Below are 51,201 nucleotides of genomic sequence, written 5' to 3'. Positions count from 1 at the left end.
GTTTTTCGATGTTTCTCTTGAACCAGTTTTTCTTTTTCTGATTCTCGGGCTGTACCAGCGTTCCGCGGACCGCCTTAACACTTGTTAAGTAGATGCCGCTGACGGTTGCCTTGACTTCTTTTTTCACAGGAACCAGGTCGAAAATCTTCTGGTCGCAGACTAAGGTAACGATCTGCGGACCGACTTTTGCCTTGACAATCGGAAGCTTGGAACGGCGCATCATCTTCGGCGTATTGTCGATGACTGACTGCGGAAGTCCGGCTTCTTTGAGCTTCATGATTTTCTTGTCAATTACAAGCATGGTCACATTCTGCTTATAGGCTTCAATCTGCTGCTGCTGTTCTTCCTGTTTTTTCTGCATCTTTCTTCCAAGAAAATAAAGAACAACGACTGCGACGATCAGAATGGCAAGGATGACCAGCAATACCACTGCCCAGGTTTTCATAGTGGTGAATCCTCCTCTTTCTTTGTACTGCACAGCGGCGCTGTCTGTACGGTGTGTCCGCTTAGCATTCTTATAGAACATTCTAGCAGAATTTACGGTATTGTACAAGGAGTTTTGTTGAAGTTAATAGCCACCTGGGGTATAATGTATCCAGCACGAAAGAAAAACAAGCGACGCCGAAGGCGGCATTTATTTTTCTCGTGCGGATAGCGAGCGGACGGCCTGCGAAGCAGGCAAGGAAGCGCGGAGCGCGAGTCCGCGAGCGAGATAAAGAAAGAAAAACAAGCGACGCCGAAGGCGCGATTCATGACAATAGAATGTCCGCGGAGCGTACATTCTATTGTATTGCGAATGGCGCGGGTGAACAGTAACGTTTTTCTCGTGCGGATAGCGAGCGGACGGCCTGCGAAGCAGGCAAAGAAGCGCGGGGCGCGAGTCCGCGAGCGTTGGTGAATGAGGACAGCGCCGCCTTCGGCGCTGCTGACAGGAAGGAACAGGCAGTAATGACGACGTGGGTGCAGTTTTGGCAAACATTTCAGGAAGTATTCCGCTACACATGGGCACATATGGTATGGATCAATCTGGTTCTTGCGATTATTATTATTTTCTTCCAGAGAAAGGAAGCAAAGTCAGCGTGGGCGTGGCTGCTGGCGTTGAATGTGCTGCCGGGTCTGGGATTTTTAATGTATCTTCTCGCCGGGACGGACATGCACAAGCGGAAGATGTTCAAGATCAAAGGAATCGAGGAGCAGATAAACGATGCGGTGCGCCGCCAGGAATACAGCGTCAAAAGCCGCGAGCTGGAGCAGGAAAACCCGGATTTAAAGGATTTTTCGGATCTGGTCTTTTTTAACCTGGAAAGTGCCGGATGCATGATTTCCGGAGACAATGCGGTAGAGATTTTCACTGATGGCAACGACAAATTCGATGCTCTGATCGAGGATATTAAAAATGCGGAATCATATATTTTTTTACAATATTACATCATAAAAGATGACGTGCTCTTCCAGAGAATTCGGGAGGCACTGCTGGAAAAAGCGGCACAGGGTGTAGAAATTCGGATCTTGTATGATGCGATGGGTTGTCGGAGCGTTGGAAAGCACTTTTGGAAAGAAATGGAAAAGCAGGGCATCCATGTTGCGGTCTTTTTCCCGGCTCTGTTTGGCAGACTGCATCTGCGTGTAAACTACAGAAATCACAGAAAAATTGCAGTTATCGACGGAAAAGTGGCTTATGTCGGCGGCTTTAATATTGGCAAAGAGTATATCGGACTGGATCCGAAGTTCGGGCACTGGCGGGATACCCATCTGAGAATCTGCGGCAGCGCAGTCGGTGGACTTTTGCTGCGCTATATTCAGGACTGGGACTATGCAGCGAGGGAGAATCTGTTTGAAAATCCGAAGTATTTCATCCTGCCGGAAGAAAAAGCCGGCAATGTCAAAATGCAAATCATTTCCAGCGGACCGGACTCCGAACTCCAGAGTATCCGGGACAATTACCTGCGGCTGATCCACAAGGCAAAAAAGAGCATTTACATCCAGACGCCATATTTTATACCGGATGAATCGATCCAGACGGCACTTCTGATGGCAACGATGTCCGGCGTGGAGGTCAATCTGATGTTCCCGTGCAAGCCGGACCATCCATTTGTGTATTGGGCGACACTTTCCTATGTCGGCGAGCTGATCATGGCAGGGGCAAACTGCTACACCTATGATAATGGATTTTTACATGCAAAAGGATTGTCTATTGACGGAAAGGCGTGCTGCTACGGAACAGCGAACATGGACATCCGGAGCTTCGAACTCAACTTTGAGGTCAATGCCATGATTTTTGACCAGAATATCGCAGGGGAAATGGAACGGATTTTCCGGGAAGACTTAAAGTGCTGTACGCGGATCACAAAGGAAATGTACAAGAGCAGATCTGTCTGGATCCGGTTTAAGGAGCAAATCAGCAGACTACTGTCTCCGGTCTTGTAACAGCCCGCCAAGTGTGATAATATATAGGATATTGCAATTCTATTTACTATGGATTTTATGTCCGTAAGATGATGAGGAGATCAATTTATGAAAAAATTTATGACAGCCGTTACAGCAGTGTCTCTGTCTGCCATGATGCTGGCAGGCTGCGGCAAGGCAGATGTGCAGGAGAGTACTGTGCAGGAAAGCACTGCAGCTGAGACAGAAGCAGCAACAGAAACCGAAAGTGAAACCAAGGTATACCCGGATGAAGCATATCTGGATGGTATCAACCTTGGCGACTTTGTAGAACTGGGTGATTACAAGGGCGTCGATGTTACGGTTACCAAGGCAGAAGTAACTGACGAGATGGTGGATCAGTACATTCAGAGTGTTTTGGACAGCAACAAAAATAAAGAAGAAGTAGACCGTGCTGTAAAGGATGGCGATGTTGTTGATATCAAATATGTCGGCAAAAAGGACGGTGTAGAGTTTGACGGCGGCTCTTCCGACAGCTACGAGCTGACCATCGGCTCCAATACCTTTATCGACGGCTTTGAAGACGGCGTGATCGGCATGAAGAAGGATGAGACAAAGGAGTTAAACCTTACCTTCCCGGAGGATTACAGCAATACAGACCTTGCCGGTGCAGACGTTGTATTCACGGTAACGGTAAATCATGTTTATGAAGAAACTGACGCGGTTCTGGACGATGCTTTCGTAGCAGCCCGTAATATTGACGGCGTAAGCACAGTAGCAGAATATCGTCAGTACGTTTATGATAACCTGATGAGCTCTGCCAAGAGCCAGCAGGAAACAGAGCTGGAAAGAAATGTTCTGGAGGCGGTAACGGCAAATGCAACCTTCAAGGAAACTCCCGAAGAGATGGTAAGCCGCTATTATGACCGTCTGGTTAAGAACCTGACCGCTACTGCAAGCATGTATGGAATCGATCTGGAGACCTTTATGTCATACAGCTACGGTCTGGCTGCGGATGAATATGAAGACGAGCTTCAGAAATCTGCACAAAGCGCAGCAGAGCAGATTATGGTTATGCAGGCGATCGCAGAAAAAGAAGGTCTGACCTTAACCGATGAAGAGCTGCAGGCAGATCTGGAAAGCAGCGCATCCGAATATGGTTATGATTCCGTAGACGCTTATCAGGAAGCGATTGGCGACCTGCGCGGCTACAAAGAATATCTGATGTCTGAAAAGGTAACCAAGTATCTGATTGAGAATGCGAACGTAACCGAAACAGAGGCGTCCACAGAGGAAGCGACCGAAGAGACAACAGAAACTGAAACCGAGACAACAACAGAGACAGCGACCGAAGCAGAATAAGCCAGGGCACAGCTGACGCACGAGGCGAGTGAGGAGAGAGAGCATGGAACTGACAAGTGTAAGACAGTTATTCAGAGAAAAAGAACAGTTTGCCGGCCAGAAGGTGACAGTAGGCGGCTGGGTAAGAAGCAACCGGGATTCTAAAAATTTTGGATTCCTGGTTGTAAATGACGGTACCTTTTTTGAACCGCTGCAGGTTGTATACGCAGCAGACAAGCTGGATAATTATGCCGATATTGCCAAAATCGGCGTCGGAGCAGCTGTCATTGTAACAGGTACGATTTTAGAGACGCCCGGTGCAAAACAGCCCTTTGAGATGCAGGCAGACGAGGTTGTAGTGGAAGGTGCATGCGGACCGGATTACCCGCTGCAGAAGAAGCGTCACAGCTTTGAATATCTGCGTACCATTGCACATCTGCGTCCCAGAACCAATACGTTCCAGGCAGTGTTCAGAGTTCGTTCCCTGATCGCTTATGCGATTCATCAGTTCTTCCAGGAGAGAGATTTCGTCTATGTGCACACTCCTCTGATTACCGGAAGCGACTGCGAGGGCGCAGGCGAAATGTTCCAGGTTACAACCCTGGATTTGAACAACGTTCCGAAAAACGAAGACGGTACTGTGGATTATTCCCAGGACTTCTTCTGCAAACCTACCAACCTGACCGTAAGCGGACAGTTAAACGGCGAAACCTATGCGATGGCGTTTAAGAACATTTATACGTTCGGACCGACCTTCCGCGCAGAAAACTCCAATACCACCCGCCATGCGGCTGAGTTCTGGATGATCGAGCCGGAAATCGCATTTGCGGACTTAAAGGACGACATGGTACTGGCAGAATCCATGCTCAAATACATTATCCGTTATGTGCTGGAGCATGCTCCGGAAGAGATGAATTTCTTCAACAGCTTTGTGGATAAGGGACTTCTGGAAAGACTGAACCATGTATTGAACTCCGATTTCGGACATGTGACCTATACCGAGGCGATCAAGATTTTGGAAGAGCACAATGACGAATTCGATTATAAAGTATACTGGGGCTGCGACCTGCAGACCGAACACGAGCGTTATCTGACGGAGAAGGTGTTCAAGCGTCCGGTATTTGTAACAGACTACCCGAAGGAAATCAAGGCATTCTATATGAAGTTAAATGAGGATGGCAAGACCGTTGCCGCTATGGACTGTCTGGTTCCAGGCATCGGCGAGATCATCGGCGGCAGCCAGAGAGAGGATAGCCTCGAGCTTCTGGAACAGCGCATGGACGAGCTTGGACTGAACAAAGAGGATTACGGCTTCTATCTGGATCTGAGAAAATACGGCTCCGCAAGCCATGCGGGCTTTGGTCTTGGATTTGAGCGCTGTGTTATGTATCTGACCGGTATGGGCAACATTCGCGACGTCATTCCTTTCCCGAGAACGGTAAAGAACTGCGAATTATAATTCCAGTGAACTGGAATAAAATGTTACAGTTCACCCGCGCCATTCGCAAAAGCGCATCTTCGATGCTTTCCGCTGCTTCGCAGCTTATTTTTGCTTATAAAATGGCGCTCTCTTCGTGGTTTCTTGTACACAGATTCTCATGCGAGCATGGAATCTGCCTACAAGAAACCACAAGTGAACTGGAATAAAAATATTGTCGAGCGGGATGAACTTTTGGGTTTATCCTGCTCTTTTTTTGTTGTATACTGTATAAAGTGAAAACTAGTACATCGTTTTCGAAATACCTATACCACTCACTTGCCTGTGAATCCGATTGCACAGGTATAAAAGCCTCAGCGTAGCCCGCTACGCCTGCGTTTTTATACCTGCACACTCGAATCCACATCCTACGCGATTGGTATAGTTATTTACGAAACGCTGTACCAGAATACAGAAAAAGGAAGATACGGATGGGAAATCATCACTGGAAAAAAATAGCAGCAGTTATGCTTGCGGCAGCGATCGGAATACAGCCTGTCTATGTGCAGGCAAAGACACGGGAAGAAATTCAGCAGGAACGAGAACAGAAAAAGAGCGAGCAGCAGGGCACGCAGAGTCAGTATAAGCAGAGCCAGAGCAAGGTCAGCAGTCTGGAAGGGCAGCAGGACGCTTTGGAGGAAGAAATACAGGAGCTGGATTCCCAGCTGGTAGAGGTCATCGCCAGCGTAAGTCTGATGCAGGATCAGATCAGCGATACCGAAAAGCAGATCGTAAAGGCGCAGGAGGACTATGATGCGGCGAAGGCGCAGGAGGATGCACAGTATCTTGCAATGAAGAAGCGTCTCCGTTACCTGTATGAAAAGGGCGATACCAGCTATATCGAGATCCTGAGCAACGCCTCCAACTGGAGCGGCATGCTTAATCAGGCGAATTATGTGGAGAAGCTGTATGAGTACGATAAACAGATGCTCAACCGCTACATCCTGATTAAAGAAGAGGTTGCGCAGAAAAAGAACGATTTGGAAGATAAAAAGAGCGACCTGGAAACGCAGAAATATGAGCTGGAAGAGGAACAGGCTTCCATGCAGCAGATGATCGATGAGAAAAAGTCCCAGTCGAACGATTTCGACGCGCAGATTGCGAAAGCGAAGCAGGAAGCTGCGACATATAAAGCGTTAATCAAACAGCAGAATTCCGAGTTGGCAAGGCTGGATGAGGAAGAAAACGCAATCATCAAGGCCGAGGAAGAGCGCCGGAAAGCCGAGGAGGCTGCGAAAAAAGCGGCGGAAGAAAAAGCAAAGGCGGAAGCCGAGGCGAAAGAAAAAGCTGCAAAGAGCAGCGATTCCGGCGCTTCTGACAGTAGCTCCAATCGCTCAAGCAGCTCCGACAGCTCCTCTTCCTCAGGCAGCAGCTCCGGCAGTTCTTCGGGCGGCTTAAAGACCGTTCCTCCTGCGAGCGGATCGAGTGGAAGCGACATTGCGGCGTATGCCTGCCAGTTCGTCGGAAACCCGTATGTAGCGGGCGGAACGAGCCTGACAAACGGTGCGGACTGCTCCGGATTTATCTGGGCAGTGTACAGGCAATACGGATACGGCCTGCCGAGAAACTCTGCTGCTATGAGAAGTGCAGGACGCGAGGTTTCCTATGAAGCTGCTCAGGCAGGCGACATCGTCTGCTATGCAGGCCATGTGGCGCTGTATCTGGGCGGCGGACGAATCGTGCATGCCAGCACAGCGAGAACAGGAATTAAGTATGGATATGCGAATTATAAGCCGATTCTGACAATTCGGAGAATTGTGGGATAAAAGAAAAAATGTTACAGTTCACTCGCACCATTCGCAAAAACCACGAGTGAACTGTAACTTTTATTCATGACAATAGAATGCTCGCAGAGCGTGCATTCTATTGTTGCTTTAAAGACTCTTTTTCAGAAACTTGATCGTTTCGTCGATCAGCTGGGATACGGACAGATCGGCGGTTCCGATGATGTGGTTGTTGCAGCGGTTGACCGGAAGCAAAAGCTTCTGGGCATGGCTCTGTCCGACGGCGACTGCCATGGCGGGCGTCACTTCCCCAAGCAGGGAGTCTGCGGACAAAATGCCGAGGGGACCGATGATAAAATCCGCATCCCGGCAGGCAACAAGCACGGGATTTTCTCCGGTTGCGCCGAAGTCAGCCCCGGCTTTGAGCATGGCAGCGGTTGCGGTTGCGTTGGTGCCAATGGCATACAGTTCACAGTTGGGCAGTTGCTCTTTACAGAGGCGGGCAGTCACAAGACTGCCGATTCTGCCGCCCTGGCCGTCAATTACTACGATTTTCATAAATCCTCCATTTAGAGACATTTTGCACAGAAAAAATAGGAGCTGAACAATATTGTTCAGCTCAATTTTTTATCTGACTCAGTCGTCGTTATCTAAAGCCAGTCCTTTTTTATACTTTGCGACAGCAGCCTGGATCTTATCGTTGGGATCGAGCAGATCGCTGATGGAAGTATCATGGTTCAAGGTATCGATCAGATAAGCAACGTATTTGCTCATATCACAGTTGACGTACCACTCCCGCTTTAACAGCTCTTCAGGCTGATAAATCAGGTTGGTGGTCAGGACACGGTTGATATTGCCGCATGCATAAGCCTTGTCGAATTTCTCCATACCGCTTGTGAACAGACCGAAGGTGGTGCAGATGAAGATCTTACGGGCACCGCGCTGCTTTAATGCGGATGCAACTTCGAGTACACTTTCGCCGGAGGAAATCATGTCATCGATGATGATCATGTCCTTGCCTTCTACGCTGGTACCCAGGAATTCGTGAGCAACAATCGGATTTCGCCCGTTAACAACTCTGGTGTAGTCTCTTCTCTTATAGAACATACCCATATCCAGACCGAGTACGTTTGCAATGTAAATTGCACGTCCCATACCGCCTTCATCCGGGCTGATAACCATCATGTGGTTGGAATCGATCTGCAGGTCGGGCTCGGTGCGCAGCAGGTTTTTGATGAACTGATAAGAAGCCTGAACGGTTTCGAAGCCGTTTAACGGGATGGAGTTCTGGACTCTCGGGTCATGGGCATCAAAGGTGATGATGTTGTCGACGCCCATCTTTACCAGCTCCTGCAGAGCGAGTGCGCAGTCCAAGGATTCCCGTGCGGTGCGCTTGTGCTGGCGGCTTTCATAAAGGAAAGGCATGATAACGGTAATTCTTCTTGCTTTACCGCCGACAGCAGCGATGATACGCTTCAGATCCTGATAATGATCGTCAGGAGACATATGGTTTTCATGACCGCAGAGGGAATAGGTCTGGCTGTAGTTGGTTACGTCAACCAGCAGATACAGATCCGTACCGCGGACAGATTCCAGAATAACGCCCTTGGCTTCGCCGGAACCAAAACGCGGCACCTTGCTTTTTAAAATGTAGGAGTCACGCTGGTAGCCTGCAAAGGCAAGGCTGTCTTTGTGCTCGCTCTCGCGCTGGGTGCGCCATCTTACAAGATACTGGTCAACTCTCTGTGCAAGGGATTCGCAACCCCTTAACGGGATAATCCCCAGGGAGCCAACCGGAATGGTTTCGAGATTTCTGGTTTCTTCACGTTCCATCATGGAAGTTCCTCACTTTCTGAAGGTAAAAGTTAATATTTTGGATATCTGTGTCAGCGGACCGGACCCGAGACAGCGGATACCTTTTTACACATACGAATATCAGGGCCGGTGAGTTTACAGAATTCAAAATTGCTGGCAATTCTGGAAAAAATTCGGTCCTGATAACGGTTTCTGCAATCTTCCAGAGAAAGATTGGTAGAAATGATAACGGATTTCTGCCGGAGCAGACGTTCGTTCAAACAGGTAAAGAAATGGGAGAGCGTCACTGCCGTGGCAGTTTCGGTGCCGAGATCGTCGATAACGAGCAGATCGCAGCTGTAGAGATCCGCACAGAGTGCGGAAAGCTCTTCCCGTGCCCTATAGTCAAACGTGTTCCTGGCGAGTAAGTCGAAAAGGGATGCTGCGCTGAAATAAAGCACAGAACAGCCCTGCTCGATACATTCCTTTGCAATGCAATTGGTCAGGAATGTCTTGCCCGTACCTACTGTACCATAAAAGAAAAGGTTTTGGTAGGACGTTTTAAAATTTGTGCAAAAATTTTTACATTTTTCGACAGCCTGGCGATAGGAAGTCAGTTCGTCTCCCTGAAAAAAGGAATAGGAGAGCGTGCCGAAGTTTTCTTTTTCGAGCATTCGTTTCAGGTTGGACTGTTCGTAAAGAAGCGCGATCTCTGCCTGACGGAAGCAGTGGCATTTCTGACCGTTCACATAGCCGGTGTCCTGACAGTCAGGACAGTCGTAGATCGGATCGAGAAAATCTGTCGGGTAGCCGTTTTCCAGCAAAAGAGAGGCACGTTTCTGTGCAAGGTCTTTGAGCTGGTCTTTGAGCTGTGCAAGCGCATTTGTATCCCCTGCGAGCATCCTTTTGCCCTGTGCGACAGAGGTGGATGCAACGGCTTCGTCGAGGGCCTGATAGCCGGGGACTGTCTCATAAATGTGATGCAGCCGTTGATCGTGCAGATGGCGGTTGCGGGTCTGATGTTCTTCGTATTGCCGCAGGATGGAATTGTATTGGGAAACAGTCAGTGCCACATCAAACCTCCTTACTGTTTCAAAAGCGCCTCTTCAAGCGCGTCGAAATCATAGCTGGAATGCATGAAACTGTTATATTCTGCTGTGGAGCCGCTGCGCGCCGGGCGAGATGCACGCTCTTTCTGATAGGAGCTGTCGAGTCTGGCGATGTCCGCGACATGGTGGACGCCTGCCTTGTACCAGGCAGCGAGGATGCTGTCTGCATAGGCGAAGCGGTGTCTGTCGGTAGCCAGGACGGTGCGTCCGCAGGCTTCTAAAATAACGTCGAGCTCAAAGCAAAATTCCTCTGTCCAGCGGCGGATATAGGCGAGCTCATTGCGTGCGGGGGTATTGGTCTTGCCGAGTGCGTTCATAATGGAATAGACGTTCTTGTCGTAACGGGAAACATGACCTTCTGCCTGGGCAGGTGTCGTGATCCCGGCTTCCGCCCAGGCGATCGCGACCTTTTCAATGTAGCGGAAATCCTTTTTGCCGCGCTCGACGCAGTATTGCAGCAGATAGTCGATCAGGTCATCGGAGAAATGGAGCTTATCCGTGAAAAAGAGGATCGACTTCATATCGGCGGGGCTTAACGTGCGTCCGAGATACTGCTCTGCGATGAAAATCAGCTGCGCAGTATTCTCCTGCTGTTGGAACGATTTGAGCTCGTCCAGACTGTAAGCTGGTTTGGCATAGGGATCGGCAGGTTCAAGGGACTGGTGGGAAAGCATCGTAACGCTGCGGATCTGCGGTGCGGCCGTGCGTCCGGAGGGAGCAGCCGCAGTGTTGGACGTATCGCGCGCGGCTGCTCCGGGCAGGGTCGCGTCAGCGCCTTGCTCAGAATTGCGGGCTGCGTCGCCAAAGCGTTCGGCATCAGAGCTGCGAGTCGTGTCCGCAAGCCGTCCGACGTCGCGTGAAATATGTCCGGTGGTCTGCTCCGTAGAAAAATCAGCTTGTCCTGCGTCCTGTCTCTTCCCCTTGGAAAGGGGGAGCAGACGGATCTGCTGCAGGGTTGTGCGGTCGGGCGAAAGCTTAAGCGTCAGGACGCCGCACTTTTCCCAGTAGCAGAGGGCGCGCAGAATGTCCTTTTCCGTATGATTAAAGCGGTCTGCCATGTCCGAAATGCTGACAGGATCGCCTGCCTGCAGACGGCGCACGAGAAAAAGATACACCTTTAACTGTGCATCGTTGGCATCTTTTAAATATTCATCGATAAAAACGTTGGAAAGGACGGTAGCATCCGCTGCTCCGCCGCACAAAAAAATCTCACTCATACTAGTATTCCCGGTTCTTTGTAAAAATTGCTGCAGTTTGTCTGCGTCCTGCAGACTGTGGAAAACTTTTCAATTCCTTTTGGCAAGCCCCATTTTAACACAGACATTTTAAAAAGGAAACAGGAAGTTTCCGGCTCAGGGCTGATAAACACTGGGGTTTTCGTGGATGTGGATAATGTGGAAAATGTGTAAAAGATTGTCAAAGGCGCAGAAATATCATCTTTTTTTGGAAAAAAATATCCACAGCCAGAGAGGAAAGTTTTCCACGTTCTGACTGTGGATAATGTGGATAAGTTATCTGGAAAGCAGGTTTTCGCCGATATTTACAACATCTCCGGCTCCCATAGTTATCAACAGGTCTCCGTTGATACAATTTTTTAAAACGAAGTCTTCAATTTCCTCGAATGTATGGAAATAAAAACATTCTTTACCCTCTTTCTGTACCAGAGCCTGCAGATCGGCAGAGCTGATGCCGAGGGTGTCGGTTTCACGGGCGGCGTAGATGTCTGCGAGGATGACCTTATCCGCCAGCGCGAGGGACTTGGCAAACTGAGGTAAAAACGCTTTCGTTCTGGTGTAGGTGTGAGGCTGGAAAATGCACCAGAGCGTCTTGTGCGGATAATTGAGCGCAGCGTGCAGGGTAGCGGCGATTTCGGTCGGGTGGTGTGCGTAATCGTCCACAATTGTTATACCATTTATCGTTCCTTTATATTCGAATCTGCGGTCAGTCCCGCGGAAGTTCAGCAGCGCTTCCGCGGTATCCCGATAATCGATGCTAAGCAGATCGGACAGGGCGACTGCAGCGAGGGCATTGGAGATATTGTGCTCCCCGGGAACGCCGAGCGTAAGCTGTCTGGTCTGACCGTTTAAGCTGTGCACGGTAAAGGTTGCGTCCGCTGTTTTATTATAGGAAATATCGGAGGGATAATAGTCGGAAGCAGAGGTTGTGCCGAACGTAACGACGCGGCATGCCAGACCCTCTGTGATCTCCTGCCAGTTTTCGATGTCGCCGTTGATAAACAGCGTGCCGTCCGCAGGCAGAAGCTGTGCAAATTTGCGGAACGAAGCACGGATATCTGCCAGGTCTTTAAAGAAGTCCAAATGGTCTTCTTCGATATTCAAGATGATGCCGATTTTCGGGAAAAAGCTTAAAAAGCTGTTGGTATATTCGCATGCCTCTGCGACGAACAGACCGGAGTGGCCGACGCGGATATTGCCGTGGATGGATTTCAAAATGCCGCCGATAGAAAGGGTCGGGTCGGTATTTGCCTGCAGCAGAATCTCGGAAATCATGGAAGTGGTGGTCGTTTTGCCATGGGTGCCGCTGACAGCGATCGGCGTGTCGTAGTTTTTCATCAGCTGTCCGAGAAATTCCGCTCTGGACAGCATGGGAAGCTGCAGCTCTTTGGCACGGGAAAATTCCTGATTATCTGCATGTACTGCGGCGGTGTATACGACGAGGTCGATGTCGTCTGTGATGTTTTCCGCTTTCTGGGGCTTGCCATAGTTGACGTGTGCGCCGCTTTTTTCGAGGTGCTCGGTCAGGGCAGAGCGGTTCCAGTCGGAGCCGGATACGGTAAAGCCCTCGGATAAAAGAATTTCGGCGAGGCCGGACATGCTGATGCCGCCGATGCCGATAAAATAAACGTGAATTGGATGGTTAAAATCTACCTGATACATAAAGAATCTCCATTTCTGAATTGGAATACTGTACTGGGTCAATTGTAGCGCAAACTCTCTGAAAAAACAAATAGAAACTTCGGCGCCGTCTGCAGCGTTTTTTTTCTTCGACAAAATAACAATGTGTTATCGGTTGACAAAACATACCGGAAAAGACGAAAAAGGACATTTTGTGAATAATTCAAGAAGGAAATGGAAGCGATAGTGTGAGAAAATTGAATATTTTGAATAAAAACATAAACCTACTAATTTGATTTGTGTCTATATTTCACAAGAAAAAAGGTCGAAAAGGGCGTGCAAATGTAAAATTATTATTCACTTTTACAGATGCGTGTGATATACTTTTCTTAAGCCCGGCGACAGCCGTGGGAAAGTTGATAGAAACAATGAGGTGAGGACATGATTAAGAAGGAAATGATTGCCATGTTACTGGCAGGCGGGCAGGGAAGCCGACTGGGCGTGCTGACTGCAAAGGTAGCCAAGCCTGCAGTTTCATTTGGCGGAAAATATCGGATCATTGATTTCCCATTAAGCAACTGTATCAATTCTAGTGTTGATACAGTCGGTGTATTGACACAGTATCAGCCTCTGCGGCTGAATACGCATATTGGGATCGGTATTCCATGGGATCTGGACAGGAATATCGGAGGTGTTACTGTTCTGCCTCCTTATGAAAAAAATGAAAACAGCGAATGGTACACCGGTACAGCAAACGCGATCTATCAGAATATCGAATATATGGAGGGCTTTAACCCGGAATATGTGCTGATTCTTTCCGGCGACCATATTTATAAGATGGATTATGAAGTGATGCTGGATTTCCACAAGCAGAACGGTTCAGAGTGTACGATCGCCGTTATGCCGGTTCCGATGGAAGAAGCCAAGCGCTTCGGTATCATGATCACCGATGAGAACAAGCGGATCGTGGATTTTGAGGAGAAGCCTGCCAACCCGCGCAGTAACCTTGCATCCATGGGTATTTACATATTTAACTGGAAAACGCTGAAGCAGGCACTGATCGATAATGCAGATCAGCCAAACCTGGATTTTGGCAAGCATGTCATCCCTTATTGTCATAAAAACGGCGCACCGATGTATGCATATGAATTTAACGGTTACTGGAAAGATGTCGGAACCCTGACCTCCTACTGGGAAGCGAATATGGAGCTGATCGATGTTGTTCCGGAGTTTAATCTTTATGAAGAATACTGGAAGATTTATACAAAGAGCGAGATCCTGCCTCCTCAGTACGTTGCAAAGGGCGGTGTGATCGAACGCAGTATCGTCGGAGAAGGCTCTGAGATTTACGGACAGGTTTATAACTCTGTAATCGGCTGCGGTGTTACGATCGGTAAAGATACGGTTGTGCGTGACTCCATTATCATGAACAATACAGAGATTGGGGCGAGCTGTGAGCTTAGCAAGGCAATCGTAGCGGAAAACACGAAGATCGGTGATCACGTCAGACTGGGCGTCGGGGAGGAAGCACCGAACGATACTGCACCGCATATTTACTGCGACGGTATTGTCACTGTTGGTGAGAAGAGCGTTGTGCCTGCCAATGTATCTGTAGGCAAGAATTCCGTTGTATTCGGCATTACGACAGCAGACGATTATCCGGATGGATATCTGGCAAGCGGCAAAACATTGATTAAGGCAGGTGACAAACAGTGAGAGCAATCGGTATCATTTTAGCAGGCGGCAATAACCGCAAGATGAGAGAACTGTCCCAGAAGCGCGCGATCGGCGCGATGCCGGTGGCAGGCAGCTACAGAAGTATTGATTTTGCGCTGAGCAACATGACGAACTCTCATATCCAGAGAGTCGGCGTGCTGACCCAGTATAACGCCAGAAGCTTAAATGCACATTTAAGCTCCTCCAAATGGTGGGATTTCGGAAGAAAACAGGGTGGATTGTTTCTGTTTACTCCTGCGGTAACCGCGGAGAACAGCTCCTGGTATAGAGGCACGGCAGATGCCATTTATCAGAACCTCTCCTTCTTAAAAAACAGCCATGAGCCCTATGTAGTTATTACCTCCGGCGATTGTGTATACAAGATGGACTACAACAAAGTCCTGGAATATCATATTTCCAAAAAAGCGGATGTGACCGTTGTCTGCAAGGACATGCCGGCAAATGTAAACGTAGAGCGGTTCGGTACCATCAAGATGAACGAGGAAAGCCGGATCGAAGAGTTTGAAGAGAAGCCGATTGAGGCACGCTCCAATACCATTTCCTGTGGTATTTATGTTATCCGCAGACGTCTCCTGATTGATATGATCGAGCGCTGTGCAATGGAAGACCGTTATGATTTTGTAAAGGATATTCTGATCCGTTACAAAAATCAGAAACGGATCTTCGGATATAAGATCAAAGATTACTGGAAGAATATTGCAACGGTGGAAGACTATTTCGATGCCAATATGGACTTCTTAAAACCGGAGATCCGTAATTATTTTTTTAAACAGTATCCGGATATTTATTCAAAGGTTGACGATTTACCGCCTGCAAAGTATAATGTTGGAGCGAAGGTTGAGAACAGCCTGATTTCCAGCGGCTGTATTGTCAACGGCACGGTAGAGGATTCCGTAATCTTCAAAAAATCCTTTATCGGAAACAACTGTTACATCAAGAATTCCATTATTTTGAATGACGTATACATCGGCGATAACACGCACATCGAGAACTGTATCGTAGAAAGCCGGGATACGATCCGTGCAAATTCTTTCTATCGCGGAGAAGATGAAATCAAGATTGTAATAGAGAAAAACGACAGATACATTATCTGAAACGCGAGGGGGAATAAGTTATGACGATTACCGACGTAAGGGTTCGGAAAATTGCCAAAGAAGGTAAAATGAAAGCGATTGTATCCATTACCGTGGATGACGAGTTTGTGGTGCATGATATCAAAGTAATAGAGGGAGATAAAGGACTGTTCATCGCGATGCCGAGCAAGCGCAGCGCAGATGGGGAATACCGCGATATCGCCCATCCCATCAGCCAGGGAACCCGGGAAAAGATCCAGGGAATTATTTTGGAAGCATACAATACGGCATTGGAAGAACCGATTGCATAACTTCTTAAATAAATACAGAAAATAAATACAGACTACAACAGACAGTCCCGGTGCAGCGATGTACCGGGACTGTTTTCCTGACCGGATATCCGGTTAGAAAAGCCATCTGTATGTCGCCGCAGATGGAAAGGGCAGCAGGGTACATTCTCACTTGCCCGAGCGGGGGAAACTGTGCTAACATGAAAGCACAACAGACAGCGCCTGCAAAAGCAGGAAAGGGCAGGCAGAAGCAGGAAGGAAACGGACAGAACATGTATGTAATTGCAGGACTTGGAAACCCGAAAAAAGAATACGATAATACAAGGCATAATATCGGCTTTTCCGTCATAGATATGCTGGCAGATAAGACCGGAATTTCTGTAAACACGGCAAAGCACAAGGGACTTTTGGGTGCAGGCTATTTAAACGGGCAGAAAATAATTCTGGTAAAGCCGCTGACTTATATGAACCTGAGCGGCGAATGTATCCGGGAAGTGCTGGATTATTATAAGGTAGACGGCAGCACGAACCTGATCGTGATTCACGACGATATCAGCCTGGAGCCTGGCATCATCCGGGTGCGCAAAAAAGGCAGCGCGGGTGGTCATAACGGTTTGAAGAATATTATTCAGCATCTTGGAAAAGATCAGTTTGTGCGGATTAAGGTCGGCGTCGGGGAAAAACCGGCAGGCTACGACCTTGCGGACTATGTGCTGGGACATTTTGATCGGGAGGAGCAGGTGCTGATGAAGCAGGTTTCGGAGGAAGTCTGTGAAGCAGTGCAGATGATTCTGGAAAAAGGTCCGGATGCAGCGATGAACGTGTATAACGGGCGAAAAGTGGAGAAGGCATAGCATGAAGGTATTGACAGCTCCGCTTTGGGAATTGGCGGAGTTTGAAGAGGGAAAAGCACTTCTGGACAGAGGAAAAGGGCATGTTGCCTTTTCCGGACTGTATGATTCCCAGAAGCTTCATATGGTATATGGATTGAGCGATGGTTTTACACAGAAAATCATCGTTACTTTCAGTGACAAAAGAGCGCGGGAAATCGGCGCAGAATATGGGTTTTACGACCGCAGGACGATGGTGTATCCGGGCAAGGATCTGATCTTTTATCAGGCGGATGTTTCCGGCGGCGATCTGGTGCGGGAGCGGATGCGTGTGCTGCGCGCGCTGCTCGAAAAGCGTCCGGTTACGATCGTAACGACGATGTCCGCATTGATGATGCCGCAGACGCCGCTTTCCGGGATTGTGTCAAGAATACTGCATTTCGATAAAAAATCAACGGTAGACGAGAGGAAACTTTCCGCTCAGCTGGTGGAAATGGGTTATGAAAAGAGCCCGCAGGTAGAGGAACCGGGACAGTTTTCCATTCGCGGCGGAATTATTGATATTTTCGATATGACGGAAGAAAATCCGTATCGAATCGAGCTGTGGGGAGACAGCGTAGAGTCGATTCGAAGCTTTGACGTGCTGTCCCAGCGTTCGGTGGAAAATCTGGATGAGATTGCGATTTATCCGGCAACGGAGCTGATGCTTTCGGAGGCGCGCAGGCAGGACGGCTTTGCGAGAATCAAAAAAGAGACGAAGCAATATGCCAAAAAATTGCGGGAACAGGGCAATCCGGAGGCAGCGCACCGGATTGAGACGCAGATCAAAGAGATCGAAGAGTCTGCGCAGGAGTTTGGCAGTGTAGTCAATCTGGAAAGCTTCGTGCATTATTTTTATCCGCAGACGGAGTCCTTTCTGGAATTTTTCCATCCGGAAACGACGGCAGTTTTTCTGGATGAGCCACAGCATTTGTCGGAGACGGCGAACGCACTTGAGACAGAATTTCGGGAGAGCATGACCGGACGTCTGGAAAAAGGCTATATCCTGCCGGGACAGGCGCAGCTTTTGTACCCCGAAAAGGAAATCGCAGGGAAGCTGTCGCAGTATCGGGCAGTGTCACTCGCCGCGCTGGATGCAAAGAGCAGCCTGTTTAAGCCGGATCGCAGGTTTGAAATCACGGTGCGCAGCATGCCGTCCTATAACAACAGTTTTGAAGCCCTGTTAAAGGACTTAAAACGTTACAAAAAAAATGGCAGCAGGGTGCTTTTGTTATGTGCATCCCGGACGCGGGCGAAGCGTCTGGCAGCCGATCTGCGGGAGCAGGAGCTGAGCGCTTTTTACAGCGAAGACCCTGACCGGGAGGTTTTGCCTGGCGAGACAGAGCTTTTTTACGGACATGTGGAAAAGGGCTTTGAATATCCGATGCTGAAATTCGCGGTCATTTCGGAGGGGGATATTTTTGGTGCGCCCAAAAAGAAAAAGCGAAAAATTCAGCGCTATGAGGGCACGAAAATCCGCGATTTCGGAGAGCTGAAGGTCGGGGATTATGTCGTTCATGAGACGCACGGTCTCGGTATTTATCAGGGCATCGAGAAGGTCGAGATGGAGGGAACGGTCCGGGATTACATGAAAATTTCGTACCGGGATGGAGGAAACCTCTATGTGCTGGCAACCGGTCTGGACGCGATTCAGAAGTACGCATCCGCCGATGCAGCGAAAAAGCCGAAGTTAAACAAGCTCGGAACGCAGGAGTGGCACAAGACCAAGACCCGTGTCCGGGCGGCAGTGGATGAGGTCGCAAAGGATCTGGTGGAGCTGTATGCGGCGCGCCAGAACGGGAAGGGCTACGCTTTTTCGGAGGATACGGTCTGGCAGCGGGAGTTTGAAGAAATGTTCCCGTTTGAGGAAACGGATGACCAGCTGATGGCAATAGCGGCGACGAAGCGGGACATGGAGAGCAACAAAATCATGGATCGCCTGATCTGCGGGGACGTTGGCTATGGCAAAACCGAGGTTGCAATCCGCGCGGCGTTTAAGGCGGTGCAGGACGGCAAGCAGGTTGTTTTTCTGGTGCCGACGACGATTCTGGCGCAGCAGCATTACAATACGTTTGTGCAGCGGATGAAGGATTATCCGATCCGGATTGAGCAGATGTCGCGGTTTCGGACGCCTGCGCAGCAGAAAAAGGTGATCGAGGATCTCAAAAAAGGTCTGGTGGATATCGTGATCGGGACGCATCGCGTGCTTTCGTCGGATATGCAATATAAGGATCTTGGTCTTTTGATGATCGACGAGGAGCAGCGCTTTGGCGTGACCCATAAGGAAAAGATCAAGAAAATGAAAGAGAACGTGGATGTGCTGACCCTGACGGCAACGCCGATTCCACGGACCCTGCATATGTCTCTGGTCGGTATCCGCGACATGAGCGTGCTGGAGGAAGCGCCGGAGGAACGTCAGCCGATCCAGACCTATGTGATGGAATATAATGAAGAAATGGTGCGTGAGGCGATCACCCGCGAGCTGTCCCGGAATGGTCAGGTGTATTATGTATACAACCGCGTCAATACGATTGCAGATATGGCAGCAAGGATTGGGGAAATGGTGCCGGATGCGAATGTGGCATTTGCACACGGGCAGATGTCGGAGAGAGAGCTGGAAAAAATCATGTTTAGCTTTATCAACGGCGAAATTGACATTCTGGTTGCGACGACGATCATCGAAACCGGTCTGGACATTTCCAACGTCAACACGATCATCATCCACGATTCTGACCGAATGGGATTGTCCCAGCTGTATCAGCTGCGCGGACGTGTCGGGCGCTCGAACCGGACGGCTTATGCATTTTTGATGTATAAGCGGGACAAGGTGCTGCGGGAAATTGCAGAAAAGCGTTTGGCGGCGATCCGGGAGTTTACCGATCTGGGCAGCGGTTTTAAGATTGCGATGAAGGATTTGGAGATCCGCGGCGCGGGCAACCTTTTGGGAGAGCGTCAGCACGGTCATATGGAAGCAGTTGGCTATGATTTATATTGTAAAATGTTGAACGAAGCGGTAAAGAATTTAAAGGGCGAGGACACTGCACCGGACTTTCTTACGACGGTGGAGCTGGAGGTGGACGCTTATATTCCGGCTTCTTACATTGTCAATGAGCAGCAGAAGCTCGACATTTACAAGCGAATCGCCGGCGTGGAGACGGAAAGCGAGAGTGCAGAGATGAAAGAAGAGCTGCTCGACCGCTTCGGAACCGTGCCGAAGTCCGTAGACAATTTGCTGCGGATTGCGCTTTTGCGGGCGCAGGCGCACAAGCTTTATATTATGGAAATCAAGGGGCGTCCGGGGGAGCTGCGCTTTGTATACAGACCGGACGCACGGGTGCACGGGGAAAATATCCCGATGCTTTTCGAACAATATGGGAACAGTTTAAAGTTTTTACCTCAGGGGAATCCGGTCTTTACTTATCAGTTCAAAAGGAGTAATGTAGTGGAGAAAAACTCTGAAGACCTGCTTTCGCAGGCGGAACAGATGATAAAAGATATGCAGCGCTGCCTGCTTTAAGGGGCAGCACCGGATCAAAGGAGGAAATTAAGACTTGAAAATCGTTACACAGGTAGGAATTATCTTTTCGATTTGCTGGATTTCTCAGATTATCGAAAAGCTTCTTCCGTTTTCTTTCCCAGCGAGCGTGATCGGCATGATTTTGCTGTTCATTCTGTTGTGCGTACATATTCTGAAGGTAGACCATATCCGCGAAAAATCGGATTTTCTGCTGGAAAATATGGCATTCTTTTTTATCCCGGCGGGAGTCAGCATCATCAACTATTTTGACGTCCTGAAAAACTGGGTGGTGCAGCTGATCGTGATCTGCGTGGTGAGTACGGTGGTGACATTTGCAGTGACGGCATACAGCATGAAGCTCGCGCTGTATCTGATGCAGAAAAAGAAAAGCGGGAGGGCAAAAGAATGATGCATGAACTGTTTATGTCTCCGTTTTTCGGAATCGGATTAAGTATCGCCGCATTCTGGGTTGGAACCTGGATCCGCAAAAAGACCGGACTGGTGCTGTGCAATCCCCTTGTGCTTGCAATTGTGATCGTATCCGGCGTTTTACTGATCTTTAAAATTCCGTATGAGGAATATAATGAAGGCGGAGCGCTTATCAACATGTTCCTCGCACCTGCAACGGCATGTCTTGCAGTTTCGATCTACACGCGGGCAGAGCTGTTAAAGAAAAACTGGCTTCCCATCGTAGTCGGTGCGTCCTGCGGATCTCTTGCATCGATGGGGAGCGTGCTGCTGATGTGTAAGCTGTTTGGCATGGACGAGGCGATGACAGTCTCGCTCATTCCGAAGTCCGTTACGACACCCATCGCAGTCAGCGTTGCAGAGGGACACGGAGGAATGGTGCCCATTACCGTTGTTGCGGTTATTTTTACCGGCATTCTGGGAAGCATTTTTGCACCGACACTGATCAGACTTTTCCGGGTAAACGATCCGATGATCGCCGGAATTTCCATCGGCGCATGCTCCCACGCGGTGGGAACATCCAAGGCGATTGAGTTGGGAGAAACAGAGGGCGCCATGAGCGGACTGGCGATCGGTGTCTGCGGTATCCTTACCGTACTGTTTTCGATGATTTTGATGCATTAAAGCTGGCCGCGCCGTGCGGTCAAAAACTGAGGCACGGGCATAAAAATTATAGCGCGGATGTAAGAACGGCGCAGCGTCAAACTACTGCAGCGCTGGGCACGAAATGGGGGAGAGCATGGAGAAAGTGGAAAAAAGGACAGATCGGATCAAAATGGATGTGATACTGGCGGCAGGCTGTATGCTGCGCCTGTTTTATGTGCTTTTTTCCACGATCTATGACAGACAGTATGATATCGGGATGATCGATCTGGATGCCGGGCATACGGTGACAGGCGGACATCTGGCATATATCCAGTATTTATATGAAAACTGGAAGCTGCCGGACTTTGACCCGACGACCGTTTATCAGTTCAACCATCCGCCGCTGCACCATTATCTGTGCGCACTGTGGATGAAGCTTTGCTCTCTTTTTATTTCCAATACGGATGTGCTGGAGGAGTCAATCCAGATCGTCCCGTTTGTCTGTTCGCTGCTTATTCTCTGGTTCCTTTTGCGGATTGCAGAGCAGTTTGAACTGACGGAAAAAGCAAAACGCTTTGTGATGCTGCTGTTTTGCTTCCATCCGGCGCTGGTGCTGCTTTCCGGAAGCGTGAACAACGATTGTATGAGCCTGATGTTCACGGTGATGTGTGTGTACTATACGATTTTGTGGAGTCGCTTTCCGACGGCGCATAACATCTTAAAGCTGGCGGTTTCCATCGCGCTTGGTATGTTGACAAAACAGAGTGTCGCGCAGATGGCCTTTCCGATCGCGGCGGTGATGCTCTGGATGCTGGTAAGAAGTCTGGACAATGGACGAGATTGTAGGGCACGCAGCGTAGAGAACACCCGAAATGCTGCAATTCCCGTCGTTCCGGTAAAGAAGCTGCTCGGTCAGTACGTTCTGTTTGGTGTAGTTTCGATTCCCCTTGGCATGAGCTTTTATATCCGAAATAGGATTCAGTTCCATATGCCCCTCGTGTGGATTTATACGCTGCCGGAGGATTCCTGGCAGTACACCGGAAATGTCCCGGTTTTGAACCGTTTCCTGTTCCCGGTGCCGTCGGAAATGTTGGACAACTTACGTCAGTTTAAGCTGGGCTGTGGCTATAATGTATGGATGCAGATCATCCGTACCTCAGTGCTGGGCGAATGGGATATGGCGGACGTCGGACGCAGTGTAAAGGTGCTGGCAGTGCTTTTGATGCTGGTCGGTGCGCTGCTGGCGCTGACAGCATGGATGGCATTTATTCGTGTATTTGTCGTTCAGGCAAAACGCTGCGGTATCGATTCTGCGAGCCGGATTTTATTTGTGGTCGGCTATTTTGTGCACCTGCTCCTGTATCTGAAATTTGCCTATGACTATCCGCAGGAATGTAGCATGCATTTTCGATATATGGAAATCGAGCTGCTGTTTCCGGCGATTGCGCTGGCATTTATCTGGCAGGAGGGCACGAAAGAGCAGCTTGAGATGCGGCGCAGGGAGGGCGGTGCGACCGGGCATCCGGCGGTGAAAAGAGCAATATCGCAGATGCTTTTTGTACTGCTGCTGGCATTTTGTCTGTTGAGCACGGCGATGACGGCAGTGTGGTGTCTGCTTTAAGGAAGATAGAGTACGGAGAAATCTGAATGGAAAATCGGACAGACCAAAGAGTATTCTGGCATGGAAAACTGAAAAAAGAATCCCGTGAAACATGGCAGGCGACGGCGCTTACTGCACTTTGCAGTGTGGCGCTGTTTTGCCTGCTTTTTTCTTATAAAAAAATGTATCCATTCGGGGATGGATCAGTGGCGATCACGGATTTATATTCCCAGTATCTGCCGCTTTTGTATCATTTTTACGATGTTGTGACAGGACAGAAAAATCTGTTTCTGGACTTTAGCGTTTCCGGCGGGGCGAATCTGTATGCGGATACGATCAATGAGGTGCTCAATCCGTTTAACTATGTTTTGCTATTGTTTGGGCGGGACAGAATTTATCAGGCGGTCAATGTGCTGGTGCTGCTTTACAGCACTGCATCGGCGGTTACAGCGCATATTTTTCTGGAAAAAACAGCATCGGGCAGACGCTTTCAGAATGTTGCGCTCGCCGTTTGCTACGCGTGCTGCGGGTACATGGCATATAACTATCAGATCATCAAGTGGATGATTTTTCCGGTGATTTTTCCGCTGTTTTGCCTGGCGCTTTTGCGTTTGCTGCGGGAGAAAAAGGGCGGCTGGTACACTGTTTTGCTCGCATGGCAGCTGATGTTGTCCATTCAGCTCGGGTTTATGACGCTTCTGTTTTCACTTTTTGCCGGGGCGATCTGGCTCTACACCTGTGAGAGAAAAGAAAACCGTACCCGAAAAATGGGGTGTATGGGAATTGATACGTTGATCGGAATTTGTATTTCGGCGACGGTTCTGCTCCCGTCTGCGATTCTGCTTTTGCAGTCCGCGCGTTCCGGGGAAAATCTGTCCTATTTCGGTGTGATGAAACGGCATGGTTTGGATGATTTGTTTGAGAGGCTGTTCCAGATTGCAAATCCGGTACTGATCGGGCTTCTGTTTGCCTCGGGATGTTTCCGGAAACGCCAAAGGCGCAGCGCTGCGGAACAGGAAACGCACAGCGCTGCAGAACGGTTCTGGCTGTATCTGACGGGATTTTTGTGGCTGACGGTATTGCTGGAACCGGCTAACCTCCTGTGGCATATGGGGTCCTATGTGTGCTTCCCGGTGCGCTATGGGTACATGGCGGTGCTGAGCATGGCGGCACTTGTGGCGGTGAGAAAGGAGCGCGATGCGGATGGTTTTCGTACAGAAAATATCTGCAAACATCCGGCAGGGCTCCGCCTGCGCTGTGTGCTCCTGCTGGTTGCTTCGGCTGTATCCGCATTGGGCGCTGTATGCCTGACACTCATTTGGGAAGAGCGTCTGGTGCAGGCGTTTTCCTCGCTGGCGATCAGCAAGGTGTGTCCGAAAGAAACCGCTGTGACAGCGGTTGTATTGCTGCTTGTTGGAGTATCGGCGTGGTGCGGACAAAAGGTGCTGCATGCAAAGACCTCCGGGGAAAAAACAGGAGGGGCAGGGTTCCCGGGAATGGCGGTGCTTGGAGCACTTGTTGGCGGCTTTTGTGTGTATACAATGATTTTACTGCCGCCAGATTATGCGGTTCGACAGGAAAATGAAGCGGCGTACCGACAGATGACAGAAATTGCAAAGCAGGCGGATAATGAAAACGCTGCATCCGCAGAGCCTTCGTGGCTGCTTGCGCGTGAGGCAGATCGGGACGATTTTCCGATCAACGCTGCATTGGTGGACCGGAAAGGCTCGATCAGCGGATACTTTCCGACCGAAAGCAAACAGACAAAGGCGGTTTTGGAAAGTCTCGGTTATCTTGCACCCTGGGTTTCGGTGCGTGCCGTCGGCGGAACGGAAATTTCCGATACAATGCTGCGCAATGTGTTTGTATTCTCAAAGGAAGCTTTGGGGCAGTCGGGCAGCGGCAGCGTACTTTCCAATCAGCGTGCCTGGGCAGAGCTTCTGTCTGCAGAGGATGTTGAAACGAAACATCGACAGACTTCTGAAGAAGAGCAGAGCGTGGATGTGACGACCGGTTCGAAAGAGTATACGAATATCATGGAAGTTTTCCCGGCTCAGGAGCTTGTTTTGGAGGATGGAACGCTTTGTATTTCTGTGACGGACAAACAGCTTTTGTATCTGGATGCAGGAAGAAGCGCGGATGAAATTTTTGTTTCAGTCAACGGTGAGCCGGTTGAAATTCCGGAGAAAAACCAGATGGCGAGTGCACATCGGCTGATTTGGTTGGGAACTTTTGAAGCGCAGGAGGTGATGATTTCTGTTACCGACCGGATGGGGACGCTGGTCGCAGCACAGGAGATGGAGCTTGGTGCGCTGCATGAGAATGCATGGCAGGCGGCGCTGCAGTCAGGAACCGCCAGAATCCTGCAGCCGTCAGAATGTTCCATTTCAGAGCGCAATGCACAAATTCATGTGAGTGTGTCTGCGGCAGAGGGAGAAACGTTATTTGTTCCGTTCGTTGCGATAGACGGATGGAAGTGTATACAAAACGGGAAAGCTGTGGATATCGAGCCGATACTTGGCGGCTTTCTGGGGATAACATTGGCAGAGGGCGAAAATAAAATTGTATTTTCGTTTGAGGAACCGGGACTGAAAGCTGGGGTTGGTATCAGCATATTGGGGTTTGCATTCCTGTTGATTCTGTTTTTTGCGAGGCGAAAAGCTGAGGCGGGATGGAAAATTGCAGCAGAGCAGAAGGGGAAGGCTGAAAAATGCTTCGGTATGCTGTATCGGCTGCTGTTGGGAGTCTTTTTTGCAGGAATCTATGTGGTTCCCACGATTGGAATGGTCGTTTCTCTGACTGGAAAAATCGTGATGAAATTTTTCGGATAGTAGATAGAAATCGGACTGGAAAGGGTTCTGGGATGGCATGAAAGAGAAAAAAACGGGAAAAGACAGCGGAAGGTTGCTGCACGCGGATCGCAGACTGGAAGATGGAAAATCTGCAGGCGACAAATCGGTGGGCAGGCGGCATGCCAATGGCAGGCACGCAGTCCGTGTGTCAAAATTCCTTCAGGTTACAGTGCTTGCTGCCGGAGTGCTCGGAATGTCAGCTGTTTCTCAAAGCATGACAGAAATTTCTGAGAAAGAGCAGCCGTTATGGCAGGTATGGAGTGCGGAAGAATGTGACGCCGGATTGACGGTAGAAACCGTTGGGGAAAATCTTATTTTACAGAAAAAAGCGAAGCTGACAGCGGACAGCGAGGAAGGCAGGGACTTTCGGGCGATGTATGCGGGGGACGGAAATCATACGGACGAAACTCTGCGCTGGTCGTCGGAAAACGATTGGGAAAACAACGATCACTGGCTGATGGCGGATTTTGGAGAACCGGTCAGCATCGGTGCAGTTCGGATATACTGGGAACGGACGAATGCGAAAAGCTATGCGCTGGAATATTCCCAGGATAAAGAGAACTGGCAGCAGGCGTCTGTTTTTGAAGAGGCGCCGGAGCAAAAAGAGCAGCAGATTGTGTTGAATGAGCCTGTAGAGGCGCGGTATTTTCGTCTGCATGTGACGGACGTTTTGAAAGAGGAAAGCGATTTAAGCCTGTATTATCAGAACGTCTCGGTACAGGAGCTGGAAGTGTACGGACAGTTGGAGGATTGTTTTGTGGTTGAAACACCTGTGATTGAAGCTGGGAGCCGCAGAACGCTGGAGCTCCCAACGGTGCCGGAGCCGTACAGCATTTCCTTTGGCGGGGCGGATTATGATGTGCTGGTAAATATGGACGGAAAAATCACGGACACGATCGCGGATACGCAGGTTGAGCTTGGATTTATTCTGGAAAAAGACGGAGAAATGCAGGAACTGCCGGGAATACAGACAAAGATTCCGGCATCGGAGAGGGTGGAAGTGGACCGAGAACGGGAGGAAGTACCGGAAGCCCTCTCGGCAGGGACCCTTCCAAAGGGCTTCACCGCGATGGAATGGAAGCCCGGTGGCGCGTCCACTGGAGCGGCCCACTCTGACTGGACAACCCGTTTCATACGGGTCGTGTACCGGGACGAGGAGCTGGAGCGGACGGCACAGCTTTTTGCAACGGAGCTTTCCGGACAGTTGCTGCAGGACGTATCGGTTGAGAAGCTGGCGGATACAGAAAAACCAGCGGAAGGAGATATCGTCCTGAACTTTCGGAAGGCTGTCGGGGACGGGAAAGAATGGACACAGACGCTTGGGGACGAGGGGTATGAACTGAATTTGGAAGCAGAGAGTCCGGGCGTGATTTCGATTTCAGCGCGCACGAAGCGCGGGGTGCGCTGGGGGTGTGTGGCGCTTGGACAGCTTTGGGAGAAATCAGAAGGACAGCTTCCGGCCGGCGTGCTGCGGGACTATCCGGCGTGGCCGGTCCGGGGCTTTGGAATCGACGTAGGGCGCAGACCGGTTTCCCTCGAACTTCTGTACCGCATTGCAGAAGAGCTTTCAAAGCATCAGATGAACACGCTGCAGATTCATTTGAACGACAATCAGATCATTTCCCAGAGCGATTACGATGGGACAAAAGAGGGCGCGCGACAGTTGTATGCGGGGTTTCGGCTGGAATCGGATGTGAGAAATAAAGCGGGACAGTCGATTACGTCGCAGGATCTGTATTATTCCAAAGAAGAATTTGCACAGTTTATCGAGGACGCTGCGGTGATGGGCGTTGAGGTCGTGCCGGAAATCGACACGCCCGCCCACAGTCTGGCACTTACAAAAGTATTTCCGAAGCTTGGGCTTTCCGGTGACCCGGAGAGTGTCGATCAGCTGGATTTGTCCAACCCGGCAGCGCAGAAGCTGGCAGAGACGATCTGGTCGGAATACCTGACGGAGTCGGATGCTTTTTCCAGAACGGGGACGGTGCATATCGGCATGGACGAGTATTTTGGGAATCAGAAAGCCTTTGTGGATTATATGAAAGCGCTTTCGGACTATGTGGCGGAGGCAGCGCCGGAAAAGACGATCCGCATGTGGGGCAGCCTGTCGAAGACCGGACAGGATTATTCGGGGCTTTCCAGAAAAATCCAGCTGCAGGTATGGGATACGGACTGGACAGATCCGCAGGAAATGTATGATGCCGGATTTTCCGTCATCAATTCGCTGAGCAGCAGTCTGTACCTGATTCCGGGCGGCGGCTATGACCGTCTGGATCTGGATTTTCTGGAAAAAAAGTGGCAGCCGAACGTTTTCGAAACGCAGGAGCGAACCTGGGAGCTTCCGCGGTGGTCGAGCCGGACGCTGGGAGCCTGCTACATGCTGTGGAACGATTATGCATCGCAGGATGGAAATGAAATTACGGAGGACGGGCTGTTTGAGCGGTTCGCAGAGCCGCTGGACATCCTGGCACGGAAGTTGTGGAAATAAAGAAAAGGAGAGAAAGAAAATGAAAATCATATCAGCTGTTGTATACAAACCGCAGCTTCAGACTGCTCTGGAAAAAAAGACTGCGGACGTATTTTGCAAAAATTTAAAAAAACGAAGCGGTGTTTCTTTACTGCAGTCTAAAACGTCTGGAAAAATCAGCATAGAGTTTTATAAAGAGGACAGCTGCAGCGAGGAGGTCAAAGCGCTGTTTGACGGCATCACTGTGCCGGGCAAAGAGGGATTCCGGATCCGGGTCATCGACAACCCGGACGGCAGCGGGCGCATCGTTGTGCTCGGAAAAGACGAGCGCGGCGAGTTTTACGGAATGGCGCGGCTTTTGAGAAAAGCAATTGTAAAAAAAGGCAGCATTGAAATTCCGGACGAGCTGGACAGCCTGAGCATGACGCCGCAGTATCCGCTGCGGGGACATCAGCTGGGCTACCGGGACAAAAACAATACCTACGGCGCATGGTCAAAAAAGGAATTCGAGGCGTATATCGAGGATCTGGCGCTGTTCGGAGCAAACGCCATCGAGCTGCTTCCGCCGAAGACGGACGACCGTTTGTATTCCGCACTTTTCCCGGAAGATCCGATGGAGCTGATGTGCGAGGTTTCCAAAATCATTCATTCCTATGGCATGGACGTCTGGTTGTGGTATCCGAATGTCGGACGCGATTATCATGATTTTGGGTGCATCGACCGGGAGATGGAAGAACGCCGGAGGGTCTTTTCTGCAATTCCTTATCTGGATGCAATGCTGGTTCCGCTGGGGGATCACGGTTCCCTCTGGCCGACGGATGCGATGCGTCTGACAGAGCATTTTGTGGAAATTCTGCACGAATATCATCCGGAAGCGGGCGTGTGGGTTGCACCGCAGCATTTTCAGCCGGAGCCTGGCTGGTACGATGCTTTTTATGAAGAAATCGCAAAGGAGCCGGACTGGATTTGCGGCGTGTGCTTTGCGCCCTGGGAGCAGGACAGCATCGAAGAGCTGTATGAGAAGCTTCCCGAAAAATATCGTGAAAACATTCGGAACTATCCGGATATTTCCCACAATTCGAACTGTCAGTTCCCGGTGGAAAACTGGGATATGGCGTTTGCACTGACGAGCGGACGGGAGGGCTACAATGCGCGTCCGGAAAAAATGAAAGCGATTCACAATATGTTAGAGCCGTATACCATCGGTTCGATCACCTATTCCGAGGGTATCCATGACGACGTCAACAAGATCCTCTGGGCGGATCAGGATTTTGACAGCTCGGTGGCGGCAGAGGAAACGATGGCGGATTATGCAAACCTGTTTATCGATTCGGAAACCTCTGAGCAGGTTGCGGAATTTTTGATGGACGTGGAGCATAACTGGGATGGCCCGGTTCTGGAAAACGACGGAATCGATGCACTGTATGAATCCTTTACAGCATTCGATAAAACCGTATCGAAACAGGTGAAAAACAATTACCGCTATCAGATGTTAAAGCTGCGGATTCTGACGGATTACTGGACGAAACAGAAATATGCGAAGGATCAGGAGCTGGAGCAGCAGGCGCGTGCGGTGCTCGACCTGGCGGATATTACCGGAAGCGAAGCAGTTATCCGGGAGGCGCGGACGATCCTGAATCTTTCCAGGGACGTTCCGGCGGCGGAGAATGTGCTGTTTGAAATGCTGAAGCTGGCAGACAGCCTGCGGAATTTGTGCGGTATTCAGCTGACCGAAAACCATCACGGCGGGCAGTGCTGGATTCGCGGCGCGTACCTGCAGACGAGAAGCATGCCGTTAAACGATTATCAGTATTTGATGCAGAGCTTTAAGCGGATTGAAAAGATGCAGAATGAAAAGAACAGATGCGCAGCGCTGCATCAGCTGAACCTGCGTCAGGATCCCGGCGACGGAAATCAGTTTTGCGCGCCCGGCACTTACGAAGGCTTTTCACATGTTTCCGTATGGCACAGCTGGGAGGAAGATCCCGGATATTTAAAAACTCCATTCATCGATCACAGCGTGTATACAATGGTCGGCCTGCTGCATGAGATCGACGGCTGGTACCACGAGTTCCCGATGCCGCTGACCTGGGCGCTGAATGTGACGGTGCTGTATGGAACGCCGCTGGAAATGACGTTTACCGGACTTGATCCGGAAGCTTCTTATGGGATGAAGGTATTTTATCCGAATTCATTTTTCCGGGCATTTATGGGACAGACCGCGCTGAAGGATGAAACGCTGGTCAATATCCGTGCCGGAAAAGTTCTGCTGGCAGATCGGATTGCGCAGAATCCGAACGGAAAATCTGTCCGCCGGGAGATCGAGGCGGGAAGAGAGCCGTTCTGGGAATACGACCTACCGAAGGAATCCTATCAGGACGGCACGTTGAAAGTCCGTTGGGAGGTTTACGATACCTTAAAGGCGCTGGCAGTCAGCGAAGTATGGATTATGAAAAAAGAATAAACAATAGAATGCACGCAAAGCGTGCATTCTATTGTCATGAACTGCAAAAAAACCGGTCATAAAAGACCGGTTTTTTATCGTACAGAGTTCAGAAAAGGGCAGCTTTTTGTCTCGCCTCACGGCGGCGTTTGTATTCTGCCTTGTCGAGGGGTACAATCATGCCGCAGCTTTCGCACAGGATGCCGCGTTGTTTTTCAAGACTGACGATGGGGATAAAGAAAAGTGTTACCTGATCGAGCTGGCGGCAAAGGGTTTGGGGAGCATCATGTCCGCAGTTTTTACAGATCGCATGTCCCCATGCGCCTTCCCGCTTGAATAAGGTTCTGGTTCCGTAAGTGATCACCATTGCATACCTCCGTTTACAGACTGTTTCAGCATATCCAGTGCAGCGTTAAAGTCTTTAGATACATTCGGGCAGGCTGCAACAAGGATTCGCTGTCCGTTCTTGTGCTCCAGAGCAATGTAATTGGATGTTGTAGGATTGCCGTTTACCATGTTGCATTTAAAAACATTATAAAACTGATCGAGAGGATATACAGAAAAACCATACTGCAAATTGGAAAAGTCAAGGAGATAATGGGGAGAGACAGCGAGACCTAATCCGTCATAAAAAGCAGCGTCAGCTGACTGGAAATCCTGACAGAGCGGTTCGAACTCACCGTTTTGCATAAGCTCCTGAATACGGGTCTGAATGTGATTGCCGTTTTTCCTGAAGGAGATCAGGACAATCACACTGAGGATGAAAAAGACTGCAGCAAATGTAAAGAGCACAAGGCTGCTGCCCATCAAAGGTGCGGTGGTATCGAGATAATGATCACCCAAGGTTTGCTCATAGTCGGAAAGGGAGAGCACAAAGCCGTTGTTATTGAAGTAGTCTACAAGGTATCCGGCAAGCTTTTTGGGGATCTTCTTGCTTTGACCGACAGCAGTCTGAGGAACCATTGTTTTCAGATCGGCATCGGAAATGGTTTCATTGTAAACAGGAAAGGGACAGGAGTTTTCGGTGCTGATGATAGACCAGTAACCTTTGTCGTTTTCGGCAACATAATATTTCTTTACAGTCCTTCCGTCAGAGGTTTGCTCTGCGAAGGGGCCCATAACATAGACGATATTGAGGGAAGCATAGCCGCCGGAGGTCGGGTCAAAGGGCTGATCCTTGTGGGGGATCAAAAAAATGCCGAACAGCAGAAAGAAGGCAGCAGCAATCAGCAAAACCGCCGGGACAGTCCGGTTTGTTTTTCCCATTTTAAGCAAGTTCTTTTTAAAATCTTCCATTAACGATAACTCTCCTCCCAGAGCTGAAATCGTGTGGGATTTCAGATTGATCTGTGTCATAGGAACAGCATAACAAGTTCATAACGGAAGATAAAGCAAGAAATTTAAGCTGTGATATCAGTTTTTTTAGATAAACAGCTCGATCAGGAAAACCAGCGCGCAGCAGATCACGGATACCGGAAATAATCCGGCGCCGAGCCATGCGGCGATGATTCCGGCGATCAGGGCAACTGCACCGGAAATCGGCGACTGCGTTGCGTGCAGGATGGCTGGAAAGGTCATCACAGCGAGCGTAACATAAGGCACATAATAAAGAAACGACTGGATAAATGTGTTGCGGATCGGTTTGCGGATCAGCGTCAGCGGAAGGACGCGGATTGTATAGGAAACCAGCGCCATGACGGCGATATAAAGCACATTACGACTCATGTTCGGATTCCTCCTCCTGTGTATTTTTGACCGGGAATAAAATTGCTGCAGCGGCGGAAATCAGCACGGTAAGCAAAATCGTGCGGGTTCCGTCGGACAATGCAGAGATTCCGGGCACATAACTGCCGAAAAAGCTCAATGCAAAGCTGATGACGATCAGGACAGCAACGACTTTATTTTTCCGGGCGGGGGGAATGATGATTGCGAGGAACATGCCGTAAAGGGCGACGCTGAGCGCACTGACAGCGCGCAGCGGAAGCGCGTTTCCTGCCATGATGCCGAAGGCTGTGCCGAATGCCCATGCAGGAGCGGCAAGCAAAATCGCACCATAGGTATAGAACGGATTCAGGCAGCCGGGGCGGGAAATCGTGATGCCGAACAGCTCGTCCGTTACATCATAAGCGATAATCAGTCTGTGGAAAAACGGTGTGCCAGGTGCAAAGCGCTGCGCGAGCGCACAGCTCATCAGCAGATACCGCGCATTTGCGATCAAAGTAATAAGCGCTACCTGGAAAAGCGTCGCATTGGCGGCGATTAAGGTGAACGCAGCATATTCTCCGGCGGAGGCATTGTTTAACAGACTGGCAAAAAAGCCCTGCAGCGGCGTCAGACCGGCGTTTCTTGCGGCGATGCCGAGGGAAAAGGAAACGGCAAAATAGCCCAGTGCGATGGGAACGCCGTCGCGCATGCCGTTTAAGAAAATCCTGCGGTCGAACGCCCAGGCGGGGCGGCCGGACAGCCGGGAGGTTTCGGAACTGGAAGTCATGATAATAGAAGTCCTTTCTTTGGTGCGTGTGAACTGCACACCAATGGCGTGCAGAATTTATTATAGCGCACCCTATCTTTGAAAAAAAGAGGAAAAAACTGAATTTACATAGAAAATAGAAGGTTTTTTTCTACAGGAAATGATTGACGGAAAGGAAGAAAGAGACTACTATAGAACAGATAAAAATTTATAGGAGGTTCATAATGGAGGAGAAAAGTGTGGCAATTAAAGACGCCAGAACACTTGGTGTACCGAAGATGCTGCTGTTAGGTCTGCAGCATATGTTCGCAATGTTTGGTGCGACGATTTTGGTACCGATTCTGGTCAACAACTATTTTGAAGGAGAAGGGCTTTCCATTCAGGTAACCCTGATCTGCGCGGGTCTGGGAACTCTGTTCTTCCACCTGTGCTCCAAGCTGAAGGTACCGGCTTTCCTTGGTTCGTCCTTCGCATTCCTGGGCGGTTTTGCTACGGTAGCAAATCTGAACACCGGAATTTTCGCAGACATGACCATGGGAGAAAAGCTGCCTTATGCCTGTGGCGGTATTGTTGTAGCTGGTTTGTTGTATCTGGTGCTTGCCCTGGTCATCAAGCTTGCAGGTGTACATCGCGTTATGCATTATCTGCCGCCTGTTGTAACCGGTCCGATTATCATCTGTATCGGTCTGTCCCTTGCACCGTCTGCAATCTCCAACGCATCGACCAACTGGCTGATCGCTCTGATTGCACTTGGAACCATTATCGTATTTAACATCTGGGGAAAAGGAATGTTCAAAATTATCCCGATTCTGATGGGCGTTGTGGTTTCCTATGTTGTTGCAGCTGTTTTAAATGCAATTGGCCTGACAAATCCGGACGGAAGCGCTATCCTGGATTTCTCCAACATTGCATCTGCATCCTGGGTTGGCCTGCCGCCTTTCCAGCTGTGCAAATTTAACCTGACTGCAATTTTAGTTATGGCTCCGATCGCGCTTGCTACCATGATGGAGCACATCGGCGATATGTCCGCGATTTCCGCAACAGTCGGCGAAAACTTCATCGCTGATCCCGGTCTGCACCGCACTCTGGTAGGCGACGGTCTTGCAACCGCTCTGTCCGCTCTGGTTGGCGGTCCTGCAAACACCACCTACGGTGAGAACACCGGCGTTCTGGAATTAAGCCATGTACATGATCCCCGAGTGATCCGTATTGCAGCTGTATTCGCAGTAATCTTAAGCTTTATTCCGAAGATGGCTGATGTAATCGGCTCCATGCCGTCCGCAATCATCGGTGGCGTAAGCTTCATGCTGTATGGTATGATTTCCGCAATCGGCGTCCGTAACGTAGTAGAGAACCATGTAGACCTGACCAAGTCCCGCAACCTGGTTATCGCAGCAGTAATCCTGGTATGCGGCCTGGGCTTCTCCAGTGGTCTGACCTTTACGGTATTCGGTACATCCATCACGCTGACCGGTCTTGCAATCGCAGCGCTGGCAGGTATTATCCTGAATGCAATTCTGCCTGGCAATGACTATGAGTTTGGTAAGGATTTAAAGGGTGATATCAACAGAGGCGTTACCCTGAAACCCAATCCGGAAGAAATTAAGTAAAAATCGAAGGCGCGCCTCCGTTATAAGAGGTGCAAAGGAACAGCCCCGGCAGTTTTCAAACAATAGAATGCACGCTCTGCGAGCATTCTATTGTCATGAATAAAAACTGTCGGGGCTGTTTTTTGTTTCATGGGAAAATACGTCCTATGAAATAAAAACGCTCCGCGAGGATGCGCACTCGGCGCAAGGGTAGATGGTTGCCGAAGCAACCGCGCCTCGGCGCGAGAATGTGCCAAGGCACATTCTTTTTTACATCAGCTTACGGAATAATGCGGTCAGATCTTCGATGCTTGCATCCTTCGGGTTGCCGGGTGCACATGCATCTGCATGGGCAGATTCTGCCAGGAACGGAAGATCCTCTTCCTTGATGGCTTCGAGCTTGGACGGAATGCCGACATCCTCGGAAAGCTTGCGGACAGCATCGATCGCAGCTTTACGGTAAGCAGCCTGATCCATCTGATCAACGCCTTCTACGCCCATTGCGCGTGCGATTTCACGGTATTTTTCACCGGTGCAGTCTGCGTTGTATTCCATAACGATCGGAAGCATCATTGCGCATGCAACGCCGTGAGGGGTGTCATAAACAGCGCCCAGGGTGTGTGCCATGGAATGAGCGATGCCGAGACCGACATTGGAGAAGCCCATGCCTGCGATATACTGACCAAGAGCCATGCCTTCACGGCCTTCTTTGGTGTTAGCGACGGCATTACGCAGGGATTTGGAAATGATTTCGATTGCCTTTAAGTGGAACATATCGGTCATTTCCCATGCAGCCTTTGTGGTGTAGCCTTCGATTGCGTGGGTCAGAGCATCCATACCAGTAGAAGCGGTCAGGCCCTTTGGCATGGAGGACATCATATCGGGATCAACGACTGCGATGATCGGCATGTCGTGGGGGTCAACGCATACGAATTTGCGCTTGCGCTCTACGTCGGTGATAACGTAGTTGATGGTAACCTCTGCAGCGGTGCCGGCAGTGGTAGGAACAGCGATAATCGGAACGCAGGGCTTTTTGGTGGGAGCAACGCCTTCGAGGCTGCGGACGTCTTCAAATTCCGGGTTGGCGATGATGATGCCGATGGCCTTGGAGGTATCCATAGAGGAACCGCCGCCGATTGCGATGATGTAGTCAGCGCCGGAAGCCTTGAACGCTGCAACGCCGTTCTTTACGTTTTCGATGGTCGGGTTTGCTTTGATATCGGAGTAGATTTCATAAGCAAGACCTTCGCGGTCTAAAATATCCGTTACCTTTGCGGTTACGCCAAACTTGATCAGATCCGGATCAGAACATACAAATGCTTTCCGGAAAGCATGAGCCTTTGCTTCGTTTGCGATTTCTTCGATTGCGCCAGCTCCGTGATAGGAGGTCTGGTTGAGCATAATTCTGTTTGCCATTGGAAAAACCCCTTTCTTTCGATCGATTTTTGATAATTTCATTGTAATACAAAAAAGGAAAGAAAAAAAGGAAATTTTTATAAAATCGACATTATTCTAATGGAAAAAAGGAAGAAATGTTATTGAAATTTACCAGAATTTACTTTCTTTTCAAAACTTTTTTAGCTTTGTTGACAATCTACGATTCCGCAGATGGAAATTCCTTTTTGCAGTTTTTAGAAGCTGCGTCGTCCGGTGCCTGGGGGGGGTGCAGCAAAAGCGTCTGGAATATTCCAGGTTTGCCTGAATCAGGTTGTATTCCAGTAAAAGACGGAGCGTGCAGGAGAGACATTCGGGAGATTTGGCGTGCGCTTCGCACACGTCCTTGAAAGAGTGGGACAGATTCAGAATATCCAGAGAAGAGACTGCCATGCAGATCACCTGAAACGCTCCGTTTCTATATAGTATGGCGCGCGTGCCGCCGGGGTGCGCAAACCGCTTCGGTGGATACCTCTTCTTTCCGGATAAAAACAGCGATGACAAGACTTTCCTGCTTGCATCCTGCCCTACAGATGATAAACTGGGAGTAAGAATCGAAAGGGACAGGAGGCACACAGCATGAACCTAAATCCGCTTGCGGCAGAGAAACAGTTTTTAAACCCATTGGATCGCGTCAACGGATTCGATATCCGTCCGGGGCTATATGAAATCAACGGAGCGACTTCCTTCGGAAGCTGCGTCAACTTTACAATTCATTCTCAGAATGCGGTTTCCTGTGAGCTGCTGCTGTTTCACAGAGGGGAAAAAGAGCCTTACGGGACGATTCCTTTTCCGGAAAATTACAGGATCGGGCGGGTATATTCGATGATCGTGTTCGGTCTGGATATTTACGATTTTGAGTACGCCTATCGGATGGACGGGCCGAACGTCCCGGAAAAAGGGCTGATTTATGATAAAACAAAAGTGCTTTTGGATCCGTATGCACGGGCGGTGACGCAGCAGAGCATCTGGGGAAAAGAGCCCGACCGGGAGAAGGGTTATCATGGGCGGGTGGTGTTCAACGATTTCGACTGGGGTGACGCCAGAGAGCCGAAAAAGCCGATGCAGGAGCTGATTATTTATGAGATGCATGTGCGCGGTTTTACAAAGCATGCCTCCTCGGGCGTGCAGTTTCCGGGAACGTTTGAGGGTATCCGGGAAAAAATCCCCTACCTGAAGGCGCTTGGCATCACTGCGGTTGAGCTGATGCCGGTGTTTGAATTCGACGAGACGATGGGAAAACGTGAAATTGGCGGCAGGACGCTTCTGGATTACTGGGGCTACAACACGGTTGGATTTTTTGCACCGAACACAGGATACACGGCGCGTCAGGAGTATAACCGGGAAGGGACGGAGTTTAAAAATCTCATCCGGGAGCTTCACCAGAACGGAATCGAAGTCATTTTAGATGTGGTGTTCAATCATACCGCGGAGGGAAACGAGCAGGGACCGTTTTTTGAATTTAAGGGAATCGACAACCGGATTTATTATATGCTGACGCCGGAGGGAGACTATTATAATTTCAGCGGATGCGGAAATACGTTAAATTGCAATCATCCAGTCGTACAGCAGATGATTCTGGAATGCCTGCGGCATTGGGTAATTCATTATCGGGTGGACGGTTTTCGCTTTGACCTTGCGAGCATTTTGGGACGAAACGAGGACGGGACGCCGCTGTTACAGCCGCCTCTGCTTCGGAATCTGGCGGAAGATCCGGTGCTGAAGGACGTCAACCTGATTGCGGAGGCATGGGATGCGGGCGGTTTGTATCAGGTCGGAAATTTCCCGGCGTGGAACCGGTGGGCGGAGTGGAACGGCAAATACCGGGACGAGCTGCGCAGCTTTTTAAAAGGAGAGTACTGGTTCGCTGCACAGGCAGCAAAGCGGATTACCGGCTCTCCGGATCTGTACGGCGGGCAGTATCGGGGCTACAATTCGTCAATCAATTTTCTGACCTGTCACGACGGCTTTACGCTGTACGACCTGTATTCTTATAATGAAAAACATAACGAGGAAAACGGCTGGAATAATACTGATGGTGCAGATGATAACCGGAGCTGGAACTGTGGGTACGAGGGAAAAACCGACAACCCCGAAATAGAAGCGCTTCGGAAAAGAATGATCAAAAATGCCTGTGCGGTGTTACTGTGCAGCCGCGGAACGCCGATGTTTCTGGCGGGAGACGAATTTTGCAATACGCAGTTTGGCAACAACAACGCCTACTGTCAGGACAACGAAATTTCCTGGCTGGACTGGTCGCTGTTGGAAAAAAATAGAGAAATTTACGAATTTTTCCGGTATATGATTGCATTCCGCAAAAAACACTCTGCAATCCGCGGAGAATGCAGTTCGTCCGGGCTTGGGTTCCCGACGGTCAGCGTCCATACGAATCAGCCCTGGGACAATAATGTGACCCAGGAAAGTAAATTCCTGGGCGTGATGTTTGCGGGGGCGGTTCCGGCCGGAAGCAGTCAGAAAACAGGACGAAATCAGGAAAACGCGTGGAGTCAGGAAGCAGAGAGACGCCGGGAATCTGTGTGGAGCTTGGAAATGGAGCGAACCCGGGAATTGGAAACGGAAGATCTCGTGTACCTGGCGGTCAATGTTTTCTGGGAGGATCAGCAGTTTTTTCTGCCGAAGCTTCCAAACGGCTTTGTATGGAGGCTTGCGGTCAATACGGACCAGCCGGAAATGCCCGAAAAGGAGTCACAGATGACTGTCATTGACAGTGAATTTATCCTGAAACCGCGCAGCGTCGCCGTTTTTGTGGGAGGCCCATCTTTTTAACAAAATGCCGCGAAATGGAAAGAAGAGCTGATGATGTCTCCACATTATAAGCCAAACATTTCGCGGCAGATTTTTTTCCCGGTCTCTGTGCGGAAAATGTTGTCATAGGTCGCCCGGATATGGGCTGTGTCCGTGTTTCCTTCAAAGAGGTTGACCAGAAAATCCGCCTCCACCAGAATCTGATAATCGAGACCGTCGATGCCGGTATAAGTATGATGATGACCGACTAAAAAGCTGACGCGCTCTATCACATCTTTTTCAAATCCCAGCTCGGAGAGCATCTGCTCTGCCAGGGCAGGACCTTCTTTTTCCTGCAATTTTCCGTTTCCGTCTCCGTATTTTTCCAGACACAGCCGGATGCCGATATCGTGCACGATGGCGGCAGCTTCCGTAATGAACAGTGTTTTTTCATCGAGATGCTCGGAAACAGCGATCGTCTTTGCAAAGCTGTGCACCTTCAGAAAATGCTGAATGCGCCCCGGGCAGCCGTGATCGTAGGAAATCATTTTTAAAATAAGCGGTTCTAAAGTCATACAAATTTCCCTCCTTTGTGTGATACATAAGTCAGTTAAAAACATCATAGCGCGGTTTTACGGATAATTCAAGCGCAGGAAAACGGTTGACAGTTCTCTGCAGATAAACTAGGATGAAAAAAGATGTAGGTACATCCATTTTGAAAAACTATCGTGCAGGAAAGTCCCTGCAACTTAAATTCAGGAGGACGCTTGCGATGGATAAAACCGAACGGAAAATGACGAAAATTGCGCGGGAGTTAAATAAGCTGACGGTACAGACGATGAAGGAGGAAGGAATCGGGACGGCGGAGTTCGATTTTATCCATCTGGTGCGGCACCATCCCGGCATCACACAGGCGCAGCTGCGGGAAGAATTAAAGATCGACAAGGGAGCTGCGGCGCGCCGGGCGGCAAGCCTGGAAGCGAAGGGTTACCTGATTCGCCGGGACAATCCGGAGGACAAAAGAAGTCAGCTTTTGTATGCGACAAAAAAGGCGGAAGGGCTGAAAAACTCCAAGGTCAGCATTGAATCGACGTTTTATGAGTGGCTGATGGAGGAACTGGACGAATCAGAAACCGAGCACTTTTGCGAAATGCTGGATCGACTGTATCTGAGATCGAAAAAAGAAAGCCGGTCTGGATTTTTACAGGTAAAGGAACGGATGGACAGAGGAGAAAAGGATGGCTGAAGGGACGACGATGTGCGACAGGAAAGAATCGGGAATCCGGACTGCCTGGAAAAAACCGGATCAGATCGGAAGCTACTTTGTGACGGAGTGGAAGCCGCTGCTTGCGGTGACGGTTTCCGGCCTGATTTATAATATCGGACTGCTCGCAGGACCGTGGTTTGAAGGACGGCTTGCACAGTGCCTGCTGGATGTATTTGCAGGGAAAAAATTTTTTACCGATATGCTGCTTTTGGTGTGCGCGTATGTGGCAGTGATCGGATTCGTGCAGGGCGCGCGCTACATCAAGCGGTTTTATGTGCGCCGGTTTGCGAACAATATCAACCGGAGCATGAAGCAGGTGCTTTACGGGAATCTGGTACATAAAAGTGTAGGTGAGCTGGAAAAAGAGGGGGCCGGAAGCCTTCTGACAAAAGCGGTGTCTGACGTGGATGCGTGCGTAGAGGGAATCCGGAAGTTCACGACGGAGATTTTTGATACCGGTATTGCGCTGCTTGCCTATGCTGCGATGCTGTTGTGGTACGACTGGCGGCTTGCGCTGCTGTGTCTGTTGTTCCCGCCGTTTTCCTATTTGATGGCGGAAAAGATGAAAACCGTGGTAGAGCGCAGCAATGCCGCATATAAGGAGAGCGCCGGACGCTTGAATACAGCGACGCTGGACCGCGCGGGCAACGCGGTGACTTATCGGATTTACGGCTGTGAAAAACAGCGCAGCGGCATGTATGAAAAACAGCTGGAGGATTACGAAAAAACAGCAGTCCGTGCAGGGATGCAGGTCGTAGCGATGCCTCCGCTGTATCAGGTGATTTCCATGGGAAGCACCGTGCTGATTTTGTATTTCGGTTCGAAAAATGTGTTAAACAGCGGATGGACGGTTTGGAACATCGCAGCGTTTACGACATTTTTATCCTGCTATGGAAAGCTTGCGGTCAAGTCCTCGAAGGCGGCGAAGCTGTTTAACTCCGTACAGAAAGCGAACGTTTCGTGGAAAAGAATCCGTCCGCTGCTGATAGAGCCTCCGGAAGAAACAGAAGAAAAGACAGCCGGGGCGGTCAGCCTGAAGCTGGATCAGGCGGGCGGCGCATATCCGGGTGGAAAGCAGATTTTTGACGGATTGACGATAAGTGCAAAGCCTGGACAGATCATCGGGATCACGGGTCCTGTTGCGTGCGGCAAATCGACTCTTGGTAAAATTTTTCTGGGAGAAGTGCCTTATACCGGACATGTTTTGTTAAACAGGAAAGAATTATCTGAATATTCAGACAAAGAACGCAGGAGCATGGTCGGATGGCAGGGACACGATCCGGAGCTTTTGGCGGACAGTGTCCGAAACAATGTCGCGCTCGGAGAGGAGCAGATCGACGTCGGCAGGGAGCTTTCGCGCGTTTGCCTGGACCGGGAAGTGTCCGAAATGGAAAACGGCGTCGATACACTGGTCGGCAGCCGCGGCGTGCGGCTTTCCGGCGGGCAGCAGGCGAGAACGGCGCTTGCACGGACGCTGTCCCATGCAAAGCCGCTGATCGTTTTGGATGACCCGTTTGCGGCGCTGGATCGGAATACGGAGGAGGAGATTTTCCGGGAATTAAAAGCGATGTCAAAGGATCGGATTATCCTGCTGATTTCGCACCGCCTGTATTTGTTTGATCAGATGGATCAGGTCATCTGGATGGAAAACGGACAGACGCAGACAGGAACGCACGAAAAAATGCTGCAGATAGTTCCGGAATATGCAAATTTGTGCAAGGTATGGAAGGAGGGAGCAGACCATGCGTGAGCGTTTGAAAAAAACGATGCCGTCAAAGGCGCATCATGAAATTCTCACTGCGGTGGGATCGATCTGCACACAGAATCTTCTGCTTCCGATTGCATTGGTCATCACCGTAGTCGGCGCAGTCGTCACTGCACTTGTGCCGCCGCTGATTCTGGAAAAAATCGTGGACGGGCTGACTGCGGGAAACCCGATGCCGATTGTACAGGCATTTTCCTATTTCGGCGTGACAGCACTGGCGGGATTGCTGGAATCTACGCGGGAAAGCCTTTTGATCGTATTCGGACAGAAGCTGACTCACGGTCTGCGCAGTCAGATGTGCGAAAAGCTGTCGCAGCTGTCCGCAGATACGTTGAGTAAAATGGACGCAGGAACGATCGCATCCCGGTTCGTCGGGGATGTTGATACGCTGGAAACGCTGTTTACCTCCGGTATCATCAGCATGTTTGCAGACGCCTGCACGATGATCGGTATTTACGCAGTGCTCTGGCAGAAAAACCGCGGACTTGCGATTACTCTGCTGGCGATTCTGCCGCTGATCGCACTGTTTACAAGACATGTTCAGAAAAAAATGCTGGCTGCGCAGATGGACAGCAGAAAGGCTGCTGCGCGGACGTCGGGTCTTGTGCCGGAGACGATTCATTGCATTCGGATGATCCATGTTTTTGGAAAAGAAGGCTTTATGCGCAAACGTTATGACCGTACGCTGCAGGAGGGATATGCTGCGATGGAGCGTACAAATTTTTACGATGCACTGTATTCTCCGGTTATTTTGATTACAGATGCGCTGGTGACGGGCGTTGTCATGCTGCTGTCGGCTTCGTCCGGCCCGGAGGTCAGAATGTTTTTCGGCATGTCAGTCGGTACGGCGGTTGCGGTAATTTCCTATATTTCAAGAATCTTTTCCCCAATCGAAAGCATTGGCATGGAAATCCAGACGATCCAGGAGGCGCTGGCAGGCGCGAAGCGTGTCGGAGAATTTCTGGAGCTGCCGACGCGGCTGGAAACCTCCGGGGAGGCGGGAGAAAAAGTGATGGTAGAACTTGGCAGAGCCGGCTCGGTCTCTGGTTCGGATTATGCTGCGGCCGCTGGTTCGGATCGCGCTGCGGCCGCTGAGCCGGCAAAATCGCCTGCGGTCGCATGCATTTCCCTGGAAGATGTCAGCTTCGGCTATGAAGAGGAAAAGATGGTTCTGAAGCATTTGAGCTTCGAGATAAAAACCGGCGAGCAGGTAACGATGACCGGGCGCACCGGCGCAGGAAAGAGCACAATTTTTAAATTGCTTTTGGGGCTGTATCGTCCGCAAAAGGGCTGTGTAAAAATATATGGACAGGACGCTTATCTGCTTCCGGACAGTATCAGACGGCGTCTGTTTGGCTGCGTGGAGCAGAGCTTTAAGCGGGTTCCCGGAACCGTTCTGGAGCAGATTACGCTTTCTGATCCGATGATTTCCAGAGAGGATGCGGTCGAAGCGGCGAAGCTGGCAGGACTGCATGAAGTGATTGCCGGAATGGAGCAGGGGTATGATACGCCCTGCACGGATGCACTGTTTTCACAGGGACAGTGGCAGCTTTTGTCCATTGCCCGGGCGGTTGCAGCGAAGCCGTCGATTCTGCTGCTGGATGAAATCACGGCGAACCTCGATGTAGGCACAGAGCAGGAGGTTTTGTATGCGCTCAGGCGCGCCGGAGAAAACCGGACGGTGGTTTCCATTTCCCACCGTTTGTATGAAAAAATGGGCGGCAGGGAGCTTGTAATCGGGTAACCAGACATCGTCGCAAAATACAATATGCCGCGCAAAGCCACAACCGGTCGCCTCTGCGCGGCATATTTCTCCTCCTTTCTGCGCACGTTTTTTGCGCATGTCGAGTTTGTGTCAAGTGAGCGCAGACACAAATCTCGCGATTGAAAAATTTTATTTTTCAATCTTTGCCCTCTATGCAGCGGAAACCTTCTTGTCTTTTGCTACAGGAATGATATACTGGGACTGAAATGATGTCGGGATCAAAAAGGTCTTTTGTCTCCTATGATACCGGATCAGGCATAAAAGCGATGACAGACAGGAGTGGCATACGATGGACATGCAGGAGAAATACAGACAGCAGTTGGATATTTCCTATTCCTATCATCTGGCGAAACGGATGGAAAAACACCGCACCAACGAAGAACTCGGCTATCGGACGGCGGGGTCGAAGGCAGAGCTTGCAACCGGGGAAATGCTGGAGCAGGAGATGCACACAATCGGTTTTCCGATTATCCATAAGGATGCGATTACAGTAGATGCGTGGGAATTTGAACGCGCGAAAATGACTTTTTTAAACGAAAAAGGCGAAGAGGAAACGATACAGCTTGGCGCGTATCAGACGAATTTTGTGACGGACGGACCGGAGTGCTATTCGGTTGTGTATGCAGGCAGAGGAACTCTGCAGGATTATGAAGGAATGGATGTGACCGGAAAGCTCGTATTAGTGGATATCAACCAGCGGGATGAGTGGTGGATCAATTATCCGGTTTATCAGGCGCATTTAAAAGGCGCGGCAGCTGTCATTGCCGCACAGACGGGCGGCTACGGAGAGGTAGACGAACGCGCACTGAACGCACAGGATATCGCGGGACCGTCGAATGCACCGGCATTTTCGATTGCCCGGCACGATGCAGATCAATTGAAAAAAATGCTGCAGGGCCGCAGTGAGGTAAAGGTGCTGTTTGACGCTTCGACAAAGGTGATCCCGGCGCAGACGACCTATAACATCGTCGGGGAGATTCCCGGAAAAACGCACCCGGAGCGCAGAATTATGCTTTCCGCACATTACGATTCCTATTTTGACGGTTTTCAGGATGATAACACCGCGATTTCGATGATGCTTTCGATGGGAAAAACGCTGCTGGAAATTGGATATCAGCCCGAAAATACGCTGATGTTCTGCTGCATGGCGTCCGAGGAATGGGGCGTGGCGGATTCGCAGTTCGACTGGTCGACGGGCGCGTATGAACAGGTATTTACGGTGCATCCGGAGTGGCGGGGAAGCGTGATTGCCGACCTGAATTTTGAGCTTCCTGCGCTGGCACATGGGACGCGGGCGAGGATTCGGAGCACGTTCGAATACGTTTCTTTTCTGGAAGAATTTCTGGAAGAGCTGCCGAGCCTGACCGGCGCATATCCGGAGGAAACGAGGATTACCGCGCCGATTGAAACCTGGTCGGACGATTTTTCCATTGCGATTGCCGGAATTCCGTCGATGGTAAATGATTTTACGGGCGGAAGCTTTATGGAAACGAACTATCATTCACAGTTCGACAACGATGGCTTTTACGATGAGGATGTTTATCGGATGCACCATGAGCTGTTTGGACTTTTGCTGATGGCGATTGACCGTACGGTTGTTGTTCCGCTGGATTTTTCCAGAGTATTCCGAAAAGCAAGGGAGCGGCTGGACAGCGAATGGTGTGAAAAGACCGGCGCGGACGGACAACGGCTGTTACGGGTGTTGGAGCAGGCGACGGCGACGGCGCAACAGCTGTATGCAAAGGTAGAGAAAACGAACCGGAACGCGAGGCACGCTGGTGTGGGAAATGCATCTGGACTGTGCGTAGCGGAGACTGGCGATGCCGGAGCGATGAATGGAGATTTAATCGCATGTGTGCAGGGAACGGACACTGCTGCAGGAGTACCTGCGGCAGACACCCGGAAGCTGGAACGAGCGCTTTTACAGGTTTTCCAGCAGGAGCAGGACGCCTATGTGCGGATCGACTGGTATGGAAACGTGTTGTTCCCGCATGGAATTTTGCAGGATCGTTTGCAGCTTCTGGAAGGTGCGGTGCGCAATCTGAAAGAGGGCAGGCTCTCAGCGGCACTGCGCAAGCTGTATGAGATCGACAGCAACCGGTACGCATTTTTGTTTGAAGAAGAGGTTTATCAACATTTTACATCGTATGCGCTGGATCAGAGCTCAGATCGGCTGAAATGGGGAACCGGAAGAATTATCGGGTTTGAAAACTTTTTCCCGGTTGTGACCGGACTTCTGGAAAAAGAAAAGACGGACTGCAGTGATTTTACGAAAGAAATTGCACAGCTGGAGGCTGCATATGAGCGCCAGAGCGATTTGTACCGGAAAGAAATCGATACGCTGTGCGTGCAGACGGAAAGGATGGAGCGGCTTTTGAGAGAAGCCGGAGTGGAATTTTATGGACAGTGAAAAACTGTATCGAGTACAGGAAGAGGATTTGTCGAAGCTTGAGGAGCTGTTGTGCCGTTCGTTTGCGGCGGACCCGTTGTATGTGGAGCTGATTCCGGATGAAGAGGTGCGGAAACGACTGATGCCGGAGCTGTTTCAATGCGACCTGACGGAATTTTATGAGACGTGTGAAATTTTTGCAGACAGTAAGGATTTAAACGGCATATTGGTCGTTTCGGATGAAACGGAGCCGTACCATCTGCTGCATCGTTATTTTACGGAGGTGCAGGCGACGCTGCGCACGGAGGGCTATCTGATCCGGGAGGATCACAGCCTGAAAACATTTTTTAATTTCGTGCTCGGCAGGGATTACCTGAATTCCAGCTGGACGGATCAGCTACATCAGGATCGGAGACTACATATCATTTATCTGGCGGTTGATCCGGAAATGCAGCATCACGGAATCGCGGCGACGCTGGTGGAAGAGGCAGTTGCATACGCGGAACGCAACGATCTGATGATTTCGCTGGAAACGCACAACCCGCGTAACGTTGCGTTTTATCAGCAGTTCGGGTTTAAGGTGTACGGAGTCGTGGAAAAGCATTTTTCCCTGAAACAATATTGTCTGGTGCGGGAAATCCAGGCGTAATATTCTAACAGTTCACCGCGCCATTTCATTCGCAAAAACGCATCTTCGATGCTTTCCGCTGCTTCGCAGCTCCTTTTGCTCATGAAATGGCGCTCCCTTCGTAGTTTCCTGGGAGCAGATTTTCCCGCAAGCGCGAAATCTGCTCCCAGGAAGCTACGAGTGAACTGTAGTACCATATTTGGATCGGCTTGAAAGTCATACCGTTTACGGTATTCCCTTTCAAGCCGATTGTGCTATATAATGAGCACGAAAGAAAAACAAGCGACGCTGAAAGCGGCATTTGTTTTTCTCGTGCCATTAGAGAACGAGCAGCCTGCGAAGCAGGCGGTAGAGCGCGTCAGCGCGTGCTCGTGATCGAAGGAGAGAAGCGCAAGCACGAAAGAAAAACAAGCGACGCTGAAAGCGGCATTTGTTTTTCTCGTGCCATTAGAGAACGAGCAGCCTGCGAAGCAGGCGATAGAGCGCGTCAGCGCGGGCTCGTGATCGAAGGAGAGAAGCGCGAGCACGAAAGAAAAACAGCGACGCTGAAAGCGGCATTTGTTTTTCTCGTGCCATTAGAGAACGAGCAGCCTGCGAAGCAGGCGGTAGAGCGCGCCAGCGCGGGCTCGTGATCGAAGAAGAGTAGCGCGAGCGGGGACAGCCGGGCTGTTCATCGCAAAGGGCGAAGCCGGTTGCTGATAACCGGTTCATTCTGACATGTTGGTTTGATCTTGTTATTTCTTTTATTATTCTGATGTTTCTAGTTCAATTCTACACAAGATTCCAGGCATGTACGCAATTTTTCACAAGGAGGTGATTGAACAGCTGAATAAGGCTTATAAAAGTATATAAATTATAGGTGTATCAGCACAGACATTACGAAATTGGGATTCTAATGGAAAACTTCATCCGCATCATACTACAACAAGTGGTTATAGGTATTATTCCGATGAACAGCTCAACCAGGTAATGAATGTAAAACCTAAAACAAAAGCTGAACTGGGTAAAACTTGCTGAACATGGACGTATTCCCACAGATGCTAAATATAGGAATCCGAGAGTATCCTTTGATGGATTGAATTGGTGGATTAGCGTATGTGTAGAATTCCCAGACTGCAGGGACAGGTCTAATCATGATGGAATCGGTATAGACTTTGGAATTAAGGATTTGGCGATATGTTCTGATGGTAACACCTACAAGAATATAAACAAAAGCCAGACTGTTAAGAAGCTGGAGAAATGCAAGCGTAGATTGCAACGCAGCGTATCTCGTAAATATGAACACAATAAGAAAGGAGGAAGTTACTGTAAAACTAACAATATAGTAAAAAAAGAAAAACTTTTACTTAAAGTAAATCACAGATTAGCAAATATCCGAAAAGATTATTTGAATCAGACCACATCTGAAATCGTAAATCGAAAACCAAGATTTATCTGTATCGAAGATTTAAACGTTAGTGGGATGATAAAAAATAGACATTATAAATGTGAATGTGGAAATGTTATAGATAGAGATTTCCAGGCATCACTAAACCTAAAAGCTTATGGAGAACAATTTGCAAGCTAACACTTAAATGTTAATGCAAATATGTACGGATGCGTTAATTCGGAATTTACGCCTATGGAGAGTACAAGAACTTGTGAGTAGATAGGTATTTATGCCATCAAAAGCATACTCGTTGAAGTAGGAATGAAACATAAAAGTTTATAACTTTTTATAAGTTTTCAGTAACGGGCGAATGGACGACACACAAAAAATGGAATATGCGAGGGCGTTTCTGCAAAAGGAGGTAGAGTCGGAATTTCCTTACCCGTTTCAGATTCTGACGGAGGAGGACAGTTTTTTATTCTGCTTTAAAAATGGATGCAGGGACTGCTGTGCTCGTTTAAAGGCGACAAAAGGGATGCTCGATAGGCTCTGCAGCGGGGATAAAAAGGTGCAGAAGCAGGAAAAAGAGCGGATGCTTCGGGTTCTTGAGGCAGCAGTGGAAGCGCAGGAAAATACGGCTCTTTCAGAAAAAAGTGAGTACGGAAAAATGAAAAATATGCTGATTCTTCGTCCGCTCAATCTGGATTTTTACCGAAGCGAGCTTGTAAACGTGCCGTATATCCGCATCGGGGATGTAGCGCTGGTGCTGTACTGCGTTTTATCTCATCTGGGAGGAGATTATTTTACGACGAAGGTGTACCGGGATCAGGTTCAGAAATGGATGGTCCCCGAAGCGGAGGTAATGCGGGCGGCGCTGGTCAATACGAGCTTTTTGTATCCGCCGCGGCTGTATTCGATCCAGTGCCTGATGGGCTGGGACGGAAAGCGGTACGAGAACGGCATTTTTATGGGGGAGGACGACGAACAGAAAATCCCGCCGGGCATGCGCAGCTATCTGTTGACAAATACGCTGGAAATCAACGGAGCGATTGCCGTTTTTTATCCGGGTGTTGCGGAGAAAATTGCGCAGGATCTGGGCGGTGACTTTTATATTGCGTTTACGAGTATTCATGAGGCACAAATTCATGGCGTCGGAATGATTTCTCCGGAAATAGTGGAGTACAGTTTGCAGGAAACGAACCGGGAATGTACCAGACCGGAGGAGGTTCTGTCCAATCATGTATATCTTTACAATCAGGAGAAAAAGACATTTTCAATGCTTATGGACGGCGATTTTCTGGAGGTAGAACATGAAGAATAGACGGGGAGAGTATCTGTATTTTTGCAGCGCAGAGCAGGACAGTCTGTATGCGTTGACGCTTTTTCGGGAAAAAGAAAAACAGGGAACGTTAAACGTACAGGAGACAGGATTGCTTCTCTGCATGGAACAACGCGCCGAAGACAGCTGGATTTATTTGATGCCTGCGGCGGTCTATGCGGCTGCCAACCAGAAAGGAGCGAGAAGCTGGATGAACCGGCAGAAGCAGGAGAAAATAGATCTCTGGAATGAGAAGGGGATTGCATGGATGCGCCGATATCCGGTATTTTTGGAGCAGTTTGGATGGAAACAGCGGCGCTACGCGATTCTGGCAGCGGGAATTTTTGAGCAGCTGGAAGAGGAATCTATGGACGAGTTTGAAAAAGGAAAAAATCAGGTTTGCCATTTTTTACAGGGAAGCTGGGGATTTCTCTGGAAGCGTATGCAGCAGTGCGACAGGCTGAGTGTGCAGGAATGGAAAGAAATGAAAGCGCCGTGGAAGGATTCTGTGCGGATGGACTGCGCGATGTCCGGCATTCTTTTATTGATGGCACAGCTTCTGAAAAAAGAACTGGAAGAGCGCGACCGGCTCTGCGTGGGATTTATGAAGCTGCAGCAGTTCACACAGGAGAGCCTGCGAACAAATGGTATCGCTGCGAAGCAATCTGCAAAGGTATCGGGAGCTGAACCAGTGGATGCATGCGGTACAGAAATCCGTTCTGTGGGCGTTGGTACGAATCCCACCTCGCTTGTCGAATCCGAAAAGATGGGATGGCTGTTCCAGAAATTTCGCAATCCGGAGCGCCCTGCTTATATCCATGAAAAAGGGCGGATTTCCAGTGAATGGCTGGAACAGCTGCATCAGATTATGGAGCTGGCGGGACTTCCGGCAGGAACATTTGAAGCGGTCAGCCTTTCTGTGCAGGAGGTAAACGGCCTTGTAAATCTGATGGGAGAAAAGCTGACTGCGCGCCAGTATATGACGTTTCTGATGTTGTATTCGGTGTCGCGGGAGCTTGCACAGGCAGGGCGCACGGCAGCAGCGCTGCAGTTTATCCAGACATCCCGTCTGAGGGGAGCACCGCCAGCTGCGATGGGGACAGGGATGACAGCGGCGGCACTGATGTCAGGCGGGGCTGGTGCAATGGTGGCGGAGCGAAGCAGGTACGGAGTAAGAAAAATGTCAGATGCAGATGGAAATCTGGTGTCTGCAGAGCAGCCGGCTTTGTATACACAGTCCGTGCCGCAGGCGTCACAAAACAGCTATTGATCGTACGAGGTTCCTTCGGTGTAAGGCGCCTGCGGAATGGAGATTTTTACGCAAGATAGCAGAACATAAACACAAAATGACACAGGCTGCCGGCCATGACGAACAAATGAAAAATTTCGTGTAAGCCGAACATCGGATGCCGTGCGTCAAACAGCGGCAGCCTGAGCGCGTAGATAATGCCGCCTGCAGTATAGATCAGTCCGCCGGCGAGCAGCCATAAAAAGGCGTGAAGCGGAAGCAGGGAAAACAGCTGTCCCAGAACGGACAGGCAGCTCCAGCCCATTGCGATATACAAAACAGAGGAAAACCATTTTGGACAGGTGATCCAGAAGCCTTTGATAAAAATTCCGACCAGCGCGATTCCCCAGACTGCGGCAAGCAGCATCAGACCGGAGGGCTTTGGCAGGGTCAGCAGGCATACCGGCGTATAGGTCCCTGCGATCAGGACGAAAATCATCATATGATCCATTTTCCGAAAGATACGCAGAATGCGCCCGGAGCAGTTGACAGAATGGTATATCGTGCTGGCGGCATACAATAAAACCATGCTGATCATAAAAACTGTCATTGCAGTGAGACTTTTTACACCGGAGTGGACAGCTGCGC

General features: G+C 49.8%; 40 protein-coding genes and 1 pseudogene (1 of these 41 cut by a window edge). 28 read left to right on the top strand and 13 right to left on the bottom strand.

What is annotated here, in order from left to right:
• Positions 1–445: hypothetical protein (locus OCV62_RS03585; RefSeq protein WP_262585158.1), on the bottom strand; the 445-nt coding region annotated here is incomplete at its 3' end.
• Positions 446–948: 503 nt separating this feature from the next.
• On the opposite strand from OCV62_RS03585, the gene cls reads away from it, so the two are divergent.
• The 4 genes from cls (at position 949) to OCV62_RS03565 (ending at position 6,969) form a co-directional block, all read left to right on the top strand.
• Complete coding sequence (gene cls, locus OCV62_RS03580; RefSeq protein WP_021914219.1) at positions 949–2,427, top strand: cardiolipin synthase; 1,479 nt, start codon at positions 949–951, stop codon at positions 2,425–2,427.
• A gap of 87 nt (positions 2,428–2,514) precedes the next feature.
• A complete protein-coding gene (tig, locus tag OCV62_RS03575; protein WP_262585157.1) occupies positions 2,515–3,747 on the top strand; it encodes a trigger factor in 1,233 nt (410 codons plus the stop codon).
• 43 nt (positions 3,748–3,790) lie between these two features.
• Positions 3,791–5,185: an asparagine--tRNA ligase gene (gene asnS / locus OCV62_RS03570; RefSeq protein WP_262585156.1), complete on the top strand. Its 1,395-nt coding sequence runs from the start codon at positions 3,791–3,793 to the stop codon at positions 5,183–5,185.
• A 449-nt stretch (positions 5,186–5,634) separates the two neighbouring features.
• A complete protein-coding gene (locus OCV62_RS03565) occupies positions 5,635–6,969 on the top strand; it encodes a C40 family peptidase (RefSeq protein WP_262585155.1) in 1,335 nt (444 codons plus the stop codon).
• A gap of 108 nt (positions 6,970–7,077) precedes the next feature.
• Here OCV62_RS03565 and OCV62_RS03560 read toward each other — a convergent pair whose 3' ends face one another.
• From OCV62_RS03560 to murC, 5 genes are all read right to left on the bottom strand, one after another.
• A complete protein-coding gene (locus OCV62_RS03560; RefSeq protein ID WP_262585154.1) occupies positions 7,078–7,485 on the bottom strand; it encodes a DUF3842 family protein in 408 nt (135 codons plus the stop codon).
• Positions 7,486–7,563: 78 nt separating this feature from the next.
• Positions 7,564–8,763, bottom strand: a complete 1,200-nt coding sequence (locus tag OCV62_RS03555) for a ribose-phosphate pyrophosphokinase (protein ID WP_021914844.1) — start codon at positions 8,761–8,763, stop codon at positions 7,564–7,566.
• A 50-nt stretch (positions 8,764–8,813) separates the two neighbouring features.
• Positions 8,814–9,794, bottom strand: a complete 981-nt coding sequence (locus tag OCV62_RS03550; RefSeq protein WP_262585153.1) for an ATP-binding protein — start codon at positions 9,792–9,794, stop codon at positions 8,814–8,816.
• Between the two features lie 11 nt (positions 9,795–9,805).
• Positions 9,806–11,047 carry a DnaD domain protein gene (locus OCV62_RS03545; RefSeq protein WP_262585152.1) on the bottom strand — a complete coding sequence of 414 codons (1,242 nt, stop codon included), beginning with the start codon at positions 11,045–11,047 and terminating at the stop codon, positions 9,806–9,808.
• Positions 11,048–11,341: 294 nt separating this feature from the next.
• Entirely contained in the window at positions 11,342–12,727 is a 1,386-nt protein-coding gene (gene murC / locus OCV62_RS03540) for a UDP-N-acetylmuramate--L-alanine ligase (RefSeq protein ID WP_262585151.1), read from the bottom strand.
• Positions 12,728–13,126: 399 nt separating this feature from the next.
• On the opposite strand from murC, the gene OCV62_RS03535 reads away from it, so the two are divergent.
• From OCV62_RS03535 to OCV62_RS03485, 11 genes are all read left to right on the top strand, one after another.
• The gene (locus OCV62_RS03535; protein ID WP_021914848.1) at positions 13,127–14,401 is read left to right on the top strand and encodes a glucose-1-phosphate adenylyltransferase; all 1,275 of its coding nucleotides are present in this window, start codon (positions 13,127–13,129) and stop codon (positions 14,399–14,401) included.
• Positions 14,398–15,516 (top strand): glucose-1-phosphate adenylyltransferase subunit GlgD, encoded by a 1,119-nt coding sequence (gene glgD, locus OCV62_RS03530; RefSeq protein WP_117959957.1) that lies wholly within the window; start codon positions 14,398–14,400, stop codon positions 15,514–15,516. Before OCV62_RS03535 ends, glgD begins: the two co-directional genes overlap by 4 nt.
• A 20-nt stretch (positions 15,517–15,536) precedes the next feature.
• Positions 15,537–15,806 (top strand): septation regulator SpoVG, encoded by a 270-nt coding sequence (spoVG, locus tag OCV62_RS03525; RefSeq protein WP_021914851.1) that lies wholly within the window; start codon positions 15,537–15,539, stop codon positions 15,804–15,806.
• A gap of 251 nt (positions 15,807–16,057) precedes the next feature.
• Positions 16,058–16,639, top strand: a complete 582-nt coding sequence (gene pth, locus OCV62_RS03520) for an aminoacyl-tRNA hydrolase (RefSeq protein WP_117960065.1) — start codon at positions 16,058–16,060, stop codon at positions 16,637–16,639.
• Position 16,640: 1 nt separating this feature from the next.
• The gene (gene mfd, locus OCV62_RS03515) at positions 16,641–20,171 is read left to right on the top strand and encodes a transcription-repair coupling factor (RefSeq protein WP_262585148.1); all 3,531 of its coding nucleotides are present in this window, start codon (positions 16,641–16,643) and stop codon (positions 20,169–20,171) included.
• Between the two features lie 34 nt (positions 20,172–20,205).
• Positions 20,206–20,580, top strand: coding sequence for a CidA/LrgA family protein (locus OCV62_RS03510; RefSeq protein WP_117959959.1), 375 nt, complete (start codon positions 20,206–20,208; stop codon positions 20,578–20,580).
• Positions 20,577–21,263: an LrgB family protein gene (locus OCV62_RS03505; protein WP_330667219.1), complete on the top strand. Its 687-nt coding sequence runs from the start codon at positions 20,577–20,579 to the stop codon at positions 21,261–21,263. Before OCV62_RS03510 ends, OCV62_RS03505 begins: the two co-directional genes overlap by 4 nt.
• 115 nt (positions 21,264–21,378) lie before the next feature.
• On the top strand, positions 21,379–22,845 hold the full coding sequence (locus tag OCV62_RS03500) for an ArnT family glycosyltransferase (protein ID WP_262585147.1): 1,467 nt from the start codon (positions 21,379–21,381) through the stop codon (positions 22,843–22,845).
• 26 nt (positions 22,846–22,871) lie between these two features.
• A complete protein-coding gene (locus OCV62_RS03495; RefSeq protein WP_262585146.1) occupies positions 22,872–25,655 on the top strand; it encodes a YfhO family protein in 2,784 nt (927 codons plus the stop codon).
• Positions 25,656–25,692: 37 nt separating this feature from the next.
• Positions 25,693–28,164 carry a family 20 glycosylhydrolase gene (locus tag OCV62_RS03490; RefSeq protein WP_262585145.1) on the top strand — a complete coding sequence of 824 codons (2,472 nt, stop codon included), beginning with the start codon at positions 25,693–25,695 and terminating at the stop codon, positions 28,162–28,164.
• 19 nt (positions 28,165–28,183) lie between these two features.
• Positions 28,184–30,607 carry a glycoside hydrolase family 20 zincin-like fold domain-containing protein gene (locus OCV62_RS03485; RefSeq protein ID WP_262585144.1) on the top strand — a complete coding sequence of 808 codons (2,424 nt, stop codon included), beginning with the start codon at positions 28,184–28,186 and terminating at the stop codon, positions 30,605–30,607.
• 88 nt (positions 30,608–30,695) lie between these two features.
• On the opposite strand, the gene OCV62_RS03480 is transcribed toward OCV62_RS03485, so the two are convergent.
• The 4 genes from OCV62_RS03480 to OCV62_RS03465 all read right to left on the bottom strand — a co-directional run bounded on the left by OCV62_RS03480 (position 30,696) and on the right by OCV62_RS03465 (position 32,999).
• A complete protein-coding gene (locus OCV62_RS03480) occupies positions 30,696–30,953 on the bottom strand; it encodes a zinc-ribbon domain-containing protein (protein WP_021914943.1) in 258 nt (85 codons plus the stop codon).
• A complete protein-coding gene (locus tag OCV62_RS03475) occupies positions 30,947–31,882 on the bottom strand; it encodes a DUF6709 family protein (RefSeq protein ID WP_262585143.1) in 936 nt (311 codons plus the stop codon). The genes OCV62_RS03480 and OCV62_RS03475 overlap by 7 nt, the downstream gene beginning before the upstream one ends.
• Positions 31,883–32,008: 126 nt before the next feature.
• Positions 32,009–32,311 carry an AzlD domain-containing protein gene (locus OCV62_RS03470; protein WP_021914941.1) on the bottom strand — a complete coding sequence of 101 codons (303 nt, stop codon included), beginning with the start codon at positions 32,309–32,311 and terminating at the stop codon, positions 32,009–32,011.
• Positions 32,301–32,999: an AzlC family ABC transporter permease gene (locus OCV62_RS03465; RefSeq protein ID WP_334308285.1), complete on the bottom strand. Its 699-nt coding sequence runs from the start codon at positions 32,997–32,999 to the stop codon at positions 32,301–32,303. The genes OCV62_RS03470 and OCV62_RS03465 overlap by 11 nt, the downstream gene beginning before the upstream one ends.
• Before the next feature lie 281 nt (positions 33,000–33,280).
• Between OCV62_RS03465 and OCV62_RS03460 the strand changes: the two genes are divergently transcribed.
• Positions 33,281–34,666, top strand: coding sequence for a uracil-xanthine permease family protein (locus OCV62_RS03460; RefSeq protein WP_262585142.1), 1,386 nt, complete (start codon positions 33,281–33,283; stop codon positions 34,664–34,666).
• A 249-nt stretch (positions 34,667–34,915) separates the two neighbouring features.
• On the opposite strand, the gene fucO is transcribed toward OCV62_RS03460, so the two are convergent.
• A complete protein-coding gene (gene fucO, locus OCV62_RS03455) occupies positions 34,916–36,061 on the bottom strand; it encodes a lactaldehyde reductase (protein ID WP_262585140.1) in 1,146 nt (381 codons plus the stop codon).
• 116 nt (positions 36,062–36,177) lie between these two features.
• Here fucO and OCV62_RS03450 point away from each other — a divergent pair, with 116 nt between their 5' ends.
• Positions 36,178–36,429: a hypothetical protein gene (locus OCV62_RS03450; RefSeq protein WP_262585139.1), complete on the top strand. Its 252-nt coding sequence runs from the start codon at positions 36,178–36,180 to the stop codon at positions 36,427–36,429.
• A 229-nt stretch (positions 36,430–36,658) separates the two neighbouring features.
• Positions 36,659–38,866, top strand: coding sequence for a glycogen debranching protein GlgX (gene glgX, locus OCV62_RS03445; RefSeq protein WP_262585138.1), 2,208 nt, complete (start codon positions 36,659–36,661; stop codon positions 38,864–38,866).
• A gap of 44 nt (positions 38,867–38,910) precedes the next feature.
• On the opposite strand, the gene OCV62_RS03440 is transcribed toward glgX, so the two are convergent.
• Positions 38,911–39,399 carry an HD domain-containing protein gene (locus OCV62_RS03440; RefSeq protein ID WP_262585136.1) on the bottom strand — a complete coding sequence of 163 codons (489 nt, stop codon included), beginning with the start codon at positions 39,397–39,399 and terminating at the stop codon, positions 38,911–38,913.
• 197 nt (positions 39,400–39,596) lie between these two features.
• Between OCV62_RS03440 and OCV62_RS03435 the strand changes: the two genes are divergently transcribed.
• From OCV62_RS03435 to OCV62_RS03390, 10 genes and pseudogenes are all read left to right on the top strand, one after another.
• Positions 39,597–40,070 carry a MarR family winged helix-turn-helix transcriptional regulator gene (locus tag OCV62_RS03435; protein ID WP_118495686.1) on the top strand — a complete coding sequence of 158 codons (474 nt, stop codon included), beginning with the start codon at positions 39,597–39,599 and terminating at the stop codon, positions 40,068–40,070.
• A complete protein-coding gene (locus tag OCV62_RS03430; RefSeq protein WP_262585135.1) occupies positions 40,063–41,841 on the top strand; it encodes an ABC transporter ATP-binding protein in 1,779 nt (592 codons plus the stop codon). Before OCV62_RS03435 ends, OCV62_RS03430 begins: the two co-directional genes overlap by 8 nt.
• Positions 41,834–43,600: an ABC transporter ATP-binding protein gene (locus OCV62_RS03425; RefSeq protein ID WP_262585134.1), complete on the top strand. Its 1,767-nt coding sequence runs from the start codon at positions 41,834–41,836 to the stop codon at positions 43,598–43,600. The genes OCV62_RS03430 and OCV62_RS03425 overlap by 8 nt, the downstream gene beginning before the upstream one ends.
• Before the next feature lie 310 nt (positions 43,601–43,910).
• Entirely contained in the window at positions 43,911–46,031 is a 2,121-nt protein-coding gene (locus OCV62_RS03420; RefSeq protein ID WP_262585133.1) for a M28 family peptidase, read from the top strand.
• A complete protein-coding gene (locus tag OCV62_RS03415; protein WP_021914249.1) occupies positions 46,021–46,659 on the top strand; it encodes a GNAT family N-acetyltransferase in 639 nt (212 codons plus the stop codon). The genes OCV62_RS03420 and OCV62_RS03415 overlap by 11 nt, the downstream gene beginning before the upstream one ends.
• Positions 46,660–46,847: 188 nt before the next feature.
• On the top strand, positions 46,848–47,270 hold the full coding sequence (locus OCV62_RS03410) for a hypothetical protein (protein WP_262585132.1): 423 nt from the start codon (positions 46,848–46,850) through the stop codon (positions 47,268–47,270).
• A 220-nt stretch (positions 47,271–47,490) separates the two neighbouring features.
• Positions 47,491–47,643 (top strand): annotated as a pseudogene (locus OCV62_RS18430) (helix-turn-helix domain-containing protein); the annotation flags it as partial.
• A complete protein-coding gene (locus OCV62_RS03400) occupies positions 47,633–48,205 on the top strand; it encodes an RNA-guided endonuclease InsQ/TnpB family protein (protein ID WP_330667231.1) in 573 nt (190 codons plus the stop codon). The pseudogene OCV62_RS18430 and the gene OCV62_RS03400, both read left to right, overlap by 11 nt.
• Before the next feature lie 172 nt (positions 48,206–48,377).
• Positions 48,378–49,328 (top strand): DUF5688 family protein, encoded by a 951-nt coding sequence (locus OCV62_RS03395; protein WP_262585130.1) that lies wholly within the window; start codon positions 48,378–48,380, stop codon positions 49,326–49,328.
• A complete protein-coding gene (locus tag OCV62_RS03390) occupies positions 49,318–50,595 on the top strand; it encodes a hypothetical protein (protein ID WP_021914039.1) in 1,278 nt (425 codons plus the stop codon). Before OCV62_RS03395 ends, OCV62_RS03390 begins: the two co-directional genes overlap by 11 nt.
• 46 nt (positions 50,596–50,641) lie before the next feature.
• Here the strand turns inward: OCV62_RS03390 and trhA are convergent, their stop codons facing one another.
• Positions 50,642–51,201, bottom strand: the 3' portion of a protein-coding gene (trhA, locus tag OCV62_RS03385) for a PAQR family membrane homeostasis protein TrhA (protein ID WP_021914040.1). The gene runs 91 nt beyond the window's last position; 560 of the gene's 651 nt are visible here — the last part of the coding sequence; its start codon lies off the right edge, out of view — the gene reads right to left on this strand; it ends in the stop codon at positions 50,642–50,644.

This window comes from Gallintestinimicrobium propionicum, from assembly GCF_025567525.1.
GTDB classification, from domain to species: Bacteria; Bacillota; Clostridia; order Lachnospirales; family Lachnospiraceae; genus Gallintestinimicrobium; species Gallintestinimicrobium propionicum.
Note: the sequence above shows the minus strand (reverse complement) of the source record. Positions and strands in the feature narration are given on the sequence as shown.

Coding starts and splice junctions, on each gene's coding strand:
- cls (WP_021914219.1), top strand. CDS start 949: ATGACGACGTGGGTGCAGTTTTGGCAAACATTTCAGGAAGTATTCCGC.
- tig (WP_262585157.1), top strand. CDS start 2,515: ATGAAAAAATTTATGACAGCCGTTACAGCAGTGTCTCTGTCTGCCATG.
- asnS (WP_262585156.1), top strand. CDS start 3,791: ATGGAACTGACAAGTGTAAGACAGTTATTCAGAGAAAAAGAACAGTTT.
- OCV62_RS03565 (WP_262585155.1), top strand. CDS start 5,635: ATGGGAAATCATCACTGGAAAAAAATAGCAGCAGTTATGCTTGCGGCA.
- OCV62_RS03560 (WP_262585154.1), bottom strand. CDS start 7,485: ATGAAAATCGTAGTAATTGACGGCCAGGGCGGCAGAATCGGCAGTCTT.
- OCV62_RS03555 (WP_021914844.1), bottom strand. CDS start 8,763: ATGATGGAACGTGAAGAAACCAGAAATCTCGAAACCATTCCGGTTGGC.
- OCV62_RS03545 (WP_262585152.1), bottom strand. CDS start 11,047: ATGAGTGAGATTTTTTTGTGCGGCGGAGCAGCGGATGCTACCGTCCTT.
- murC (WP_262585151.1), bottom strand. CDS start 12,727: ATGTATCAGGTAGATTTTAACCATCCAATTCACGTTTATTTTATCGGC.
- OCV62_RS03535 (WP_021914848.1), top strand. CDS start 13,127: ATGATTAAGAAGGAAATGATTGCCATGTTACTGGCAGGCGGGCAGGGA.
- spoVG (WP_021914851.1), top strand. CDS start 15,537: ATGACGATTACCGACGTAAGGGTTCGGAAAATTGCCAAAGAAGGTAAA.
- pth (WP_117960065.1), top strand. CDS start 16,058: ATGTATGTAATTGCAGGACTTGGAAACCCGAAAAAAGAATACGATAAT.
- mfd (WP_262585148.1), top strand. CDS start 16,641: ATGAAGGTATTGACAGCTCCGCTTTGGGAATTGGCGGAGTTTGAAGAG.
- OCV62_RS03505 (WP_330667219.1), top strand. CDS start 20,577: ATGATGCATGAACTGTTTATGTCTCCGTTTTTCGGAATCGGATTAAGT.
- OCV62_RS03500 (WP_262585147.1), top strand. CDS start 21,379: ATGGAGAAAGTGGAAAAAAGGACAGATCGGATCAAAATGGATGTGATA.
- OCV62_RS03495 (WP_262585146.1), top strand. CDS start 22,872: ATGGAAAATCGGACAGACCAAAGAGTATTCTGGCATGGAAAACTGAAA.
- OCV62_RS03490 (WP_262585145.1), top strand. CDS start 25,693: ATGAAAGAGAAAAAAACGGGAAAAGACAGCGGAAGGTTGCTGCACGCG.
- OCV62_RS03485 (WP_262585144.1), top strand. CDS start 28,184: ATGAAAATCATATCAGCTGTTGTATACAAACCGCAGCTTCAGACTGCT.
- OCV62_RS03480 (WP_021914943.1), bottom strand. CDS start 30,953: ATGGTGATCACTTACGGAACCAGAACCTTATTCAAGCGGGAAGGCGCA.
- OCV62_RS03475 (WP_262585143.1), bottom strand. CDS start 31,882: ATGGAAGATTTTAAAAAGAACTTGCTTAAAATGGGAAAAACAAACCGG.
- OCV62_RS03470 (WP_021914941.1), bottom strand. CDS start 32,311: ATGAGTCGTAATGTGCTTTATATCGCCGTCATGGCGCTGGTTTCCTAT.
- OCV62_RS03465 (WP_334308285.1), bottom strand. CDS start 32,999: ATGCGCGACGGCGTTCCCATCGCACTGGGCTATTTTGCCGTTTCCTTT.
- OCV62_RS03460 (WP_262585142.1), top strand. CDS start 33,281: ATGGAGGAGAAAAGTGTGGCAATTAAAGACGCCAGAACACTTGGTGTA.
- fucO (WP_262585140.1), bottom strand. CDS start 36,061: ATGGCAAACAGAATTATGCTCAACCAGACCTCCTATCACGGAGCTGGC.
- OCV62_RS03450 (WP_262585139.1), top strand. CDS start 36,178: ATGTTATTGAAATTTACCAGAATTTACTTTCTTTTCAAAACTTTTTTA.
- glgX (WP_262585138.1), top strand. CDS start 36,659: ATGAACCTAAATCCGCTTGCGGCAGAGAAACAGTTTTTAAACCCATTG.
- OCV62_RS03440 (WP_262585136.1), bottom strand. CDS start 39,399: ATGACTTTAGAACCGCTTATTTTAAAAATGATTTCCTACGATCACGGC.
- OCV62_RS03435 (WP_118495686.1), top strand. CDS start 39,597: ATGGATAAAACCGAACGGAAAATGACGAAAATTGCGCGGGAGTTAAAT.
- OCV62_RS03430 (WP_262585135.1), top strand. CDS start 40,063: ATGGCTGAAGGGACGACGATGTGCGACAGGAAAGAATCGGGAATCCGG.
- OCV62_RS03425 (WP_262585134.1), top strand. CDS start 41,834: ATGCGTGAGCGTTTGAAAAAAACGATGCCGTCAAAGGCGCATCATGAA.
- OCV62_RS03420 (WP_262585133.1), top strand. CDS start 43,911: ATGGACATGCAGGAGAAATACAGACAGCAGTTGGATATTTCCTATTCC.
- OCV62_RS03415 (WP_021914249.1), top strand. CDS start 46,021: ATGGACAGTGAAAAACTGTATCGAGTACAGGAAGAGGATTTGTCGAAG.
- OCV62_RS03395 (WP_262585130.1), top strand. CDS start 48,378: ATGGACGACACACAAAAAATGGAATATGCGAGGGCGTTTCTGCAAAAG.
- OCV62_RS03390 (WP_021914039.1), top strand. CDS start 49,318: ATGAAGAATAGACGGGGAGAGTATCTGTATTTTTGCAGCGCAGAGCAG.